We start from the raw sequence: 57,671 nt of genomic DNA on the forward strand, positions 1-57,671 counted from the left end.
ACTCCCCAGCCCTCGTTGAAATTCGCTATGAGAGTAACCCTGAATTGCCAATGCTGGCATTGGTGGGTAAAGGTGTTACCTTCGATTTGGGTGGGATGAATGTTAAGACTGCAAGTGATATCAGCGATGCACGTATGGACATGGGTGGCGCAGCAGCTGTTATTGGGGCGCTGGATATTTTAGTACGGAATCAAGCTCATGTAAATGTTACCGCGTTGATCCCAGTTGTTGATAACGTACCAGATGCTGAGGCAATGCTGCCATCGTCTGTTATACGCTATCCTAATGGGCTGACGGTTCAGGTTGCAAATACGGATGGCGAGGGGCGGCTTATTATCGCGGATGCTCTTATTCATGCAGCAAATATCGGGGCAACCAAGGTCATTGATATTGCAACACTTACTGGAAATGTTGGCGCAGCGTTAGGATTAGGTATCGCCGGCATATGGGGTGATGGAGAGATGACGCAGAGCCTCGTCGAAATCGGTGAGCGCAATGGAGAAAGACTGTGGCCCATGCCACTTATGGATGAATACGAAGTCGATCTTCGAAGCCATTACGCTGATCTACGCAACGTTAGTACTTCACCTTTTGCCGGTGCGATTACAGCAGCGCTTTTTATACGGCGGTTTGTAGCGGAATCGCTGAGCTGGGTTCATATTGATATGGCTGGGACGGTTCAGTACAAACAGGATGTGGGGTATGCAGAAGCTGGAGCAACGGGTTATGGTGCTCGACTGCTCGCTGATTATGTCATGAAACAGGCACAACAATAACAACCGGAAGAGTGGAGGAAAGATATGAGATTGGAAGTCATCGCTACTTGTATGGACGATGCTCTTACAGCTGAAGCGAATGGGGCTGACCGCCTGGAGCTCATTACTGCGATTACGGAAGGCGGATTAACACCAGGGATAGGGTTGGTGCAACAAGTTGTCAAGTCGGTTAACATTCCTGCGTTTGTTATGGTTCGCCCGCACAGCCGTTCTTTTTGCTATTCAAAGTATGACATTTTGACCATGGCAGCAGAGATAAAGCAAATTGCAGCCAGCGGGGCGGCGGGGATTGTGCTTGGTACATTAACCCCGGAAGGGGCTATCGACGAGCGAGCACTTGAAACATTATTGCCGTTGACCGAGGGATTGCAAGTAACCTTCCACCGTGCTTTTGATGAGTTGAAGGATCAAATAGAAGGTTATCGAACGCTTTGTAAGTATCCGCAAATTACGCGCGTACTCACTTCTGCCGGGCCAGGTCCGGCTCCTGAAGCTATTCCTGCTATGCGTAAGCTAGTCGAGGAATCAAGAGGTAAATCGGTAAGAATACTGGCTGGAAGCGGTCTGAAGCTGGAAAGTATTACTTCATTTATACATCAGACCGGAGTAACAGAAGTGCATTTTGGGTCGGCTGTTCGTTATGATAAAGACGCTTTGTCGCCAATCGATCCAGCAGCCTTACGGGCGTTAGCGGACAGTATTCATTCTAACGGCTAATAATAGATAGTGAAAAGGTGAATGGGTTATGCAGAAGGTTGAGGGCTACGTAGTTGGAATCGATTTAGGAGGCACAAAAATTGCCGCAGCATTGTTCGATTCAAAGGGGACCGTGTTGAAACGGGAATTGATGGAAACGGCTGGAGCACGTACCGCTAAAGAAGTAGTGCAGCGAATGATCGATATGATCCGCTCCGTATCCGAAGGGCGACCACTCACAGGAGTGGGTCTGGCTTCTCCCGGAGCTGTAAATAGCCAGGACGGAATCGTTATTCACGGCACCAATCTTCCGGAGTGGGATAATGTTCCCCTGAAGCACTGGATGGAGTTGGAGCTAGGTGTTGAAGTAAAGGTAGTGAATGATGCGAACGCTGCCGCTTGGGGCGAGTATGTCCGAGGTGCTGGCAAAGGTGCGGACAACATGGTTTATGTTACCTTTAGCACTGGAATTGGAGCAGGTATCGTCATTGACGGCAAGCTGCTTCTTGGCAAAAATTCATTTGCTGGTGAACTAGGTCATAATATTATTGACCCGAACGGAACGGAATGCAGCTGTGGAAGATTCGGCTGCTGGGAAGTTTTCGCTTCGGGCACAGCGATTCGGGATATGGCGCTGCGAAGTATGGAGAGCAGACCGTCGATGATTACGGAATTGGCTAATATAAATGGAGAAAAAATTACTTCGCGGCACGTATTTGAAGCCATGGCACTTAACGATCCCGTGGCCATCGAGGTTATTGACCGGAGCATTCATTATATGGCACTAGGCCTAGCCAATGCAGTGCATACGTTCAATCCTGATCGGATCGTGATCGGTGGAGGCGTGAGTAAGGCTGGAGAGTTGTTATTCCCTGCACTGGTGGAGAAGACGGAGCTATTTGTCATGGATCCTTATAAGGGCACTTTTACAATTGAACCTGCCGCTCTCAAAGACGATGTAGGCCTGATTGGAGCAGCAGCATTATTTCATACCGCTTAGGTGGAGTGAAAGATTGATCACAGCTTTCATTAACGGAGGAGTTGGAGAGATGGGTACAAGAGAAGAAAGAACGGAATGGTTCTTACAGGATAGGTTCGGGATGTTTATCCATTGGGGATTATATTCAATTCCTGCTAGAGGGGAATGGATTCGCGGTAACGAGCGGATGAGTAGAGAGCATTACATGACGTATTTCGATGAATTTGACGCCTCTCGATATGACCCGAAGAAATGGGCAAGTGCAGCAAAAGCTGCGGGTCAGAAATATGCTGTGCTTACGACCAAACATCATGACGGGTTCTGTCTGTTCGATAGTAAGCTGACTGATTTCAAAGCGATTAATACGCCTGCTGGGCGTGATCTTGTGCGGGAATATGTAGACGCTTTCCGGGCTGAAGGTATTGCAGTAGGTCTATATTACTCTATCATAGACTGGCACCATGAGGATTATCCCGGATATGGAGATAAGGCACATCCTGATCGGGATAACGAAGCGGCCAAAGATAAGCCGATTGATTTCGATAGATACTTGAAGTATATGCATGGGCAAGTAAAGGAACTGCTCACCAATTACGGTAAAATCGACATTATGTGGTTTGACTTCTCCTACGATAATATGACAGGGGAGAAGTGGAAGGCAACGGAACTTATCCGGATGATTCGTTCCATACAACCTGATATTATTATCGACAATCGATTAGGTGGCAATATTCGTGCGGCAGAACCTGAGGAGTATGCTGGAGATTTCTTCTCCCCCGAGCAGATCATTCCGCCTGGCGGCATTGTTGACGTAAACGGCCAATCCATCCCTTGGGAAGCCTGCATTACCCTGAATGACAACTGGGGTTATCATTCCGAGGATAAGAATTATAAATCGACCAAGCAAGTCATCCGTACGATGGTCGAATGTATCAGTAAGAATGGTAACCTGCTCCTCAATGTTGGACCCGATGCTAAAGGCGAAATGACACGGGAATCACTGGTTATCCTTGACGAAGTTGGGGAGTGGATGCGCCTTAATGGAGATAGTATTTATGGATGCGGGAAGTCTTCGCTGCCTAAACCAGAGTGGGGACGGTATACGCAAAAGGGCAATAAATTGTATGCGCATGTCTACGACCGTGGAATTGGCCCGATCTATTTCCAAGGCTTGAAAGGGAAGATTAAAAAGGCTAGATTACTACGTGATGGTACCGAGCTAAAGGTGGAGGCACCGTGGATGGCTGAGGAATATTCAGATGTTGACGGTGGAGCGTTTATTACATTAAAAGGCGCGATATTACCTGATGAGATGGATACGGTTATCGAGCTTGAACTATTTAATTAAATCAGAAGGAGTTGTCCCACATGCCCTGAATGGCTGCTGAGACAACTCCTTTTTTACATATGCTTGCTAATATTTGCACATACGAAACACCTATCGGACACAGATGACTCTAAACCCAGAAATATCGCACTTTTGGGATGCCAACGGACCGCATAGCCACTATTGGCTTGAAACACCCCGATATGGAGCTCTTTCGAGGGAATAACGTCATTGGAGTCCGAAACCCTGCTTCAAAGTTAGAAAATGTGCAAATAACGTCATCTGGGTCCGTAACTCTCAGAGCGGGCTGACGCTGTTGAAGCTTTTGAGGTGGTTGAAGTATTTGAAGCTGGCGGTCAACGAGTCAGAAAACAAAGCGGCAATTCTCCAAATAACAGGAGAATCGCCGTTCTGTGAATACTAAAGGCGAGCCTTGCGGAAGCCTTCATATATATTGAGGACCGCAACTAAAATCAAGACTGCTATACCTCCACCTACTAGCCCCGTTTCAAATTGGTTAGCTGTAGTAGTTAATAAATTAGACATGTAGTTAATGAATTCTTGGTTAAATACATTCGGATTTATAAGGATAACAGCGAATACAATAAGTACAATGAGCTCGAGGACCGTATTACATAATGCTAATTCTCTAGTCCATTGTCTCTTGATTAATTTATATATAGTTAATGCGACTTCTAATCCGATCACAATAAGAATAATAGGCCAATAATCAAGTAACACATGCTGATTAAAAGCTGGGGCTACGAAGTTAAGTGCGCCTTCACCGCCTCTATAGACTCTGATCAGGTGTTCAGCATTAAAATAAACAGTAGCCCAAATGGCAGTCCACAGTAAACTTCCGAACACTTCGAAGCTTGTAATTGCTTTTTTCTTATGGACAAGCGCGATATCCTTCAAATCATCAGGGGTCCATTTCCTTAATTTTGTAGTAAGCGGATGCCCTTCCTTTCCTTTATCCGCCCGTTCGATAATAGCGAACACAACAGTTATCCAAAAAAAGACTTGGATTCCTACTTCAAGGAAGGTGCCAATTCCTGTACTTATAACTGCAGTAACCATATCCGCAACTGTTTTATCGCCGCTATAGCCAATCAAGTAATCAGCAACCAGAGCGATTAAAGAAACAACTACAGCGATGGGTATAATCATTTTTAATAACGTAACATATAAATCGAAATAGCGTGGGCCGATGAGATACATGGGCTGATCGCGGTACTCACTAGCTAAAATAGCTGGATTGCCCAATTTTGTAAGGACTGCTTTTACCTCTTTTTCGTCATAATCATCCGGTAACATATCCTCGATGGTTGATCGTAATTCGAGAGCGATATCCTCCCGATTTTGTTCCGGTAACCTCCGAGTCACTTCATGAATGTAAATCTCAATTAGATTCATGGTCATCCTCCCCTTGTAATAGGCCGTAGAGTTCTTTCGAATTCTTAAGCCATTCTTCCTTTAGCTGTAAAAAAATTTCTACGCCATAGTCACTTAGAACATAATACTTACGGGGTCTGCTCTCAGATGTGTCCCAGCTGCTCGTCACTAATTCCTGTTTCTCTAATCGGCGAAGTAATGGATATAGGGTGCTTTGATCGATGATGATGCTGGATTCCTCCAACAATTGAACGAGCGAATATCCATACTGGGGAGTTCGTAATTGACTTAAAACGGCTAGCGTTAACGTACCTCTTCTAAGCTCTGTGATTAAAGAATTTAATAAAGTACTCATTCACCCACCTCATTATTTAAAATATAAGGATTTATAATCTCTTATAAATTGTTCTTATATTTTTGGTTTAAACGCTTGCTGCCCTTAAGAGGACGTTGAAGCCGCTTATGCTTACTATGTGTCATACAGTATTCGATCTATACTATGCATCATACACTATTGTTGTTCCAACATCAATTGAATAAAATAATCTTCTGAGAAATAAATAAGAAAATTTTTCTATTTTGTGAAGCAGTTTGATTAAAAGGAGGTTGTGAAATGATTCCATTTTTTAGTGACATCCCGAATGCTTCTACATGGGAGGTAGTTGAACCGGTACATAAAGGCTGGTCAAAGGATAGATTTGATTATGGTGATCCTTGGGAGGAATTTAATCGCATTTCTTGGTGAGCATTAACGAGTCCAGAGTTCGCATCGGGCCGAATCCATGGGTATTTTAATTATGATGTTCCAGATCTTTTCTTTAGGCTTTTTATACCGAAGTGGTATTTGGCAAGTTATACTGAGTGAAAAGACTCAGCTATTTGAGATTAGTTAGGGGGATTGAGCGATGAATATACTAATTGCTGAAGATGAAACTGATATAAGAAAACTCGTGAAAATACATTTAGAAGATCGATCCTTTCGAGTATTCGAAGCCAAGGATGGCATTGAGGCTTTAGAGGTTGTTAATCATCATGAAATAAATCTTGCCATTCTGGATATTGTAATGCCCAAGCTTGATGGACTTAATCTGTTGCGACAGATAAGAGAGAAAAGCCATATTCCGGTTATCTTGTTAACTGCCCGCGGTGAAGAAATTGATAAGGTTGTTGGTTTAGGTCTTGGAGCGGACGATTATATGGTGAAGCCATTTAGTGCTTCGGAGCTTATGGCTAGGGTTGAGGCGCAGCTGAGACGAAGAAATGTATACGATCTTAGCCAATCGATAACTGAAGAAACGATCCAACATAGAGAATTGAAGCTGAATTTAAAGGAATGTATGTTGTACATAAATGAAAGTCCGGTACTTCTAAATGCCAAGGAATATAAGGTGTTACAATGTCTGATGCAGAGTCCTAATCAAATTTTTACGCCCAAAAAGTTATATGCAGCAGCGTGGGAAGAAGATTTCTATAGTGATAATAATACGATAATGGTTACCATCAGCCGTCTAAGGAATAAGATCGAACGGGACCCACACCATCCCGAATATATCGTCACAGTGCGTGGACTAGGTTACAAATTCTACAACCCAGGTAAATAAGATGAGAAAACAAAATATATCCTATCAATTGTTAAAAAACTATATCGCGATCTTTCTTATAACAACGGTTATAACGATATTGGTGATTATTGCTTTGTTTTGCATGAACAGGCTGGGATCTAAGGACATTATTTATAATCAGTTAACGGCTGCTAAGCTTATGCAAAATGACTATCAAAGAATTGACACTAGTGTTATTAATGATGTCGGGGGCAGTTTACAGGTTGTGAATTCCAATTACGAAGTCATACACTCCATTGGCAACAATCCATTTACGTCCCAGCAGATTAGTGTCAAAGAATTTACGGATTTTCTAATGAATACTGCCGCTAACAAAGATATGATCACTGTTGAATATAATGAGCAGGAACATTTTTGGCTGATCGTATCTTTACCTATACAAGTGAAGATGACAGGCAGTTTCCATTGGAATTCAGATTCACCTATGCAGGATCATACCCTTCAAATGCTTGGGTTTATTGGGTTAGGTTATTTGTTGATTCTGATTCTAAGCACGATGATTTATGCGAAAATTACGGCGTTTAGTTTCATTAAACCCTTAGACCAGTTGTCCGCTGCTGTTGAAAAAGTTAAGAATGGGGACTATTCAGCTAGAGTGCAGGTAGGCGGGAATCGGGAGTTTAGTCAACTGGAGCAGGCTTTTAATCATATGGCAGAAGTGATTCAGATCCAGACCTCGTTAAAAGAACAGAGTGAAAACAATCGTAAAAATCTAATATTGGATATATCCCATGATTTAAAAAATCCATTAACAAGTATTATGGGTTACGCAGAGCTTGAACTAAAAGAACAGATGAGCGGTCGGATAGAACATTTGGAATTTGCCAAAATAATATACGAAAATAGTATCCGTGCCAATGTGTTGATTCAGGATTTGTTTGAATTATCCAGAATGGAAAGTCCGGAATTCCGCTTGCATGTTACAACGGATGATTTCTCAGAATACTTGAGAGAAGAAATGATACATATGTTGCCCGAGCTTGAGGCTGCGGGTCTGATCCCTGATTTTGTAATCGAGCCAGAAGAAATAATTCTACAGTTTGATAAAAAAAGAATGAATCGAGTATTCTCAAACCTGCTTTATAATGCCATCGCTTATCAGGAGCAAGGTTCTACGTTTCAAGTTGTGCTGGAAAAGGTGAATGATGGAGCCAAGCTTACTTTTATTAATTACGGCCAATCATCAGCCTTAAACCCGGCAGGTTCTGGATTAGGGCTACTCATTGTTCAAAAAATAATAGCTGCTCATGGAGGGACTGTTCAGCTGAATACGCAAGATAACCGGTTTGAAATTATGATTGGGCTGAACCGGCAAATTTAAGGTCTATGTAAGATTACATTAAGTCTTATGAAATTTCCCAATGCTAAAATGGTTGATATTCAGTCTATTAACAATTTTACATGGGGGATTAGATTATAATGATTGATGAAAAATTAAGTAAAAGGCAATTGATCTTCGGCGTTATATTAGCAGTAATGTACTTTTTAGGATTGTTCTCCATTCTCTTGATCAGGCCGGTTATGGAGATTCTTAACCATGTTTTTATTTGGCGGCCCGAACAACAAAATCGAATGGCCTTACTGTTGAATGGTCTGATCTACATAGGAGTGATTATAGGTTTTAGGGGGTTCTATAAACAAGCTATCCATGATTTCAGACAATACTGGGTCCGTAATATGTTATGGATGGTTTGGGGACTTTGTTTGATTATTATCATCGGAAGTATGTTGATTCCTACACTAATTTCCATCTTTCATCCTATTGCAAAGTCTGTGAATGAGGTGAATTTACGGACTATGTTGTCCTCGTATCCATTTATTTTTACAGTGAATGTGGTCTGGATTGGCCCCTTGATTGAAGAATTAGTATATCGGGTTACCATCTATAGCACGATCCGCAGGAAGAGTCGTCTTCTGGCTTATCTGATATCTTCCTTTTTATTTGGCTTCCAGCATGTCTATAGAGCTGTGGTTTTTCAGGGGAACTATAACGAAATCTGGAATATCTTCTCCTATATGACTGCTGGATTAATCTTTGCCTACCTATATGAGAAAAGAAAAAATATATTAGTGCCAATAGGTGCACACATGTTTAGTAATGGTTTGTCTGTGCTTCTCTATTTCTTAAGTTAATACGAAACTTGACTCCACATCAGATTACTAGTAAACTGATAATCAAATAGATCCAATTCCAAAACAATGGATGTGGCATAATGCGAAACAATGGATTCACTGAAGACAACAAATTAAGCTTATTGATCTGGTTGCGGCTGGTAAGAGTTTATGACAATAGTAACGATCTTTCCAATGAGTTCTTGAAGAAGTTTGATTTAACGGTTAGCCAGTTTGATGCGTTAGTACAGATACTATTACATCAGCCTGTGACACAGATGGAAATTGCCGAGCATTTAACCATTACTAAAGGCGGAGTATCACATATGCTTGGCAGATTAGAAAAGGAAGGATGGATTGAACGCAAGCAGGATTGGAAGGTGAAGTATATTTCTTTAACTGAAAAGGGCCAAGCGCTTATCGAGAAGGTTCTTCCTTTGCAATCGGATTTCCAAGCTTCGTTATTCGATCCACTGACGGACGACGAGAAGAAAGTATTTTACAGCATGCTTAAGAAGATTCACCGCCATAGCCAGAATGAGAATCGAATTCCCCGAGGAGTTCAGTAGTATTGTAAAAGCTTTATTGTGAATAAAGCTTCCTTTTTTCAACATCAGTTTACTAGTAAACCATAATCATATTAGGAGGAAATTTAAAATGAGCCAACCACAAATAACCGGACAACATCATGTATCAATGATTACTAAAGACGCTAAACAAAACCTATGGTTTTATACAGAAGTACTGGGACTAAGACTTGTCAAAAAAACCGTAAATCAGGACGATCCAACCATGTACCATTTATTCTATGGCAACCCTAATGGCGCTCCAGGCACCGAGGTATCTTTTTTTGAAATGCCAAATGCAGGGCAGACCCGGAAAGGAACGAACAGTATTTCTGCAATCTCTCTTCTTGTTCCTAGTGATGAGGCTTTAGCATATTGGGCTAGTAGATTAGATACGTTTGAAGTCGCTCACGAAGCTATCGTAAGTATAGAGGAGCGCAATTCGCTTACTTTTCAGGATAGTGATGAATTAACGGTTCATCTGGTGTCCGCAGAAAAAGATAATGTGACTCAGCTGGTAGAACCTTGGATTACTGATGATATTCCACCACAATATGCCATTGTTGGATTAGGTCCCGTTGAATTGACTGTCCGTGAAACTAGCCGTACAAAGGCTGTTTTGGAGGATATTTTAGGCTATACACAAGTTCGTAGAGTGCCATCCATGAGTGACCCGAAGGTTATGGTGGATATTTATGAAACAGCTAAAGGCGGCTTGTACACTGAACTTCACCTCAAAGAAGTTAATGATCAAGACCGGGAAAGACCGGGAAGAGGGAGTATCCATCATGTGGCTATAAGAGTGAAGGATCTGGAAGAATTAACCGCATGGGCTGCTAAAATCACAGCTGCAGGGTTCAAGAACACAGGGGTCATTGATCGTTATTACTTCCATTCCTTGTATTTCCGTGATCCGAACCATATTCTTTTCGAGCTTGCTACAGATGGTCCAGGGTTTGAGATTGATGAATCTTTTGACACATTGGGCGAGAATTTGACCTTGCCTTCTTTTCTGGAAGAACGCCGGGAAGAGATTGCATCGAAACTTCATCCTATCCAATAATACAGCTAAGAAAGTAGGAGATCCCATATGCTCAGGTTTAGCAAATCATTGATTTGTTGGGATCGGTAGTCGCACCAGCCGTATGACGGGCCACAGCTAAGAAATAAGAAAAACTATGAGATTGGAAAAAATTATATTAAAATTATTTCAATAAGGTTAGACGATGATTTGAGAAGGTTTGAGAAGGTTCACTTAAGGAGGCAAAGTGTGACGAATAAAATGATAGCTGCGCAACGTTTATATAACCAGAAGATCGTTGATTCCAAGCTAATCAAGCCCGAACAGATCGTTAAAGAATTAGGGGCAGTACAGGCGCAGGATTACATGCAGGCGATGTGGGCGATCGGGTTACGTACTCCATCATCGAATTTAGCTGATATAGAGCGTGCTATCGCTGATCGTAAGATGATTCTGAATTGGACGCTGCGAGGTACGCTTCATTTTGTCCCACCGGAAGATGTAAAGTGGATGCATCAGCTATCTGTGCCGCGTTTAGCGGGACAAACAAAGCGGCGGAATGCAGAGCTTGGGCTAGATGATCAGACACTAGAACGTTGTAGACATATTATAGTTAATGCTTTACAAGGTGGAAAGCAGCTAGATCGTGCTCTTCTACTTCAGCTTATAGAAGAAGAAGGTATTCACACAGGGAACCAGCGTGGTTATCATATGTTGTGGAATATTGCGTACCAAGGGTTGATTTGTTTCGGGCCGATGAATGGTAAGCAGCAAACGATTGTTTTGTTAGAGGAATGGGTGCCACAGTTTCGAGAGCTTTCTTACGATGAATCATTGTATGAACTCGCTTGGAGATATTTCAACGGACATGGTTTAGCAACTGTTCAAGACTTTGCTTGGTGGGCAGGCATAACCCTTACCGATGCTAGAAGAGGTCTGGAAGCGGCCAAAAGTCAACTGCAATCAGAGGTTATTGGTGGCAGTGAATATTGGATGTCTGCTGATCGGCTAAAGCCAACTGCTGAGGACTCCGGCGTTCATCTGCTTCCGGGTTTTGATGAGTACATTCTAGGTTATAAAGACCGAAGTGCCGTTTTAGAGCCCGACGTTGCTCCTTTGATAGTTCCGGGGAATAATGGTGTTTTTCTCCCGACAATTGTTGTGGAGGGTCAGGTTGTGGGTACATGGAAAAGAACCCTTAAGACCAAGGGGATTGAGTTTGTGATCCATCCTTTTGCCGATCTGGGCGATACGGAAAAGTTGGTTCTTAAAGAAGCTGAGCGATATGCCGCATTTATTGGGCTGCCGATGCTCAAAATAAATGTGAGTGGTCATTGAGATGAGTAATTCACTATTCTCATCAATCTCATCAATCTCATCATTCTCACCATTTTCATCTTTCTTACCATATTTTTGTGCGCATCTTTCTCGCTAACGGACATCGTTGCACTTATTAGCACCTAAATGCTGATTTGCTGAGCTTTTCGGACTCCAATGCAGTTATTCCCGTCGCAGCACCTCTTTTGAACCCTATTTTTGCGGAATAGCGGCATCTGGGTCCGATAGATTACTAAAAAGGCTATTTTTAGCTCAATAGTGTCACCTGAGTCCGAACGACAGAACGGCATAATGGGTGAATGGTGAATGGTGAATGGGGAATGGGGAATGGGGAATGGGGAATGGTTGAATGGTGAATGGTGAATGGTGAATGGTGAATGGTTGAATGAATACTGATTACCGAATAACCGCTCACGAATACACTCTGATTAAAAAACAACCCGGCATGCGGATCTGCCGGGTTATTTTCATGAATCATATAATTAGCTTAATTAGATTCGTCTAGCTAATTCAGCGCCTTCCCAAATCGCATTAAGCGCTCTACGCGCTTGCACCGCATCGCCAATTACATGATAAGGGATGGAGCTTTCCTCCAAGAAATCCTGAAGAGGTTGTTTGTTGAGGGCGCGTGAACCTACGGCGATTACTACATAATCAGCAGGTAGGCTGTGAGATTCGCCGTCTTTTTCAACAATTACGCTATCCCCTTGAATCGCCATACATTTGCTGTTGGTCATTAATTTAACGCCATGTCCATATAGACTTTCCATGACACAGATTTTACGCAGAAGTCCTAGATCATTAGCAACATCAGCTTGCATTTCAACTACAGTGATTTGCTGTCCGCGCTCTACAAGCAGTTCTGCGACCTCAAGCCCCACTAAACCACCGCCGATAATAACGACTCTTCCTTCTGGATGAACCGTTCCCCATAACACATCATGTGAATTGACCACATGTGAACTGTCGACGCCTTCCACAGGCGGAATAATAGGAGAAGATCCGATTGCAAGAATGACCTCATCTGGCGCAATTTCTTGGATTAATTCAGGTGTAACCTCTGTATTCATTCGAATGTCTACACCTTCACGTTTAGCGGTTTCTCCCATATTCAGAGCGGCTGTAGCCATTTCCTCTTTACGTGGTGCGGCACCGGCAATATAAAGCTGTCCGCCCAGAATGTCATTTTTTTCGCATAATATTGGATGATGCCCACGTCGTTTCAGGGTGACAGCTGCTTCTAATCCGCCAGGGCCACCACCAGCAATAAGTACTTTTTTGGGGATAACCGTTTGCTTCAATTCATATTCACTTTCTCGACCGGTTGCAGGATTAAACACACAGCTGATAAATGGAACATTAGGATTCACGAATCCATCAAAGCAGCCTTGGTCGCAACCCACACATTTAACGATGGTGTCTGCACGTCCGGCTAAAGCCTTATTGCAAAATTCCGGATCAGCCAGTTGCGCACGCCCAATGGCTACAAAATCAGCCAAACCCTCCGCAATAATCCGGTCTGCAATTGCTGGATCATTAATACGGCCTACGGCAATAACAGGGATGTTAACCGCAGATTTAATTTGCGCTGCGTTATCTACATTAAAACCCACAGGTAAATCGATTGGCGGAACTTCATATTTAATCGCAGCGCCAGCAGGGACCCCACGAGATACATTAATAGCATCAATTCCAGCTTCTTCAGCGAGCTTTGAGAAGAGCTTCATATCTTCCAGCGTAAGTCCGCCCGGTAGATCCTCAATTGCAGAGATTCTCATCAAGATAGGGAACCCAGGTCCAACCGCTTTCCGGATAGCCCGGATACAAGCCAACGGGAAGCGGCAGCGATTCTCCCAAGAACCGCCGTACTCATCCTGACGAAAATTCATTGCAGGACTTAGAAATTGTTGGGGCAAATAACCATGGCCGGCATGGAATTCCACACTGTCAAATCCGGCTATCTTCGCACGTAATGCTGTATCTGCGTAAGCTTGAACCATCTCGCCGACTTCATGATGCGCAAGTTCACGTGGTATATGAGTCACGCCTTCAAACGGAACAGGTGAAGAGGAGACCTGAATTAGGTTGGGAGTTACTTTACCCCCATGCCATAATTGAAGACAGCTTTTGCCTCCGGCCTCTCGAATAGCTAACGCTAATTGAGCCATACCTGGAATGAATTTATCATCATAAAGGGCTGGAGCATCATCGGAGGCCGCCGTTGGGTGAATAGTTGTTACTTCTACAGTATTTAAGCCGTTGCCACCTTTAGCTCGTGCTACATGGTAATCAATCAGACGATCACTGACGTATCCACCCGGCGCATTCATTTTCGTGCCCATCGCTGGTAAAATGACCCGGTTCTTAAGCTCCATATTTCCGATTGTGCCCTTGCTGAATAAATGTGTGAATTCCATACGATAACTTCCTCTCTACATATAGGTTATTTTAACCTATATTAGCGAAAGGGTAGGGTGAAAGTATGTGCAAAAAATCACGAGTGATTTGGCAGGAATGTAGTAATTGAGGTAATATAAGAAAATGATGAACCGGATACGTATTCCGGAAGCCCGGAGGATGATTATGGATATAGAAGTTTTGATTCTGGCCCAATTAATGAAAGGGGCCAAACATGGTTATGAAATTAAAAAAAACATTATTTTTGTAATGGGCAATGATAAAATCGTAAACAATAACTCGCTTTATCCAAAGCTGAAATTATTTGAAAAGCGAAAATGGGTGATCAAAAAAACGGAAATTCAGGAACGCCGGCCTAAACGTTATGTATATTCTATAACTACTGAGGGTGAGGAGCGGTTTAACACCTGCTTAACGGAATTTACGCTGGAGACTATTCGAATTGATAATGAATGGTCTATTCGTCTTGCTTATTATGAGCTTTTGGATCAGGAGACACGTAGAAGATTGCTTGATTACAGAGAGACCTATATGAACGAAAAGCTGGACCATTTACAGCAGTTATCCAAAGTAGTTGGCAATAGTGAGGATATGGATTACTCTGAGGAGCTCTATTTTTACACCCGTAGTATGGTTTTACGAGAGATCGAGTTAATTAAGGAGCTGTCACGTAAATTAGAAGCATAAGGAAACCGTTGAATTAGCTATAAAAATAGAATTTTATAAACACACCTCGCTGTAATTGTTAATTAACGGTATATTTGTTAAAGCGATTTATAGTTTAGCTTTAGGTTTTCCGCTTGTGATTGGTATCATCATCTTTATTTTGGGTTTGATCGTATTGGGAATCGAATATTTCACATCAGATTAGTTGAACAGTGGGAAGAAGGGGTGTCTTCTTGAAAAGAATATACATCGTAGTCCTAAGTTTTGTACTTCTGCTTGTATTAACCATTTGTGATCGTGAGGAAGTCAGCAGCACGGCGATGCCAGAGATAACCATTCATATGGATGGAAAAGTGATTCAATCTCAGATCCTCTCCAGAGAGGCGGGCATAGAACTGGATGATGAGAGTACGCTTTTTCAAGCACTAATGAAGGATTCTGCGGCTTCTATTCCTTATGTAAAGCTTGGTGAAACCATCCACATCGACTTTGATGATAAAGCACCGGACACCTATGAAGTAAAGGATTATATCTTAGATGACGAGGGTAGACTCAAATATGACGAGAGAATGGCAAAGCCTTTAAATATTGAATTCGCAGATCGAAAAGCAACGTTTAAACTTGAGGCTAATATGGCAGCCTTTTTGAGTTCAAATAGTAAAGATTATGAGCCTGGAGCAACGATCAGAGGATTTCATCTGACAGGTAAATGGGCGGATCAGACTAAGGATATCATTTTTGTTCTGCGAACAGATGCTAAGTAAATATTGTATTTTAAAATGAAAAAGACTACCCAGAAAAAATCTGGCTAGTCTTTTTTACTCGCTTTTATTTTTTGGCTTTAAAACCTGATGCTTGCATAAGCTTGGTGAATACTTCGGTGTTTTCGTAGATTCCAGTAAATAATTGTGCATTTTTGCCCATAGCTGTGATTGGAATATCAACCGCAGTATGCCCTGAAGTCGTCCAGTCCACTACAAAATTGTGTTTGGAATTGGCGATGGCGAATGGGCCGTCTTCTTTGGATATGCCGTCACCGGACTCATCATCTGCGTCAACTGCTTCAATAGAAAATCCGCCGGTCTCATGGTCGGCAAGCACTAGAACCAGTGTATCTGGATTCTTTTTGGCGAAGTCTTTGGCTACTTGCACGGATTTATCCAGTTCTTGACCTGATTTAATCGTCATTTTAGCGTTGTTTTGGTGTGCAAATTCGTCAGTACCTTCTTCTTCCACCATAAGGAAAAATCCCTTTTTATTTGTTGCTAGCGTATCTATAGCTTTTTTAGTCATCTCGGGCAGCGATACCACCGGATTATAAATATCTCCTTCACCCTCAGGCTTTTGCTGGAACATTTCCTCGTTTGCGAATATTCCAAGCAGCTTACCGTCTTTTGCTTTTTGCATATCCGCTTTGTTCGTTACATAGGTGTAGCCCAATTGTTTAGCTTTATCAACAAGGTTACCTTGCGTTCCTTTGCTTTTTTCTGAAGGATCTTCAGCGGGTTCATCGGCGAATTTACCAGGATTTCCTGCAGGGTACCAGAAATCCTCACCCCCACCGAGCAGAACATCAACCTTGCTCTTAGTCAGAAGCTGAAGAGCGATATCGCTTTGCTTTGAGCGGTCTTCGACGTGAGCACCAAATGCGGCGCCAGTCGCGTCTGTAATCTGACTAGTAGTAACGACACCTGTTGATTTCCCGGCATCTTTAGCATATTCCATAATGGTCTTAACACTTTTTTTATCGGCGTCCATTCCGATAGCGCCATTATAAGTCTTCACACCGCTGGCATAGGCTGAAGCAGAAGCAGCCGAATCTGTAACAGGGACAGTGGAGCTTGTATGAATTAATCCAACGTATGGCATCGAATCCATTGCTAGATTTCCTTTTTCACCTACGGTGGCAAGCCGGATGGCATCACGCTGAGCAGCACCCATTCCGTCTCCAATAAACAGAATTACATTTCTTGTGTTCGAAGATGCTGCGTCTGCTTGATTAGGTGCATGAGTAGTGACTATGCTGGATACAAAAAGAGCCGTTGCCGCTGTCGCTACAATTGCTGTTTTGACGCCATACTTTTTCGGTGATTTCATAATTTCCCTCCTAATGTATGTTTACAGTCTCATATTATAGTAGTTACATTAAGAGAATGTTTTCTTGTCTTGTAAAAAATGTAAAATGATATAGCGAATATAAATTATCGGAGCTGTGATAAAAGATTTTAAAATAAAAAATATCTAGGTGTATTATTGGCATATTGTCTATATTCATCTCCGAATACGGACTTTAAATGTTGCTCTTCTTGAAGAATTAGTAAATGAATCGCGGCAATGTTAAGAATGAATATTAGGAGTGTTAACAGATTGGGGTACATCAGATACAATCCCAAAAACATGAGATCAAACCCGACAAATGCAGCGTTTCTACTATATTTATAAATACCGTGTGTGATGAGTTTGGTTACAGTAGTCTTATCAATCCCAACTCTCCATGAAGTGCGCATAGCAATCATAGCTTGAATGAAAATAAAACATCCGAGGGCAGCTACACCAACACCGCTAAAGTGAATTACAGGAATATCAAACGTTTTGCCTACAAGTGTAACCATAAAGGACTCTGCTACGGAAAAAACAAACCATGCTGCGCCCCATAAAAAAGTAGAGGTTTTTACCAATAGCTCGGTATAATGGATCTTAGATAGCTTAGCGCCTTTAGCCAGAACGTTTCCTTTAATGTGGTTTTTCTTGTAAAGTATGAGGAGCTTTAATAGATAAGAAATTAGGAAGATGCAGAAAAGAAGTAGAGATAGGATATTTTTAAGATCGCTCATTATGATTTCCTCCTTACCAATACATATGAATGATTGCTCATATGTTTGTTTATATCTTATTTCCTAATATTGTACATGTCAACTAATTATTGATTTAGGGGGATATCGTGAAAACAAATGTATACAAAAAACGGTGGCTTTGGGTGTTGGTTATCGTGGTTATTGCACTTGCAGGTATTGTAATCGGTATGCTGGTTACGCAAACTGGGCTTGCAACCTTTACTTTCAATGCTTATGGAGTCTCTTTGAAGTATCCAACGGAATGGGTCGTCGATTCAGCAGATGATGAGAAGGGTCAGGGGGAGGATGGTTTTTTTCAATTATCCGCTATGTCTGGAGAGGGACAATCAATAGATGAAGTAGCTGAAATCATTGCCTCCCATCAGCTGAAACCATATGGCTCCAATCCACAAATCACTGAACTGACATTAGAGGGGTTAAAAGAGGAAGAGAAGGCAAAGTTGATTATGCCTTCTACTGACCAAGGAGAGGAATGGAATCATCAAGCGGCGCTTATAATTAAATATCCCGAAGCAGTGAAAATAGGAGATGATGTATACTATTATTTTATTTTGCAGGGCGATAAAGAACATGTGGAGGAGATAGGTCAGACCGTAAGATTTACAGGTAAACCGTAAAGTGCTTGCGCACGAAGGTAGTCTATGGGTTTATTTGCAGGGATATCCAAGAACTATTCCGACTGCCATGTTTGCGTTTTTTGAGCTTGGCGACTCGTGGGATTGTCCCAAGGCGGGTAGACTCGAAAAGCTCTTTTTCCACCTTCGCCTTTATCAGATAGAATATCTTGTTCTCCTAGGACAGCTTTTGGAAAAATAAATGGGCCAAAGTGATTCCCATTTCGTGTACTTATAACGAAGAGATCAGTAGGATCTGAGAGGGATGATCTCCAATTCGCTCCCATAGTGTCACAAATTGCCCGACTTTAGTGGGTGTGATTTTTGCCACCCGGAATCTAATGGCCAGCGCATTTAAGGTAAAGATATATGCTCCGTATTCCGCATTTTGCGGTTCATGAATTGGTTCGGAGCAATCAAACCTGCAAGGATTATATACTTCTTCCATGGTAGCAAGTAAGTCACTATGTAGGATAGAAAGTAAACATGGCCATCCAGGTTTATGAACGATTTTCTAAAATCATGAAAAAATATGACTAATAGAAAGGTATGAGAGGATGGATAACTATCAGGAGATCATAGCTTCGCTGAAGCAGCGCTTTCCGGAAGGGACAGTAACACACCGAAAAGATAAGAAGGGAGTTTATATCCCCAATCAGGTCTATACAGATCGAATTGAGAATTGGACCCTATACTCGTGATGGCTACGGAGTATCGATTATGAATGGAGATCCTGCTGCCGAGCCCAAGTTAATACGTACAGCGGTCGATCAGGCAGTCAATGAAGCTTTTATCGACGCGATTGATACTTATGAGATGGGATGGAAGGATCTCGCCCCCTACAAGCTTGAGGGCTGGGCAGGGAAACCAGCGCTTGCACATTTACAACAGAGTGGACCACCTGCAGGAGTGGAGGATGGAGCCGCTCCAATACAATCATTTGCGGTTTCAAACCATAAATGCCTGAAGTGTAAAGAGAATCTGACTAATGCCGAGTGGGAGTTGCTAGGACGGATACCGAACTTAAACCGCGAATCATTGGTATATTGCTTTGAGCATATACTGGCACATTTGAAACGCAAACTTCCCGAGCCAGTTTTGACTGACTTTGAAGAGAAGCGAAACAGTTAAAGGAGAAAGATATAAAATCTTTTTTACTCATTTTAATAGCCTACTGTTTTCAGGGAGGGAATTGAAATGTCCAAAACGACGGTACAGGCAAAACGACCACTGCATACAATCTTGCTTACGCTTTATCTAGGTCGTGTCTGAAAACTAAAGAATCCTATGGTATGATATGAGAAAAACGAATGGGGAAACAAGCATGATTCCAAGACGGTATGAAATAACCGATGAACAGTGGGAACAAATAAAGGACATGTTCCCCCTATCAAACAGGAAGACCGTCGAAATTAAGCAATCGTACGATGTTTAACGCCTTTCCTTGATTGCCCGAAGTGGTGCGGCATGGCGAGACTTGCCGGAAGAACGTTATGGTTCATGGAAAACGGCCTACAGTCGTTTCTGCAAATGGAGAGACTCCGGACTCCTTATCGCCATCTTCCAAGCCCTTCACATCGAACCCGATTTTAAAAACTTGAGCATCGATTCTACATCGGTCAAAGCCCACCGACACAGTGCCGGTGCAAAAAAAACGCAGATGGACACGAAGTAAACCAACACATCGGCGTCAGTCGTGGCGGCAAGACGACCAAACTTCATGCCATGGTCGATGGATTAGGCAACCCTCTAGCTTTTCTACTGACGGGTGGTCAAGTTATTCTTTTCCAGCGATTGAATTGCTTCAGGAGTTAAGTATTATTGGAAGTCACATTCTTGGCGACAAAGCCTATGGCTCAGAAGCGATTCGGAACTGGATTACGACTAAACAGGCCACTTACACCATTCCGCCTAAAACGAATAGTCAACATCCATGGAAGGTCGATTGGTATCGGTAGAAAGAACTCCACTTGGTTCAATGCTTTTTCAATAAATTCAAACACTTTCGCCGTGTGGCCACTCGTTACGATAAGTTGGCTAAGTCATTCCTCGCGTTTATATACATAGCTTCCATTTTTAAATTGACTCAATGATAGTTTTCAGATACGCCCTACGCAGATGCTTCATTATTTTGTCAATGGTAGGGAGCGGGCCGTTCTGTTGTTGTTCTTTCTGAGTTCTTCCCGAGTTCTCTCCAACGTCCCAAAAAGCTTCATTTTGCCCAGATGCCGGGAACCCTTACGGGCTTGGAAAAGACCAGAAAGACCGCTAAAAACCTTGATTCTACAAGGATTTTTAGCGGTCTTTAAACTCCTCTTCTTGGACTTGATTTCTGCTATCTTCTCAATAGCAGCCGCGACTCAAAATCGAGAGGGAAACCGTGGAGGTTCGAGTCCTCTCGCCCTTTACTAAGAGCAGTTCAATAGATTAAAAATCTGGTGGACTATTTTTATTACTTCATTCATTCGGTTTGCGGAAGTGACCTTAAAACTGAATTCCAAGTGAGCATAGATGTTGGCTGTGGTGGAATAGACACTGTGACCTAGCCATTCTTGTACTTCTTTCATGCTAACGCCAATTGCTATGGCACGAACCCTACTGGTCATAGCCTATAGCATGCTGAAAAACAAAGAAGCTTACTTAGAAGGCCGACTCCAAAAACTAAAATTCGTCCATTCGTCTAGTTCCCCTTATTTTCACAGAAAAACTGTCTGTAGGTCGCGAATAAGTTGTCCCGAGGCAACTCCGACAAAACCGGTCTGCTCCAGTGAGTTATTAAGGTTCGATACTAATAGCGCTTCCATTGCTAATTCATCTTCAATGGAATGAAAAACAGGATGGCTGTCTACCAGCACCAAGTCTACAACCTCCAGTCCCTGCCTCCAACAAACGACCAGCTGTTTCAACCGCGATCAGTCCTCCCAAACAGTAGCCGATTAGCTGAAATTGACGATGTCCGGTATCCAGAAGACGGGCCGCATAGTCGTCAGCCAGTCGTTCGATCAATCCGTCAATGTTCCTGGTCTCAATAGCGCTCTACATCCGCAATCGTAATGCCAACAACTGGTCCCAGCCCTTATTCATCCAGGTGTCGAAGCAGCAAATGGAAGCAATTTATTGTTCCCAGACCTATACATGGAATACCACATGAAGCGGACCAGATTGCTTGCCGCCATAATAAGTGAACACTGCGTTGCCGCCAGTATTCAGTTGGGGCAGGACTTCGCTCAACGTTCCCCCCATCTCTGTTTCATGCTTCATAGAATCGCCCTTGAAACCGTCAGTTTGGCTAATTGTATTATTTTTTACGTATGAGGCAACAAAATCAGTGAGCTCTGCTACTGTTGGATCGTTCAACATTTGCCGGAGAAAGGCATCAAACGGAATGGACTGACCGTCACAAGCATAATTACTCAATCGCGTAGCTTCCCGTCAACCTGAGCCATGATTAATGAATCCGCACCATGTTAAGCGGAGGCCCCCTGCCTATTGATAATAAGGGACAGAATCAGCTAAATAGTCATGCCCTGTCTTGACGCCGGGCTGGAGCAGCCGTATGGTACAAGTGACAAGAACAGACAAACATACAAACATACAAACACATGCTCAAGAAGGGGGAACTATGAATAAATTCACAGCCTATGGCCGACAGATCCGGCGGCAGATCGTCAGCAGGTATTACCGGATATCCATCAAGCAGAGAATTCTGTTCTCGTTCATCGTGCTGATCACGCTGTCCATCAGTGCAATGGGCAGCTTCTCGTATTGGATTGCCGCGCAGGAGATCGAGGACAATGCCTACGCGGGCAGCCAGGAGACCGTAAGCAAGACGGCACAGCTGCTGGATTCCCGCCTGAATGATGTGGCGCTGTCCGTGCAGTCCCTGATGCTGAGCGATGCGTACCGCAAGATGATGCTCGATGTGTTCAGCCATGATGTGTCGAATTACTATGTGCATCTGTCGGATCTGCAATATGTGCTCTCCCAGGCAACGTTCAATCAGCCGATCATTGAGAATGTACTGATCGTTACCCCGATAGGCGATTTCTATTCCACTACGCAGACCCGGGCGCAGGACCATTCATTCTACGACTCGGAATTATATGGTCTGAGCAAGGGGAAGCCGGGCGGCTACTGGGCCAAAGGACATTATGACCGGTTATTCACGGGTAGCCAGCGGGTGGTCTCCTTCGTGGTCCGGGGAATTTATGAATACCCTTACACACCGATCAGCAATGTATTTATTGTGGTCAATATCAGGGAGAGCCGGATAAATGAGCTGCTGAATAAAGGGGGACAACAAGCGGGATGGGATTATTACCTGGTGAGCGGGGAAGGCGAGGCGGTGGTGGAGTCCCACTGGCCCTTCCAAGGCAGGTTCCCCTGGAAGCCGATGCTTGCCGGAGCCGGGACAGCAGCCGGTCCCAAGGATTACAACTACAGCTATGGCGGGAAGGAGTATCTGGTTAATTATACAGGCTCAGCGGCATCGCCGGACTGGATCATCTCAGGCATGCAGTCGAGGGACCAGCTGCTGGGCAAGCTGCAGCGGGTGCAGCGCATCACCCTCTATGTCATCGCATTCTTCCTGCTGGCCACCTGGCTGATCTCCAATCAGCTGACGTCTGTGCTGCTTAAGCCGCTGTTCAAGCTGCGGCGGCTGATGCGCAGAGTCGAGGAAAACCAGCTAAGCGTAGTTTATGAGAGCCGTTATGAGGATGAGGTTGCCCAGGTCGGCTATCAGTTCAACCGGATGATGTCGGAGATTAAGGTGCTGATTGCAGATGTGAAGGCCAAGGAGGAGGACAAGCGTCATGCAGAGATCCGCGCACTTACGGCGCAGATGGAGCCGCACTTTCTGTACAATACTCTGAATACCATTTATTGCAAATCGGTCATGGGCGAGAATGATGATGTGAATGAGATGATCCTGTCGTTGTCGCAGATGTTTCAGATCGGGCTCAGCGGCGGCAAGGATCTGATTCCCCTTGAGGATGAGCTGTCCCACATGCAGCAGTATTTCGCCATTCAGCAGAAATGCTATGAAGGGTTGTTTGAATACACGGTGACTGTTGAGGACGAGGCCCTGCTGTCCTGCCTACTGCCCAAGATTATCCTGCAGCCGGTGGTGGAGAACAGCATTCAGCACGGGTTCAGCGACCGGACCGCCGGCGGCCGGATCGACATCACGGTCAGCCGGGAGCAGGAACTGCTGCATATTTGCATTACCGACAACGGGCGGGGTCTTGATGCTGCACGGGTCAAGCAGGGGATGGTCAGGGCTCCGCAGTCGAGGAAAGGTTATGCCCTGTTCAACATCAGGCATCGGCTGGCGCTGTATTACGGGGCCGAAGCACGTATGGACGTTGGCGGCGAACCATGTAAGGGATCACGGACAGATCTGTGGATTCCGTTAGGGGAGGAGAGATGAAGGATGGACTGGGAGCTGGAGCAGGAAAGGTTCAAGTTATGTGTAATCGACGATATTAAAAGTGTGGTGGAGATGGTCTCGCGCAAGCCGCCGTGGCAGGAGCACGGTATTGAGGTCGTCGGTACGGCGCTTGACGGTGATGCGGGGCTGCAGATTATCCGCGAGACCCGGCCGGACATTGTGCTGACGGATATCCGAATGCCAAGAATGGACGGCCTGCAGATGACCCGGGCGATTCTGGAGGTGCTTCCGGACTGCAAGATTATTATCCTCAGCGCCTACTCGGAGTTCTCTTATGCCCAGGAAGCCATCCGACTAGGGGCGCTTGATTTCGTCAAGAAGCCCTTTTCGCTGGACGAGATTATGCAGGCTGTGCTGAAGGCCAGGGAGTTGTGCCGGGAGGAGCGTCAGGAGACCACCAGACTTGCTGTGATGGAGGCCAAAATCAGAGAAAGTCTGCCTATTCTCCGCCAGGAATATCTCATCTTCCTGCTGCACCACCAGACGACAGAATCGGATGCACGTTCCCGCTGGGCCTATCTCGATATCCCTCTGGACCAGCATGATTTCTTCGTGTTTGTCGCCGAAATCGATCATTTCACGGAGAAACTGAGCGGCCAGCCTGTGCAGGAGGTCGAGCTGCTGCGGTTCAGCCTGCACAATATTCTCGAAGAGACGATTTCTGCCTGGACCCGCGGCGTCATCATCCGGGAGGCGACAGACCGGTATGTCTGCATCATGAACGGCTCGGGCCCGGATACGGCCGCACTGGTTACGGAGGCCTGCTGCACGAATGTAAGCCGGTTCTCCCGGCACACGCTTTCCATTGGTGTGGGGCTGGGCGCAGCGGCGATTCAGGAGCTGAGCGCAGCGTACAGGCAGGCGATTAGCGCGCTGGGTTATCATTTCTACACCGGAGGCAACGGGGTCTACATTTACAGCAATATCGAGAATAAACCGCTCGCACTTCACAGCTACTCCGCCGCCGCCGAGCAGGAGCTGCTGTTCGCCCTGCGTTCCGGCAATTCTGCCAAAAGCCTGCAGATGCTCGATCAGCTATTCGCGGAGCTGCTGGACAGCGGGCTTTTGCCTGAGCCGCGTTATGTGGAAAGCGTCGGCTATGAGCTGGGATACAGGATCTGCCGGGTCCTGCTGGAGCAGTTCCCCTACGGGCAGGTGGAGCCGCTGGAGCGCAGGATTGCCGTCATGAAGAACCAGGTGCATCCTTCCCTGCAGGATATCCGGGACCTGCTGTCCGGGCTGTGCCGGGAGGCCTGTGCGCTGGTTACAGAGACCCGTTCCCTGGAGTCCACGCGGATTATCCGCCAGGCCGCCGCTTATATCGATAGCCATCTGGATACGGGACTGTCGCTGGAGCAGGTAGCGAAGCAGATTAACCTCAGCCAGGGGTATTTCTCCAACCTGTTCAAGAAGGTGCAGGGGATTTCGTTTCAGCAGTATGTGATGCACGAGAAGATGGAGAAGGCCAAGGCGATGCTGATCAGCGGACGGCAGGTTCAGGAGATCGCCCAGGATCTTGGGTATGAGCACAGGCGCTATTTCAGCGAGGTGTTTAAGAAATATACCGGAATGACCCCGTCCGAGTTCAAACTGCATTATCTTGGAAAAGAATAAGAATGCGCAGGGGAGGCATGTCCGCAGGGCGGAGGTGGCCTCCCTTCACTGTATAAAGCTTCTGCAGAAATCTGCCCTTAAAGTGGGCTTACCCGCCTTATCCGGATGCGCCAATCCGTCTATAATCAGGTTGTAAGCGAATACAGCAGGGATATATAAGGGGGAACTACCAATGATGAAGCGTATGCTAATAACATCTCTGAGCCTGGTCCTGGCACTTGGCCTGACAGCCTGCGGCAACGGTAACGGCGGCAATGCTGCAGAAGGTAAGGGAGACGGGAAGACAGGCGGCTCGGGGGACAAGACCAAAATCAGCTACTGGACCGGCGACCGTCATGATGCGGATTTCGTGAAGGACAAGGTAGCCGAGTTCAACGCAACCAATACCGACGGGATTGAGGTGGAACTGGTCGTCAAGGGCGACGACTTCGATACCGCACTCGATCTGTCCTTCCAGACCTCCGATGCGCCGGATGTAATCCGGGTGAAGGAGAATACCATCCAGACCTTCTACAAAAAAGGCTTTCTCGCTCCCATTGACGAGTTCCTCACCGATGAGCTGAAGACGAAATTCCCGGCCATGCCGGATCTGAATGAATTCGACGGCAAGCGTTACAGTCTGCCGAATTATGGAACAACCATGCGTCTTGTATACAACAAGGATCTGTTCGCCAAAGCAGGCGTTGAGCATCCGCCGGCTACCCTGCAGGAGCTGGTGGAAACCGCCAAAAAATTGACGGAAGCCGGTAAAGCGGATGGCGCTTACGGCTTCGCACAGAACTTCAAAAGCCCCGGAAGCGCGTTCGGGCGTTCGGCGCGGGTGATTGCGGAGATGAGCGGCTACGGCGGCTTCGGGTATGATTTCAAGACGGCCCGCTACGATTTCAGCGGCTTCGAGCCGATCATCAATGCCTTTAAGCAGATCCGGGACAACGGCAGCATGCTGCCGGGTGTGGAATCACTGGATATTGATCCGCTGCGGTCGCAGTTTGCAGAGGGCAAAATCGGAATGTATATGTCCTACTCCTCGGAGCCGGGCGTCTACAAGAATCAGTTCCCGGCCAAGATTGACTGGGCAGCCGCTCCGGTTCCGACCATCGACGGCACCGTGAAGGGGGCTTCGGGCTTCCTCGGGGGGCAGTGGCTGGCGCTGAGCTCGAAGTCGGAGCACAAAGGAGCAGCCTGGAAGTTCATGGAGTTCATGTACGGCGATCAGGTGCTGACGGATTATCAGGAAAAAGGCTTTGGCATCTCCATGGTTCCATCCGTCAGCGCAGTAGCCAAGACACCGGATGTGAACGGCATTGAAGGCTTCCTGCCGAACAAGCACGATGGAGTGTGGCCGGTCTATCCGTCTGTAGCACCGGAAGGGATGAAATCGGATGACGCCTTCTTCAAGTATATGCTGAACGGCGGCGATCTGAAGGCGATTATTGCCGATCTGAACAAACGCTATAACACTGCACTGGACAGCGTGATTGCGAATGATGGCGTGAAGGCCGAGCCGGATGCCGGCTTTGACCCCGCCGCACTGGGCGGCAAGTTCGCCAAGTAGACGGAAGGTTAGGGATAGAGATATAGGCCAAAGCAGAGGGATGGGGAAGCAGCTTTCCTCTCCCTCTGCTCTGGCCGCAAGGGAGAGGAGCCGGAAGAAACCAGATGAACAAAACAAAACAAGCCTTATTTTCATACAGCTTTATCTTTCCAAGTGCCTTGCTCACGTTGGTCCTCGGGATTTATCCGATTGCCTGGGCGTTCCGCTATATGTTCTATGATTACAAAGGGTTCGGAACGGCCCGGTTTACCGGGCTGGCTAATTTCAGACGCATCCTGAAGGATACCCAGTTCTGGGAGTCGGTGGTGAACACGTTTGTCTATGCAGGCGGCAAGTTGCTGATCACCATTCCGCTGGCTCTGCTGCTGGCCGCCATATTGAATCGAGGGCTGCGGGGCAGACAGCTGCTGCGGGGGATTTTCTTCATGCCGACCGTCATCAGTACTGCCGTAATGGCCGTAGTCTTCTTCACGATCTTTAACTCGTATAACGGGATTCTCAACCAGTTTCTGATCCGTTCGGGCCTTTCCGATTCCGGTGTGGACTGGCTGGGGCCGAAATATGCCATGCTCACCGTCATTCTGGTTGCAGCCTGGGGGGCGGTCGGCAATTACATGCTGCTCTTCCTCGCCGGTCTGCAGAATATCCCGGAGGATGTTTATGAGGCCTCTTCCCTGGACGGAGCAGGCAGAATCCAGCAGTTCCGCTATGTCACCCTGCCAATGCTCGGGCCTGTCATGCAGATGGTCATTATGCTGGCGATCATTACAGCTTTGAAGGGCTACGAGAGCATTATGGTGCTGACCGAAGGCGGTCCCGTAGGCAAGACAGAGGTGATGTTCCTGTATTTGTACAAATTATTTTTCCCTGTCGGCGGAGGCAGCGCGGCGGTCCAGGTCCAAGAGTTCGGATACGGCAGTGCGGTCGCCTTCGTGTCTGCGGTCATCGTCGGGATCATATCGCTCATTTATTTCTACGCATCCAGACGTATGAATCAGACCGATTGAGGAGAGAGGATATTATGAGACTAAGAACCATACTGGGCAATATCATCCTGTGGATTTTTTTGCTGGCATTTGCTTTTATCACCCTGATTCCGGTCGTTATCACCATTCTCGGCTCCTTCAAGACAAATGCCGAACTGACTGCGGGAGCCACCTTCCTGCCGGATAGCTGGCACTTCTCGAACTATGCCGAAGCCTGGGCGCAGGCGAATTTCTCCAGATATACGCTGAACAGCCTGATTGTCTCTCTGGCGGCGGTGGTTGGCACGCTGCTGGTATCATCCATGGCGGCTTATGTGGTGGACCGGATGGATTTTGCAGGCAAGAAATTGTATATCGGCCTGCAATCCTTCACTATGTTCGTGGCGGTAGGGGCGGTCGTGCTGCGTCCGCAGTTTGATCTGATGGTCAAGCTTCATCTGCACAGCAGCCTGTGGGGGGTCATATTGATTCTGATCTCCGCCCATGCTTCGATCTTCTTCATTCTGTCCAGCTTCATGAAGGGGATTCCCCGTGAGCTGGATGAGGCGGCGCTGATGGACGGCAGCTCCCCTGGCCGCACCTTCTGGCGAATTATTCTGCCACTGCTTGGACCCGGACTCGGTGTAGGTGCGCTGTTCACCTTCCGCGGCGCGTGGAATGAATATTTGCTGCCGCTCGTGTTCACGATGACGAAGCCGGAGCTGCAGACGCTGACTGTCGGGCTGGCGAATCTGAAATACGGGATTTCGGCCGCTTCCCAGACCCACTATATGATGGCGGGCGCCTGCTTGTCCATTCTGCCGATTCTCGTGGCCTATCTGTTCGCCAACAAATCCTTCATGCAGATGACGGCCGGTTCCCTCAAAGGGTAGCGGTCCGGCCCTGCGCAACCCATAATCCATCTTTAACATTCAAGGAGGTACACCCCATGACTCAACACGTTCCGGCGATTCTGCAATCTGCCCCGTTCATCCGGCGGTATCCGGGCAATCCGGTGCTGGCTGCAGCGAAGATTCCTTACCCCACCGCACTGGTATTCAATGCCGGTGTAACGAAATTTAACGGCAAATATGTGATGATCTTTCGCAATGATTACGGCTCACTGGCCGATCAGACGCTTGAACCGCACCACACCACGGATCTCGGCATTGCTTACAGTGACGACGGGCTGAGCTGGACCGCCGGCCCGAAGCCAGTGTTCAAAATGCATGACGAGGAAATTATCCGCGCCTACGACCCGCGCCTGACCGTGATCGGCGGCCGTTGTTATATGTGTTTTGCCGTGGATACGCACCATGGCATCCGCGGCGGAATTGCCGTTACCGATGATCTGGAACACTTCGAGGTGCTCAGCCTGTCTACACCGGACCTGCGCAATATGGTACTGTTTCCCGAGTTGATCGGCGGCAAGTATGTCCGGCTGGAGCGTCCCTTCACGGTATACAGCCGCGGCGGCAGGGACCGCTTCGATGCCTGGATCTCCGAGTCTCCGGACCTGAAGCATTGGGGCAACTCCAGCCTACTGCTCGCCGTCGAGCAGGTGCCGTTTGCCAATGACAAGGTCGGTCCGGCCGCCCCTCCGGTCCGGACGGATAAGGGCTGGCTGACCACCTTCCATGCGGTGGATGTGGACCCCGCCAGAGGCAAGCATGGTTGGGAGGACACCTGGAAGAAGCGCTATACCGCCGGAATTATGCTGCTGGATCTGGAGGACCCCCGCAAGGTGATCGGCATGAGCAGGCAGCCGTTGCTGGCACCGGAGACAGACTATGAGATTGGCGGGGGCTTCCGCAATCATGTGATTTTTCCGGGAGGGATGATTCTGGAGGATAACGGCGAGGTCAAGATCTATTATGGCTCTGCGGATACGGTAGAATGTCTGGCAACGGCCCATGTGGACGATCTGCTCCGACTCTGTCTGGAGCCGGAGCATAGATAAGATTGGAAGCAGGCTGAGGGCGGAAATGCGGAGTAACAGTGGGGCCATGTGCCATGATTGGAGCGGCTTGCGCGGAGTTTGTGCATGAAGTGCAACAATGCTAAATCAACAACAGCGACCGTGAGGAGATTATCCATAAAATGCAACAATACAGCTCAGTAGTAGCGACCAACGCAGAAATTCTGCACAAGGTGCAACAAAACCGGGACCGTATTTTAAAAGGAAACTTTGCTGATGCAGAAAAGGTTAGTATTACTCTGCCACTTCCTAAGCTGAACAGGAATATGTCGATTTTATGAAAAGAGTAATAGAGCATCACTGGTGAAATCATTATTCACTGATGACAGAGTATTTCCTAAAAATATGAAAGAGGTGTTTATTTATGCTGAAAAAGTTAAAATTATTAAGCTTAATTGTTTGTATGCTCGCCAGTCTTTTAGCTGTCGTTCCTTTGACAGCAAGAGCGGCGGATACAATTGTAAGCTATCCATTACCGTCGATCTATACCACGACCAGTCAATACACGGTAACAGCAGACTCTACAAATATACCGGTAATCGACACTTCGGCGGTATTTGTAAACTATAATTATTGTAATTTCTCTTTTTCAGGTACTACTACAATCACAATAACAGCAAGCGAGACAATCAATACCTATAATATTTCTCCCAAAGCTTTGGGAATTACTGCAACAAAGAGTGGAAATACACTTACTTTTACACTTTCATCACCAACATATCTTATAGTTAAAATCAATAACCTGAAAGATCTGGTTATTGCGGCAGATGCTCTTGAAACCAATGTTCCGGCTTCATCCGGTACAGGTATATACAATGTTAAAACTCAATACGGTGCCGACAGTACCGGTGCCGCTATGGCTACAACTGCAATACAAAACGCCATAAATGCGGCTAACGCAGCAGGTGGCGGTATAGTATACGTTCCAGCCGGTGTTTATAAGTGCGGAAACCTTGTTTTAAAAAGCAATGTTTCGGTTTATCTGGAGGGTGGTTCTGTTATAAGGGGTTCAGGAAATCCGAGCGATTACACTACCCATTTTCATAAGAATTCTCTGGGTAAGGATGGAACATGGTTTATTTACACCGAAACAAATGCAAACAATATTAAGATATACGGCAGGGGGACTATTGACGGCAATGGCCATTATATGAGAAATACAAAGAATTATTTGAACAATATTCTTGTACCCTTGCAGTGTAGCAACTTCACGGTTGACGGCATAACAATAAGAGACAGCGGGGGCTGGGCTACCATAGTTACAAGATCCAATAACGTCACATTCCAGAATACAAAGCACTTCAACAACAATGAACTTGATTATGAAAATGATGCAATAGACATTCAAGAGAGCCAGAATGTACTAATAAAGCACACGGTAGCGGTATCGGAGGATGACACATACTCATTTAAGACATGGGATGTAGCAACTACGGATATAGCTGCAAACTGGCCGGGAAGTCCTGAAAACCAGTCAAATGTAGTTGTGGATGATGCTTTGGCTTGGAGCAGATGTGGAGCATTTAAGGTTGGAGATGGAGTTAAACAGCTTCAGGATGGCATTGTTGTTAAAAACTCTTATGTATACAGGTGCTGGCGCGCTTTAGCGGTAGGTCATCTTTATGGGACTACACCAGCACAAAACATCATATTTGACAATATAGATGTAGAAGGCTTCTGGCCAAGATCCGGTGTTCACTCCAGATGGTTTGATCTTTCTGCAAAAAGCGGTCCGATAAAAAATGTGGTCTATAATAATATCAATTTACGCGCTTTAGGTGAAATTTCAGTAATGAAGGGTTGGAGTGATACATTTACTGTCTCCGGAGTTACATTAAACAATGTTCGCGTCGGTGGAGTTGCGGCAACTACATTGACAGAATTGAAAATAACAGATACTAACAGCTATGCTGAAGCTCCAAAATTCAACACATTGAAATTTGAAGCGGAAGGCTATAACCTTAGTTCAGGTGTCATATCCTATGAGGCAAGCACTGATGGTGGGCTGGATGTTGGTGGAGGGAGTAATGGCGACTATATAGCATTTAAAAATGTAGATTTTGGTAGTACAGCTAAAACAAGTATTGATTTGAAGGTTGCATCCGCTAATTCCGGCGGAAGAATAGAATTCCACTTGGACAGCCCTACAGGCACTATGCTGGGTTATTGGACGGCAGAAACCACAGGCGGATGGCAGACATGGTCAGTCAAGAATATCTCGCTTAATGCCGGGACAGCTGTAGGAACCCATACGGTATATGTTACTTTTGTTAAGTCAGATTCAACCACAGTTGCAAATTTAACTTGGTTCCAGTTCAAATAGAATGGAAACGGTTTGATTTAATTGCAATAAGATGGATAAAGGGGGATATCAAATGATATGCCTCTTCATTCAGCTAAAGTTTTTTTCTACGACTGACCAACTAACACAAAAAAACAGCAAGTCTCCTAAGTGAAGTGAAATAGGGACTTGCTGTTTGAGGTTTCAATTAATTCTTAAAGCTATGAATTGGAGCTGGGATTCGTCCGCCACGATTAACGAAGTTCGCGCAGTTGAAGCCGTTTACTGCTATAACTGGTGCATATCCGAGCAGGCCGCCAAATTCGACCAAAGGTCATAGATTCCAGCTTCTCTAGTGTAAGGGTATCCCGCTGAGCCGCTTTAATCATGCCGTGATCTTCATGGAACGGAATAAAGGCTCTACTATTAAGCCCACCTACATAGGAGGAGGCCATTACGCCACTTTTTTTAATATTGTCATTTAGGGCGTGTCTGAAAACTATCATTGAGTCAATTTAACTCCTGCAGCTCGATGGGCTGTCGTTAATAAGAAAACAGTTATTGTCTGTACGCATAAGATCCCTTTAATGAATCAAATCGTTAATGTGGAGCTGCCAAGAGTAGTTAACGAAAAAGAAAAAATATTTGGATTAAAGCGAAATAGTATTCTGAGAATTATTGCTAATGAATTTATTACTGTGGTGTTAACAGCGATCTCTTCAATTCAAACAGAAAATGACTTCGCTGACATGGTCTTTGAGTGTGCTCGTGAAATGGTAGAACAAAATATTATTTATCGTGAAGCAATGTTTGATTACACAGCTTGCTATGGACGTAGAGGAATTCCACTAAAAACTGTATGAATGGCTTTGCTAAAGGTTTAAAATTAGTAAAACAAAAGTTTAATAATATTGATATACGTTTCATTGCAAACCTCGATAGAACAGCTCAAGTTAAGGATAACTGTAAATATATTCAAGAGTTAGTGAAGTACAGAGATATGATTTCATTGATTGCTGTGGGAATGGATATGCAAGAACTTGGATATCCGGCTCATCGGCAAGCTGAGGCTTTTGCTGTTGCAAAAGAAAATGGATTCTTTATTACGGGTCATGTTGGTGAAGAAGTTGGTCCAGAAGGTATTTGGGATGCCATCCAATCGATACCATTTGATAGAATAGATCATGGTGTTCGTGCTGTAGAGGACGAAAAGTTATTAGAATGGTTGTAGTTAAAAAAATATTACTTACTCTATGTCCAGCTTCTAATATAAGCTTAGAAGTATATCTGTTGTGGGATAAATATCCAATCAAAAAATTAATAGACAACGAAGTAAAAGTATGCATTAATTCTGACGACCCACCTTGTTTTCACTATGATCAACAGGAAAATTGTACCCATTACCGTTCTGGGTGACAACCGAGACTTTTGTTTATGATCCCAATATGTCTACAATGGATAACCTGCAACGTTTGATTGGGTATGGTGGATTTATTCCTATCCTTGGGGCGGGTCCTGATGGACTCAACTCCATTTTATATCTTGTTCGTGGACAGAAACTTATTCTTGTAGCACGGATATTCAGGCAAATCTATAAATTCAACCCGTGTAATTGCTTCTCACCTGGCACACTGGTGAATAACCAAGAAGGTGCCAAGCCGATTGAACAGGTTCAAGTTGGTGATATGGTCTGGTCCAATAATCCAGATACTGGAATATCCATATAGGTGAAGAGATACTAACGACCACTGATTTGCATCCCTTCTGGATGATAGGCAAAGGATGGGTGTTGGATTAAACTATAATCAGGTCGCACTTACGAATGAAGGAGTTAAAGCTTTGCATGAAATAAGAAAAGATGGATTTATTTTATTGATATGGTTTTCCAAAGAAAAATAGTTTGTGATTTTTGGGGGAGTAGAAATTTTGGATATGATGAACATACTGGTTGAAGAACGCCATTGTCCTTTATGTAAAGAATTCAATCGTTGTGGAGCTGAAAGCGGTGACTGTTGGTGTTTCCATACAGAAATTCCACTCGAATTGCAGGAACAGATCCCGGAAGAACTGAGAGGGAAAGCTTGTATCTGCCAAAAATGCGTAGAAGCATTTAATAAACATTAACGGGGATTTTAATTAACTCTCGACGAAAAACATAATTTCATTGTATATAATTAAAGTGTAATCTAAAAAAATAATGGAGGCGCAGATGAGGAAGCCAATAATTGCAGTAGATATGGATGATACAATTTGCCATCTAGTGAAGCGAGCCATATACCATAATAATAATGATTTTCCCACGCATCTGCTGCGGTATGAGGAAATGCTTGATTGGAATACGGATCATTTACGTCATCCGGATTGTACACAAGAGATTTTCTATGGGCGGCCCGGTCTGTATGAAGAGCTTGAACTGTTTGACGAACATGTCGTAGGAGAAATGGAGAAACTGCATAACGCTTATGATGTAATTATTGTTACGGCAGCCCAACCCCAGTCGGTGGTGGAAAAATGGAACTGGCTGCAGAAGCATATGCCGTTTATTCCGATTGAAAATTTCTTTACCTGTAAGCGAAAAAATCTTATTAACTACGATCTATTGATCGATGACGGGGTGCATAACCTCGTTCCAGCATTGCAGGAGGGAAGAAAAGTGCTTTGTATTCCGCATCCATGGAATTTGCGGGCCCGTGAACAATATGCTTTTCCATTATTGACCTCATGGGAAGGTGCAAAAGAGAAGATAGATCAGATGTTAGGACGTCCAAAGAGCGAATGAGACTGTTTTTTATAGATGATGTACAGAAAAATATCCTCCACCAAAAAATGAAGGTATCCCATTAGCCATTGTGGCTTTTGAGATACCTTTTTTATGTCTATTGCAGAAGCACAATTTCATTATTATGCTCTGGATGTAAATATGTTGAATTAGTGACATTTCGATTCTTGGACTCTTTTCTTTGTATATTATTGTATATAAAAGGAGTGGAGATAGTAGTGAGAACAATCGGAATTGATTTAGGAACGACCTATAGTCTTGCTGCTTATTGGGACGGCAGTCAGGCTGTAATTATTCCCAATGTACTCGGGGAGCATGTAACACCCTCGATTGTTAGTGTAGATGCAGGGGGAGAAGTATTAGTTGGAAGAATCGCACAGGAACGACTGATTACACATCCACAGTTAACCGCCTCGACTTTTAAGCGCTTTATGGGATCAGCAAAGAAATACACGCTAGGTACGATGACTTTTACTCCTGAAGAGTTATCTTCTTTTGTTCTGCGGTCACTGAAAGAGGATGCGGAAAATCATCTAGGTGAGTCCGTAACGAAAGCTATAATCAGTGTTCCGGCTTATTTCAATGATGTTCAGCGGAAAGCAACTAAGAAAGCGGCTGAGCTGGCTGGTTTACAAGTAGAGCGGCTTATTAGTGAACCTACGGCGGCAGCACTCGCTTATGGCCTGCATCAGAATCAGGAGACTTCATTTCTTGTTTTTGATTTGGGTGGAGGAACCTTTGATGTGTCTATCCTGGAGCTTTTCGAAGGGGTAATGGATGTTAAGTCGATTGCCGGAGATAACTATCTTGGCGGGGAAGATTTCACAGAGATACTAGTGGCCTATTTTATCCAAAAGAATAAGCTGGACGCGGAATCGTTAACACCAATAACGAGGTCGATCTTGTATAAGCAGGCTGAGCAGAGTAAACGAATTCTTGGTACAGAATCTGCTGCGACTATGCGGATAGTTATTAAGAAGGAAGAATACGTGCTGACTATAGAACGCTCAGAGCTTGAGCAATTGGTACAACCGTTACTAATACGTCTAAGACAGCCGATAGAAAGAGCATTGCGGGATGCTTCTCTGCAGCCTTCCGATCTGGATGGGATTGTGATGATTGGGGGTGCGACTAAAATGCCTCTGATTAAGCAAATTATCAGCCGTATGTTCGGGAAAATGCCTTATGCGAATATCAGCCCAGATGAGACCGTCGCACTGGGAGCTGCGGTTCAGGTAGCTCTGAAGCAGCGTGATCAAGCGCTGGATGAAATGATACTGACGGACGTTTGCCCCTATACATTAGGAACCAGTGTTTTGCGTAGAGGGTCAAGCGGACAAACGTCATCTGGACATTACTTTCCGATCATTGAACGTAACACTCCGATTCCTGTTAGCCGGGTAGAACGTCTATATACAGCCGCAGATAATCAAAAGATCATAAGTGTGGATGTGTATCAGGGGGAGAGTCCTCGCGTTGAAAATAATCTTTTCCTGGGAGAAATGGAGTTTCAGATTCCGCAAGCACCTCGGGGAGAAGAAAGTATAGATGTCAGATATACATATGATGTAAATGGGATTCTTGAGGTGGAGGTTACAACCGTTTCAACAGGTCAGAAGCATCAGATGATCATTGAGCAAAATGCTGGTGCAATGACTAAAAAGCAAATTGAAGCTCGTTTACTGGAACTGCGGAGTATCAAAATTCATCCGCGTGAGCGTACCGAGAACAGGCTTCTGCTTGCTAGAGGTGAGCGTTTATATGAAGAGGTGCTTGGGGACCAACGGAAATTTATCGCACAGTGTCTGAAAGTATTCGAAGATGCTTTATATACTCAGAACGAGAAAGTGATTGAAAAAGCAGCACAAGCTTTCAATGAGCAATTGGCGGAAATTGAAGGGTGGTCATACTTCACATGACAATCTGGAGTATGTTGGAGATTGAACCCACAGATGAACTAGCTATCATCAAAAAGGCCTATGCCAAAAAACTGAAATCGCATCACCCCGAAGATGACCCTGAAGGATACCAGCAGCTTAGAGAAGCTTATGATACAGCTGTGAAATGGGCCCGCTCCGGGCAGCGTATAGCAAGCACTGTCCCTTCATTTATAGGTGAGGATAAGAAAGAAATAGCAGAAGCAATATCAAAAGAAATAGAAAAAATAGTGATACAAGCAGAAAAAGTAATACGAGTAGATGAAGCTGAGGAGGAAGAAAGCGAGGAAGAAGAACAAGAAGTTGCGGAGGAAGACACCGAGGAAGAAGTAGAAGGGGCAACTTCTATACCGCATGAGAACGAGTGGGCGCTATTTCGCCCTCTTCCCATCCAACTTGATGCTGATCTTCAAGAACAGCCAGCAGCTATTTTTGACAGCCAAATTAGGGAACTGTATGCTGATTTCTCGCGCCGGATTAAACAAGCTTCGTGGCATTCACTTTTGAATGAAGATTTCATGTGGAGTATAGAGCATCGCGATCGGCTAAGGGATAAGCTTATGTTGTTCCTTGATCAGCATCGGAATTTGCCTCATGCCGTATGGGAGGCTTTGGATTCATTTTTTCATTTTCGTGAGGACAAGGAAATATTTCTTCAACGTTATGATAATAAGTTAGTCGAGTACATACTAGGGCAAGTCGACGGAAGCATGGAGATGCGTTATGAGTGTTTCCTTTTGCAGGAGTCTCTTGAGTTTGACATAGAACACTATCTAAATCTGAGGCGATCCGCTCAATTCATGCTGATGGAGGATAAACATACTGAAGCGGGTCAACTGCTCGACGAAGCAAATAAGCTGTTTCAGAATGATCCGGATCTGCAATTATTGCGAGCTAAGTATTGTCTGGATACTGCTGATTATATGGAAGCGCTGGTGTGCTTGGACCGAGTAACCACTATGTGGCCTAACGAAAGAGACGGTTACTTATTAAGAGGGCGGCTTCTCTACTATTTGCAGCGTTATGAGGAAGCGATGAAGGATTGTGAATATTTGTTGCAAGAGGATGCTGGAAATAGAGATGTGCAATGTTTAATTCTGGAATGTAAGATTGCACGTTCTCAAATTGAGGAAGCTCTTACACAAACGGAGACAAATGAGTCTAAAAAGGACGAGTTCATTCATTTTCGTTACCTTGCGAATAAGTACATGTTGAAGAACAAAAAACTGTATCCACAACGTCTTCGTATCTCTTCGCTCGTAACCATTGGAAAGAACATTATGGGGCCTATATTATTCTATCTATTGGTTTTCCTGAAATTAAGCTGGTTCTATATTTTGGTATATACCATATGTTATTTTTCAGTATCTGAGCTTCCCCCGCTTGTCAATGCAGTGTTCATTCTTATTTTTCTATGGAAAATCAGGAAGATTTGCAAAACAGCATACCTATTCTCGAACTAATATCAGGAGGCTCTACATGCTGAAGGAATACAATGTTAAGCAAAGAAAACGACTGGAAATGTATTTCCGCTGTCTTTCCTCTACCTGCATACGTGGTCTCTTAGGGAGATACTATGTGGTTTATGAGTTTGATTTCAGTAATGTCTTCTTCAAAAGAGGATTAATCAAAAATGCTTGTGAAAGATGGAATATCGAGGATGCTAACTCCTTTCATCGCCAGATTCGCTGGCTTCTAGAAGATGGCAACCGTGCAGAATATAGATCTTTACATGCTCGTTTAGCCACACTTTCCGAAACCTCACGCAGTAAATATCTTGAGGCACATAAGGATCATGAGGATTTTGTTAATCTGAAGGTTGTTGCACAAGGTATACATCAGTTGCCTTCTGGTGACATTTCTGCTTTTGGGTTAGCATGGGTAATTTATCTGAGCCGGATTGGTTATGTTGAGGATTATTTGAAGAAGGAAGAAGCCTGGGAATACAAAATAGAAGCCGCAAGGCAGCTTCAAGAACGTTATAGCAGTTGGGCGGATTATTATATAGCCTATTCCTTGGGCAGCAAATTTTCATTAGTACATTCCGGCGGAGTAGATAATCTATTTGAGACGGGATTGCAGAAGCTCATGCGAAATAGCAGCATTCTATACAGGGAAGCCGTTTGGGGGCAAAATCTGCAGCCGGAAGCCACTTAGTCCGAACTTAGGTAATTAATACCTATTGAATACCTATTGAATACCTATCCCGTGTTGCTTAAGGACCCAGAGGACGCTATTTGCAGATTTATAGCTCTTTGAGTTGGTTTTCGGACTCCAGTGCAGCTATTCCTTGAGGAAGGGGTCTTTTGTGGCGTTTTTCATGCCAATAGTGGCTATGCGGTCCGTTAGGATCCCAAATGAGGGATAATGCAGCGTATAAGGTCAGCTGTGTCCGATAAGCTGCGTCTTAAGTGTAAATGTGATCTAAGCAACCGAAGTTTAGTGTTACAACGCGAGCAAAGGTTTCGCTCAACGGATCAGATCAAAGAGCAAGCTAAAAGTAAAACGCAGCAGCAAGACCAAACAGTAAAACCCAACAGTATATCCAAAAAAGAGGGAGTTCCAGCTGCTATAACGTAGCTTTTGGAATTCTCTCTTTTTTGTGATGCCGGATTAATCTTGACAGGATCTGATATTTGTATATAATTGGAATAGACCGACGGTCGGTCAATAGAATGGAGGACGTTTCAGATGAGAATTTCCAAAGAAGCGGAAGAACGTAGAAATGAAATATTGGATACAGCAGAAATGCTGTTTTTTACGAAAGGGTATACCAAAACGACAGTGAATGATATCTTGCAGGCTATAGGTATTGCGAAGGGAACCTTTTACTATTATTTTAAATCGAAGGAAGAGGTAATGGATGCTGTTGTGCTGCGATTTATTGATGCTGGTGTAGCAGCTGCTAAGCAAATTGCTGCAGATCCTAAGCTGACTGTTCATGAAAAGCTGCTGCAAATCATTATGGCGCAAAAGCCGGATACGGACAGAAAAAGCCAAATGATTGAGCAGTTCCATCAGGCTGATAATGCACAGCTGCACCAGAAAAGCTTGGTGGAAACCATTTTGCGGCTAACTCCTGTTTTGACGGAGGTCATTGAGCAGGGCATAGAGGAGGGACTGTTTCACAATCCGTATCCCCGGGAGACGATGGAATTTCTATTGATCACCTCTCAATTTCTTTTTGATGAAGGTATATTCAAGTGGAAGCCTGAGGAAATCATCCAGAAGATAAGAGCTTTTATCTATACGATGGAAATTACGCTAGGGGCGGAGAAAGGTAGCTTCGACTATGTGTTTCAAATGTTTGAGTAGGGGAGAGGGAATATTCTGAACAACAAATCCTTCGGAAATTTTATGATCATTTGGATGGGGGAGTGGATATCCAGTATTGGCAGCGGGTTGACGGCTTTCACCTTAGGGGTTTATGTGTTCCAGATGACGCAGACCGCCTCTAGCGTGGCACTTTTAACCTTATGTGCTTTTCTCCCTTCCATTGTGCTCAGTCCTTTTGGCGGCGTGTTAGCGGATCGGTTTGATCGGCGATTGATGATGATAGCAGGGGATTTGTTATCTGCTTTTGGACTTGTATATGTTCTCATCATCATGCTGCTGGGTGAACCTCATTTATGGCAGATTTGTCTGGGTGTGACGTTTAGTTCGATTTTTGTATCCTTACTTGAACCTGCCTACAAGGCTACCATTACAGATTTATTAACAGAGGAGCAATTTGCCAAGGCTAGTGGTTTAGTTCAGCTTGCTGCGTCCTCAAAATATCTTCTTTCCCCTATCCTTGCCGGGATTTTTCTTAGCTTTATGGATATAAAAACTATCCTGCTTATAGATATCTCAACCTTTCTAGTTACAGTTCTTGCAGTGATGGCTGTTCGCAGGAATCTACAGACTGAACACAGAGTCCCAACGAATCAGTCGTTTGTAAAAGATTTGAAGGAGGGCTGGGATGCTCTTATTTACACGAAAGGTGTACTGCAGCTTACGATCATTTTGTCTGTCGTTACTTTTTATGTGGGTTTTCTCCAAACCTTATATACGCCTATGCTTCTACCCTTTACGGATACGAAAACTCTAGGCACGGTATTGTCTGTAAGTGCTATAGGGATGTTGCTCGGCAGTCTGATTATTGGAGTTTTTAGCATCGATCGTAAATATATCAAAGTATTAGCGCTCGGCCTAGGATTCGCCGGACTGTTTTTTTCTTTGGTGGGACTGACCACGAATGTTGCTTTTATTACAGCTGCTGGCTTTTTATTTTTTGCAACGTTACCTTTTGTTAATACCAGTGCTGACGTTATGATTCGCAACCATATCCCAAATGACACACAAGGGCGGGCATGGGGGATCATTGGCATTTTATCACAACTTGGTTATGTGGCTGCGTATGCTTTTGCTGGCATATTGGCTGATCAAGTGTTTAATCCTCTTTTACGAGAGGGAGGTCTGCTTGCTTCATCAGTAGGTAAGGTGATAGGCACAGGGGAAGGACGGGGAATCGGCTTATTATTTATCATCTCTGGTTTGCTCATCATTATTATGGCATTTGTGATCCCCCGAATGAAATCAATTCGCTGCCTTGAACGTGAATAATTAAACGAATTAAAAACCATAAAGGAAAGAAATGAAGAGAAAGTTTGGAACTGTAGGAGCGATAGCGACCGCCTTTGTCTCCGGAAGTCCAAATTTTCGCGCAGTGACACTAATTCTAAGTGATTATCTGTAGGTGGATTCAACTAAGGAGAGGAGAAGGCCCGTCAATGCTGCTACGAATTGTAAAAAGAGACCTTCAACGCAATAAAATCATTACCTTCGGATTATTTGTGTTTATCATGTTATCGGCTTTGCTTGTTGCTTCAGCGTCGCAAGTGATTATAGAATTGTCGGGGTCCTTGAATCAGCTATTGATTAAATCCAAAGCTCCTCATTTCGTGCAGATGCACGCAGGACAAATCGACAGCTCAGCAATCGAGAGCTTTACAGCCGCTAATCCACTGGTGAAAGATCAACAAACCGTAGAGATGCTTAACTTGGATGGATCTAACGTTTATCTAGGCAATAACCAAGGCTCGGAAGCAAACAGCGTGATGGATATCGGCTTTGTAGAGCAGAACCCTTCGTTTGATTTGCTGTTGAATTTAGAGAACACGGTGATTGAGGTATCGGCAGGAGAAATCGCTGTCCCCATTTATTATATGAAGCAAAAGAATCTGAAAATCGGCGACGTAGTTAGCGTTCTAGGTGAACAGTTCGATAAAAAGTTTGTGATTACTGATTTTGCAAGGGATGTCCAAATGAATCCAGCCATGGTCAGCTCCAAACGTTTTGTCGTAAATGCTGCTGACTTTACAGCGCTTAAACAAAAGCTCGGCGAACCTGAATACCTGATTGAATTTCAGCTTACGGATCTATCTAAGCTCAATGATTTCCGCAATGAGTATCAATCCTCAAATCTGCCCAATAAAGGCCCCTCCATTGACTATCCCTTATTTAAAACGCTGAATGCACTAACGGACGGGATTATCGCAGTTGTTATTATTTTGGTAAGTGTTCTGCTGATGCTGATTGCTATTTTATGCCTCAGATTTACGATGATCGCTACCTTGGAAGAGGATTACAGAGAGATAGGTGTCATGAAAGCGATTGGGATCACGCAGCAAGATATTCGCAGCATTTATTTAGCAAAATATATCGTGATGGCAGCCGTCGCCTCTGTATGTGGATATTTACTGTCTTTAGGTGTGGTGCGTTTGTTTACAGCCAATATTACTTTGTATTTGGGCGTTGCGCCTGCCAGTATCCTTCAATATTTTGTTCCTGTCCTGGCGGTAGGTTTGATCTTTGGAGTTGTTGTATTCTTTTGCCGGATGATTCTTAGACGCTTTAATCGCATCACGGTCGTAGAAGCTTTACGGTCAGGTACGAGGGGTGAAGCAAGGATTAACACAAGCAGATTTTCACTTAGCAAGCGTAAATTTGTTAACGTGAATGCTTTTCTCGGGGTAAAAGATGTTTACGGGCGCTTCACCATGTACGGATTATTGTTCTTCGTATTTGTGATCAGTTTGTTTATCGTTCTAGTGCCAGTGAATATATTGAATACCCTTCAGTCTCCCCGGTTTGTTTCTTATATGGGCGTCGGTCAGAGCGATATTCGCATAGATTTGCAGCAATCGAACCAAATAGAGAAGCGTTTTAATGAGATGATAACCAAGCTTGAAAATGACCCGGACATCTCTAAATTTTCTCCACTGATTACTTCTAGATTTAAGGTATTAGGTAGTGATGGTGTATGGGAATCGCTAAATGTTGAAACCGGTGACTTTACTATTTTTCCGCTCTCGTATGTTCATGGAGGAACTCCTAGAAGTGCAAGTGAGATCGCTCTTTCTGGCCTGAACGCCAAGGAACTGAATAAAAAGGTGGGGGATATCGTTCATTTAGAGGTTGCTGGGGTGGCAAAAAAATTGACCGTTAGCGGGATCTATCAGGATATAACTAATGGTGGCCGAACCGCAAAAGCACAATTGCCATATGACCCGAAAACGGTTCTCTGGTATGTAGTAGCTTTGGATGTGAACCCGGAAATTTCCGTCCAGACAAAAATGGATCAGTACACCAAATTATTTTATCCAGCAAAAATCACTCATCTGCAAAGCTATTTAGCTCAGACATTAGGAAATACAATTCGCCAATTGAAGCTGGTTACAGGCTTATCCATCGTTATCGCATTTTCGATTTCGGTATTGATTACCTCTTTATTTCTGAAAATGCTGCTTGCCAAGGATTCCTCGCAAACCGCTATTTTGAGAAGTGTTGGCTTTACGTTAGGAGATATTCGTAGGCAATACCTGGTAAGGATGCTGATAATATCAGGGCTGGGCGTCATTCTTGGTACTTTTGCAGCTAACACTCTCGGGCAAAAAATTGCTCAAATGTTAGGCTCTTTTATGGGGGCTTCTAAGATACAGTTTGTAGTCAATCCGGCGGTAGCCTATCTTATCCTTCCTCTACTTTTCATGCTGATTGTAGCGTTCACCACCGTAACAAGCACGATCTCAATGAGAAAATCCAGTATAGCCAAACTAATTGCCGAATGATAGGAGGTGGCAGAATGTTCATATTAGAGACGAAGGGGTTAAAAAAAAGTTATTCAACAGGGCAAGGAACTCCGCAGTCGATATTAAAGGATGTTCAGCTTCAGGTGTCACAGGGGGAATTCATAGCTGTCATGGGACCTTCTGGTTCAGGAAAATCAACATTGCTGTATACGATCAGCGGGATGGATAAGTTGACAGAGGGAAGTGTTGTTTTTAAAGGGCAGGAGATCAGCGGAGTTTCAGAGAACGAATTAGCCGGTCTGCGCTTAAAGCATATGGGCTTTATTTTTCAGCAAATGCATCTGTTAAAAAACTTGAATATCCGCGACAATATCATCCTGTCTGCTTATCGGGCGAGAACCAGCAGCCGTAGAACTATCAATAAAAGAGCAGCTGAGTTAATGAACAAAACAGGAATATCTGCGCTGGCTGAACGTGATATTACACAGGTGTCAGGAGGACAATTACAAAGAGCAGCAATCTGCAGAGCACTCATTAATCAGCCTGATATATTATTTGGCGATGAGCCAACCGGGGCGCTTAACTCAAAAGCAGCTAGTGAAATCATGGACATATTAGCAGATATTAATCAATCAGGAACAACGCTTATAATCGCCACACATGATGCTAAAGTCGCTGCTCAAGCTGAGCGTGTCTTGTATATGCTAGATGGCAGCATTGCAGCTGAGCAACGGCTTGGAAAATATAATCGTGTAGATGGTGAATTGAAAAGGCGGGAGGAGAAGCTTGCGGCCTGGCTATTAAAGCTGGGATTCTGATTGGGGGATCTAGCGCTGTACGAATGTCAAACAATGTTTTGCAGTTTAATATCTGCCCAGCAATAAAACCTATCCTATATGCAATAATAACCACTCTATGCGAAGGCATTAAGCAATTAAAAAAACTATTAATGCACCTCGATCATTGCTGATATAAACCGAACAAAAAAGCAGTTGCCCCGGCATATCCGGATAACAGCAATTGCTTTTTTGTTCACTTACTAATTCTTTAGAAAGCTTACGGCACTACGTAGATATTGGGTTTAGACACAGTGGCCATACCGTTACCTAGGAAAAATCCTGTGTGCGGAGGTTGATTGTAAGCTGTATTCTGCCAGGCAATGCTTAACCGATATACTGGATCATGCATTAAGGTATATATTTTATTAGTGGTGATGTTCGTAGTTGTATAGATTCGTAGAGCCGAGTTATCGGACTTTCTCCAGATTGCCTCTTCGCGCCAGTCTCCAAGCAGGTCGGCCTGTAGGCTTGGCGTTGCTTTGGTACTATTGTTGGATGCTACGCTCGCTCCGGTTAATAAATTGGTAACGGAGTTGCTTGCAGGGTTCCATTTATCAATCTTGACACCATCCAGTAGTTCGCGGGACAAGTCGCCATCCCACCAGATCCCAAAATTCACAGAAGGCATTGAGCTGCTTATTTTGGTGCCTGTAATGGAGTATAGGCCAACGCCGTGAGCCCATACCTCTTCCCCGGGATAATTGGGATCAATATCGGCAGCCATCCCCCGGCCGGTATCTTTTCCCGTGTATACACCCCATAAGACCGTCCCGTTTGCGGCATCCCATACCGCAGCGCCATAGGGAGAACTAGTATTTTCCATGACTTTAAAAACTTCGAGACCGGGGCGGTTCGGATTTAAATCGCCTACATGCAGCGCGTCTCCATGACCCAGCCCTGTATTGTATAAGGTCGCACCGTTATTATCAATGGTTAAGGCACCATAAATGATCTCATCCTTACCATCGTTATCCACATCGGCTACACTTAAGCTATGATTACCTTGACCGGCGGTTCCAGCATTGGTGGAGCTATTGCTATCAAAGGTCCATTTACGAGTTAAAGCACTGCCATTCCAGTCAAAGGCTACAACGACTGTGCGTGTATAATAACCACGTGCCATAATGATGCTTGGATGTACTCCATCCAGATAGGCTACTCCTGCTAAAAAGCGGTCTACTCGATTGCCGTAATTGTCACCCCAACTGGATACCGTTCCTCTGGCAGGAACATAATCAATTGTGGTTAAGGCTTTCCCCGTTTGTCCGGAAAATACACTCAGATATTCAGGTCCGGTCAGGATATATCCACTGGAATTGCGATAATCTGCACTTGCGTTTCCAAGGGTTACGCCAACTCCGTCAACCGTACCGTCTGCTGTTTTGCAGACTACTTCGGCTTTACCATCACCATTGAAATCATAGACTAGAAATTGAGTATAATGTGCGCCAGCCCGAATATTTTTACCCAGATCAATTCGCCATAGCCGAGTTCCATTCAGCTTATAAGCATCCAGATAGACGTTGCCTGTATAGCCACTTTGCGAGTTGTCTTTAGAATTGGAAGGATCCCACTTCAACACGATTTCATATTCCCCGTCACCGTCTAAGTCGCCCACGCTGGCATCATTGGCACTATAGGTATAACTTACGCCATCTGGCGTAGTGCCGTCAGCCGGAATTTGAATTGGAACGTCCAAATAATTGTTGGTCCATACATTTGCTGCTGGGGAATCAGATTGCTCAATACCGCCAATGATTGCTCGAATTGTATAGCTAGACGAAGTTGTGCCGGCGTTATCCTGATAATTTGTGCTGTCCGTGATTGGGGTAACGTTTACTTTTGTGCCATTGCGGTATAAATTAAAAGAAACCGACAGTTCTTCTGTTCCGAGTAGCCGCCAGCTCACAAATACACCGCTGGATACCTTGACTGCTACTAGTCCCCGATTTAGCTTTTCCGCTTGCCGGGCAGCTGCTGCCGAAACAGAGGAAAGAGAGCCAAAAGCTGCCGTCCCTAACGTAAAGACTAAAAACCAAATGATTACAAGATATCCTGACTGATGTAACCGCTTACTCATTAACGAAGCCTCCTTTTCATTTTTGGTTCACGAGGGTTACACAGGATGTCATAGTGAACAGTACATAATATTTCATAAAGACAAAAATATGTTTTAAATTTACTTGAACCATTTTAAATGAGTACGACTTTACTCACACAGAAAGGAATACATAAAATGGAAAATATAAGCTATAATTTAAAATTCGCTACACTTTGTGCCAAATATAATCTGGGTCTGTTGATGAATGAACCTGAACCGATAACAGGTGGACTCTTGCACAGAATGTATCGCCTGCAAACGGATAAAGCGCAATACGCAGTAAAGGCCTTAAATCCTCAAATTATGCAACGAGATACAGCCATGTCCAATTATATTTTTTCTGAAAGGGTTGCAAATCTGGCTTATCAAAAGGGGATCCATGCTGTTCCGGCAATCGTATCTAATGGCAATAGTATGCACGAGGTTGAGGGGCAATTTTATTTATTGTTTCCATGGGTTCAGGGGAAGGCATTACCTTTAGGTGAAATAGATTTAGATTGTTGTAAAAAGATTGGGGCAATTCTTGCGCAGCTCCATATTATCGATTTCTCACAGGGAACGGATGATCATCACTTTGAAACGCTTATAGCGTCTAATGCTGCAGTTGCCAATTGGAAAGAGCTTGCTCTAAAAGGAGAGCAGCAGGGTGCAGACTGGTCAAGCTTGCTAGCAGATCACCTGCATAAGATACAGAATTGGGAGTCATTGATTCATTCTTCAGCGAGTCTATTGACGAATCATTATGTTATCAGCCATCGGGATTTAGACCCCAAAAATGTCTTGTGGGATGAGCAGAAAGTTCCAATAATAATCGATTGGGAAGCAGCAGGACCTATTCATCCGACAGTAGAGCTGATAGATGTAGCTTTATATTGGTCAGGTTCTGAATCGGGAGATTTAAGCAAAAAGGCATTCTCAAATTTGATTAACAGCTATCTGGAGCATGGCGGAGAGGTTTATGCGGATTGGCAGGTTGTGCTCAACTATGGCTTTTTGGGAAAATTAGAATGGTTAGCTTACAATATCAGACGTTCGCTAGGACTGGAGAGCTCGGATGACGCAGAACGGGAGCTGGGTACTTGTGAGGTAATCCGTACGATTAATGCATTACAGAACTATGCAGATTTTATTCCACAATGTTTATTATGGTTGGGAGATTTAGAGGAAGGTAGTGCCTAAGCTATTAAAAGAGGAAGAGAACTTATTTATGAATGTTGTTAACGCTACGATGGCAGCTATAAATGGATGAGTATGTTCCGATGGACCGGAAGGGGAGCACGTCAAAAATTTAAACTGACTGTAAGTTAAAAAGGAGGACTTATGAAAAAGTTTATAGTTATATCTGGCGTCTCGCTATTTTTGCTGGCGATTTCTTTTAGCCCATTGTTTAACTATATACGTGAGTATATAATTTCTGATCAAATTAATCAGCGTTATGAGATAAAGCATGCTGAAAAAGAATATAACCCAATAAACGTACAAGAGATAACGCTTGATGATAAGAATATTAAAATCAAAGAAGAAAAAACAGGCAGGAAAGCGGATTTGACCCTATGGGATGAAGAGGAGAAGGTCCTGCCTGGTGATATTGTCAAAGTTCAGTTCTTATTAAATGATCAAAAAATCTCCACCGCTGATGAAATATGGCTATCCAATCGGGACAGAGGCAGCCGGTATTTTTCGTGGATAGATATTCTCACAGTAAAGGACCGAAAGACTGGTGAGGAACAAATAAACATAGTCCAAAGACTGACCGATGATAGTCAACCCATGGAAACAAGAAAATGGAAAATCATCACGATTGCCCAAGACGGAGAAGTAGACGAAGAGGTTCTCAGCTATGCTCAAAGAAGCAACAATCATTTAGGTGTCAGGCTAATCGAGTTCTCCGGTACCTCCCTTATGGGTATGGGCTATTATTCAGATGTTACTAAGGCCTACCCTAGTATTTTCTTCCCACTCCTATTTCCGTTTCTAACTGGTATAGCGGGTCTCCTGTTATTGATCTTTCTGATTGTTCTTTTACTGTTTGAGCTTCATTTTAGACGTGTTATTAGAAAAAGAGGGCGATAAAGACTGGGTACGTTCTGAATTACTTGTAGTTTCGAATTATCTTTAATTTAGTGCTAGTTGATAAGGCAAACAGCAGCAGTAAGACTCCGATTGAACCCATGACAGGACCAGGGCTGAAGAAATCAGACAAGGACGAGACAGCAGTAAGACCAATGGATGGGGCTACACTCATGATAGAACCTAATACACCGAACACCCTACCTTGGAGGTCTTCTGAAACTTCCAGTCTAAGGATTGTATTAATCAGCAACGTGCAGAATGAGAACATGAAGCCAATTACAAGAATGATAGGAATGGCAATCGCAGCGGAAGTGACGAATGATAACAGAAGGTATAGGGGACCGAGACATAGCAGTCCAGTCATAATAAGAAATCCTCTATTCTTCAGTTTGGAGCCGAGCAGCAAGATCAGACCGGATCCGATCATATAACCAAGTGGAATACAGGCTTCAATAAGTCCAAACTGAAAGGGAGTAGAATCCCACACTTTGACGGCCATAACCTGGGTCAACATCAGGGAGGGGACAAAAAATAAGGTTAAGGTAGGAAGCATAATCATAACGGCGCGTGCAAAAGGGTACCTCCAAATATAGCGAATTCCATCGATCAAATCCTGTGTGAATTTCCGTTCTTTCTTGGGCACGTTATTTAATTGAGTTGGCAAAGGAAGGGAGCGGACTGCTAGAACGAGCAGAAAGGAGATCAAGAACGTAGCTCCATCAAATAAAATAGCGTCGGCTGCTCCAAAACTCGCTACGAAAATACCACCAGCGGAATAACCAATAGTCCGGCAGATGTTTTCAGACAAGTTCAACAATCCTACCGCTTTTTGTAGATGTTCTTTACCAACAACAGTAGTGATAGAAGCTTGGTATGCCGGGGACTGGAATAAAGCTGAAACGGTCGTAAGACCCGTCAGTATAGCGACGACAATGAACGAAGTAGAGGGCAGGGAAATGGCTAAAGCTAGTGTCACTACAAGTCCGCAACTTATCAGATCTGTGATCAGCATGAGGGTTCGACGATTGATCCTATCCGCAAAAGTTCCCCCAATCGATCCTAGCAAAGAACTAAGCAATAAATTGATTATCGTGATGATGGCAATCATTTTGGCGCTGCCGGTCGTTTGCAGTACCCATAAACTTAAAGCAATACTATGAAAAGTGTTGCCAAATAAGGAAATGGAGTACGAACTGAGTAGCAGCAGGAATCTCCGATTTCCCCAAAGAGAGGGATAAACTTGAACAGCAGGGGGAACTTGTTTCACTAATACAGGACCAGGCATAAGTTATGCTCCTTTCAACTTAAACGCTTAAGTGAATAGCCAAAAAAATTATTCTACAAAATAGCAATTATTTTCTTGTGCGGAGTAGTCAGAATGATGCAATAATTTGTCCATGAGTTCAAATGCAGTAGCCGCTTTATCCCCAGTAAAAATGAATTTATGAACGTCATCGCCTAATATTTCCGGACAATTGCAGGTGCAAAGCACAGAGAGTTGTTCGAACCTCCCGTTTACTTCAACGTAACTTCCAATAAACTCATTAATGACAATGGCCTCTTTATAGCCCCCTCCCTGTAAGAATGTATTTAATTCCTCCAAATTGACAACGGTAAATATCGCTTCTTCAGGTAATGGAATACTGTCCTGAATAAAGCGGGTGAGGAAACAGTTATTGAAGCTCTCCATAATTAAACATACCTGTGAAAGGTCCTGTGGTTTTACCTTTTGCAGAACTGCTCGATAGTTGAAAAGGACCTGCTTAAAGAGTTTATCTTCAATCATGCTGTCGATCAGAATCAAAGGAATTCCTTCTACAAAATGTTTGGAGATCGAATAAAAGGCTTCCTCGCGCACATCGATCAGAAATACAGCCTCCAGCTTTCTTTCTACGATAATATCCAAAGAAGGCTGGTCAACATCAAGTGAATAGAGCAGCGTATGGTAACCAGCATTTGTTAACCGTTGTTCCAAGGCATGTATAAATGAGAACTGGGCATGGAGCTTCCAGTGTGGGGTATGGGCTGATGTGTTAACAAGCACACCGACCAATCTTGTTTTCTGATTTGCAAGTGAACGTGCTGCCAGATTCGGTATGTAATGCAGTTCCTCGGCAAGCTGAAGAATCTGCTGGCGCGTTTTCTCAGGAATGGTTTGGTTGCCGACACGATTCAGAACATAGCTCACTGTTGCGACGGAGACATTGGCACGAAGTGCGATGTCCTTCATGGTTGTCTTTTTCACCAGTAAATAGCTCCCTTATCCTTGTGATATTTTCTAAAGATTAACATTCTGATTCTAAAGCGTCAATGGGGGGTGAGTGAGCATTTAGATGACCCTGCTAAGTTTCTAGAAATGGAAGAATTGCGGAAGGGTTGAAGGAAGAGGACTTAACTCAACTTCCTAATTTCTCGATTATTATCAATGAAGGTCATGAAGAAATTGCAGAAGCCGTTATTAACAGCTGGAACAAGAATCTGGGCATTCCAGTAGACTTTGAGACCCTGGGAAAATCTGCTTGATAATCGTCTTAAGCTAAATTATACGAAACAAGCTTTATGCAAAAGCTGAAAAAATGCTTATTGACCAAATGGCCATCCTTCCGCTGTATTATTTTTATGCTGATGTTTTGCATAAACCTAACATTAAAAAAGTAAGTGTAGAGTATGATGGTTCCATATCTTTTTCAAGAGGATATCTAATCTAAAGATTTATAGTAATAAAGATTATGAGGATACTTCCAAAGTTATTGGAAGTGTCCTTTTTGTGTGGAATTAATCACCTTTGTGACCTTTCTTAAAATTTGGGTAAATAAGTATTAAGATCTATGAACTTAAAACGGGCAGCGAGATGAGGTGTTACTTATGGATACGATTCCGGATGGAGATGAGTGATCTTTGTGAAACCGCTTCAGATAACGACACAATATTGTGAAAATTTTCACCTGTTTATTAAAAATTTTAATATATAATTAATTTATAATCAAAAACAAGGGGGATTTAAAATGAAGTTATTTAAAATGATGTTAGTAGCAGGCGTCTCGGTTGCAGTCTTGTCTGGTTGTGGTGCGAATAATAATGCGACTAATTCGGCGGCTACTACGGCTCCAACTACAGAGCAAACGGATGCAGTTACTACAGCTTCAATCGTAAATCAAGCAGATGCGTTTACCAAGGCTGTAAGTAAAGATGGAAATTGGATTATTGCCATTCTAAATGATGTGACTATTGCCCAAGATGTTGTTGTTGAAGGCGAATTCCATGATAAAGGGGCCGCAGACGGCGATATCTACCGTAAGATTGCTCTTTATGCCCAAGACGCTGATCACAAAGTTACTGCCAATTACACACTCACTGTACCTAAGTTAACTGTACAAAGCGAAAATTTACGAGTTCAAGGCGGAACCATTAAAGGTGATGTTTATGTAGAAGCAAACGGATTTAATCTGCATGAAACCTCGACTATTGATGGAAATCTTTACTTCGCAAACGAAGATGTGAAAGCAACTGCAGGGATTGAAGGTAAAGTGACTGGGGCAACTGAAGTTAAATAAGTTTATGATGATTTCGATTAGGTAGAAGTAGAAGGACTAACTATATAGATAGAATTATCCGGATAGGTTCAGGAAAAAGGAATCAGTATGAATGGGCTGACTCATAATGGACTACACCCCATCTAGTTACCATATGAGAGCCGACGGAAGCCTTGAAGTAACAAGTAATGGAGTATTGAAGCAGTGAATTATTGGAGTATGAAAATTTGAAGTGTACAGTAGATGGTTTTAACTGTATTTTGTACAACTAAAATGCTCAAAATGCTCGGCCAATGAAATTAGCTGTATTTAGTACATCTATTTTCTTGATTTAATACTCTATAGGCTATTTCTCTAGTTTTTAATTGTATAGAATACACTTAAAGTTAGAATTATCCCTTGTGGATATGGAATAAGTGTATAAAATGCAGTTACCTTAAGAATTCCATCAAGATATTGCGTTACAACGAAGTGGGTATCCGAAAGCTACGAATGATTAAGCTTAGCTCATAAAACCTACTCAAGTAAACTACCGCAGACCCAAAACACCAGGCAGTGAACCTCCAACGGAGAATCGCTGCCTGGTTGTTTTTTTGTGGAAGAATATATGAACTATTGTTGATTTTCTTCATATTGACTTATACTATTACTACCACTACTAGGAGGAACACATATGTCTAAGGAGTATTCGCGCACATATATTGAGAGCGTAAAGCTTGAAATGTTAAATAGGTTGGGATTAAAGCAGGTGTTCTTCAAGGAGCAAATAGGGGACAGCCTAATTTTTGAAGCTGTGGGTTTTGATAAAGGGGCAAAACACCGCTTTTGCGTTAGACCAAAGACAAAAACGATTGATGAATTCATTTCAGGCAAATGGATGAAGGTCCGCAGTTTTATAATCAAAAGTGTGGATATTTAATGTTGAACCCTATAAAGGTAGCCCCGTTAATCGGAGTTACCTTTTTATTATTTGACCCATAGTCATTGATAATGTGAAGTATCTCCATACAGATCGATGGTTGTATTGTTATCAGTTAGGGTTACTTTACATAATGCTGTAGAGAGAATATCCGGTAATTCCCCAATTTCCTGCAATGATTTATTGAGAAAATAAGCCATAATGACTTTTAAAGTCATCCGATGCGTGACGATGAGCACTTCTAGCCCTACGTTATCGTTTATGATGCGCTCCATTGTCGGCACTACTCTTTGTTCAAGCTGCTTGTAAGTTTCACCTGAGGTTAGAGGAATATATAGATCGGGTCTGGTGAAAAAATGGGAATATTGTAAAGGGGATTCTAGTTGTATCTGATCCGTATTCATTCCTTCCCAGGTCCCCATGTTAATTTCCATTAAAGAAGCTTGCTGTTGAATAGGTAAACTCCGCTTTCCCCGTAAAATCTGCGCAGTATGCAATGCTCTTGGACTAGTACTAGAATAAATCGCGCCTAAGTTTAAGTTTTCTACTTCCAAACGATCTCTTAACCATTCCGCCTGCTGTTCGCCCAAGGCTGTAAGCGCAGAATTTTGATGCCCTTGCATTCGTTTTTGTAAATTCCATTCTGTTTGCCCGTGGCGGGTTAAGTATAATACTGTCTTTGTCATTAACGTGACCTCCCTTATGAATAGTTGTAAGTATAAGATAAATAAATATAAATAAACAATATATAATAGTTAACATCCATAATGTATAGTTATAGTGAAATGGCTGAGGATAAGCGGCAAATACAGATATTATTTTATGAAGTGAGGAAGAGATCACGATGAACTATCATGTATTAAAATTGTTTTATTACGTTGCCATCACAGGTAGTGTGACCAAAGCCTCTGAACGTTTGCACATCAGCCAACCCGCTATATCAGCGCAAATCCGTAAGTTTGAACGGGAGAATCATATTTTGTTATTTGAAATTAAAGGAAAGAGGATGGTGCTCACCCCTTTAGGAAAAAGGTTAATCGAACCTCTTGAGAAGTTTTTTTCCATGGGTGATCAAGTCCAGCAAATCATTGAAGACTATCACAAATTTCCTGAGGGGAATCTGCGGATTACAGGTAATTATTTGGCGACAAGCATCCTCATTCCCCGGTGGGCGTCATTATTCAAACAATCTTTTCCGGAAGTTAACATTCAGATCACTACTACTAATTCTCATGGTGTCATGGAAAAATTAAATAATTTTGAAGCAGACGTGGCGATTTACAGTGATATGGAGTTTCCTTCGCATAATACAGGAGTGTTCGAACATCGGGAGTTATATAGGGACGAGTATGTATTCGTGGTTTCTTCCCATCACCCTTTTGCCAATCAGCAGGTTAGCTTTGAAGAAGTGATGTCTGAAGCATTTATTATGAGGGAAGAGGGCAGTGCAGCCAGAGAGCGGCTTGTCCGGTTGTGTGAAGAAAGAAGTGTACAGCAGCCAACGATTGGGCTTCAATTTAATGGAGTGAATGAAGTTATTCAAGCTGTCATTGCCGGTTATGGAATTAGTTATGTATCCGCTTTGTTGGCGAAACCTTATCTTGATCAGGGAACATTAGCTAAAATAGCAGTAGAAAATGTAGTCTCCAAGCATTCGTTATGGATGGGCTACAGAAAGAAGGAACTTCAAGAAAGTTATATGCAGTCGTTTATTACGCTCGTTATGAAACAATTAAGTATAAAATAATATTAGGAAATTAAAGATAATCTTATGGTAAACTATGGATAAAAGTTAGGAGGGGTCATAATGGATCAAATTATATTCAAACAAATTAAGTTTGTGCGTAGTGTTACTGTGCGTGCTGTCGAGGGACTATCTGAGGGAACTTTGAATAGCATTCCAGAAGGGTTTAATAACAATATCCGATGGAACTTGGGACATATTTATTTGGTGCAAGAGAAGTTTGCCTTTCATTCTGCTAGGGAGCTTATGCAATTGCCGGCAAGCTTTGAACGCTTATTTGCGAAAGGGACTAAACCAGCCGAGTGGAATGAGGAAACGCCAACACTTGAAGTTTTACTTGAGATGCTTACAGAGCAACCCAAACGGATCCAGGAAGCTTTTCACAATCGCTTAAGTGAGCAAGTAACCCCTCTTACAACAGGAAGTGGATTAACCTTAAATTCAATCGGTGAATTCATAAATTTCACACTTTACCATGAAGGTATGCACTTCAATACAATAAAATTATTAAATCGCTTTGCAGATAAATAAATTCAAATAACAAAAGATATCGATATATAATTGGTATCTTTTGTTAGCTTTATGATCGAAAAAAAGATTTGTAAATGAAAAGGTTATGTGATAATCTAATTTATGTAATACATGTAACCGGTTACACATTGGGGGATGAATTAAAGAATGATGACGATCAAAGATGTCGCAAAAATAGCTGGGGTTTCGGTAGCAACAGTCTCACGGGTTATAAATGAATCTGGATATGTGAATATCGATACCCGCAAAAAGGTTGAGGCAGCGATCAAAGAAATGAATTATACCCCTAATGAGGTTGCAAGATCATTATACAAGCGGAAATCTAAATTAATTGGACTGCTCTTGCCTGATATTACCAACCCCTTCTTCCCGCAGTTAGCGCGGGGGATAGAGGATCGGATGCAGGAGCAAGGTTATCGGATCATCTTTGGCAATAGTGATGAGAACGAGGATAAGGAGATGGATTATATTCAAACCTTTATCCAAAACAATGTCATTGGCATGATATCGTCAACCAACTTCCCTGAGAGCGACGTTTATTCTAACTTGAAGATTCCGGTCGTATTTCTCGACCGTACTTCTAACGATAGCCCTTCCGTATACGCAGATGGCAAAAAGGGCGGACGTCTTGCAGCACAAGAGATTATCGCACGGGGAAGCAAAAAAATTACAGTGATACAAGGACCGGCGCATATCAAACCTGCACAAGATCGATTTCTTGGGGCGATTGAAGTCCTTAATGAAATGGGAATCAGCTATAATGTGATCGAAACTTCATCCTTCTCCCATACAGTAGCAGAACAATGGGCTGTGGAGTTATTTGATAAATATATAGATACAGACGGCGTAATTGCCAGTAATGATATTGTGGCGACGGCAGTCATTCATGAAGCACATCGTTTAGGTAAAAGAGTGCCGCAGGATCTGCAAATCATCGGATTTGATGATATCCCGCTCAGCAGCTTGTTGTCACCTGCTTTAACCACCATTCGCCAGCCGGCACATGATATGGGTAGAGAAGCAGCGGGTTTACTTATTAAGCTAATTGAGCAAGATAAGGTGGAAGAGAAGATTATTCAATTACCCGTTAGCTTTGTGGAGCGGGAAACTACAAGAAGTAAAGAATAGATGACAACATGAGAAAGGTTGATAAATATGGCTAAGATATGTGTAATTGGCAGCTGTTCAATGGATTTAGTAGTGACTTCGAATAAGCGGCCTCACGCGGGTGAGACTGTGCTTGGAGAACAATTCTCCACCGTTCCGGGCGGTAAGGGTGCGAACCAAGCCGTCGCTGCTGCCCGTCTAGGAGCAGAAGTTACGATGGTTGGTTGTGTAGGTGATGATTTCTATGGTACCGCTATCATGGATAATCTGAAAAAGAATCGCGTTTTTACCGCCAATGTGGAACCGGTTACACATGCCGAAAGTGGAACAGCTCACATTATTTTAGCGGAAGGCGATAACAGCATTATCGTTGTAAAAGGAGCCAATGATTTAGTTACTCCTGCATTGGTTGAACGGGTACTTGAGAATATTAAAGGCTCTGACATGGTATTAATCCAACAAGAAATTCCGGAAGAGACGGTGTCTTACGTAAGCGAGATTTGCCATAAATTCAATGTGCCTATGTTGCTTAACCCAGCACCTGCTCGGCCTATCAGTGAAACGATTATAAACAATGCCACCTATTTAACACCCAATGAACATGAATGTGCAATATTATTTCCTGAGATGAGTACTGCTGAAGCTTTACGCAAATATCCCAATAAGTTATTTATAACCGAGGGCAGCAATGGTGTACGTTATTACGATGGTAAACAGGAAGTTTTAGTTCCCACCTATAAAGTGAATGCTATAGATACCACTGGAGCAGGAGATACTTTTAATGCGGCATTTGCTGTTGCACTAG

At 43.8% G+C, this 57,671-nt stretch carries 57 protein-coding genes and 4 pseudogenes (2 of these 61 cut by a window edge); 45 read left to right on the forward strand and 16 right to left on the reverse strand.

Annotated features, from left to right (window positions below):
- The 4 genes in view from MHH60_RS12760 to MHH60_RS12775 are tightly spaced (at most 49 nt apart) and all read left to right on the forward strand, a layout consistent with a single transcriptional unit that may run on beyond the window.
- Window positions 1-776, forward strand: the 3' portion of a protein-coding gene (locus MHH60_RS12760) for a leucyl aminopeptidase family protein (RefSeq protein ID WP_076134299.1). It extends 664 nt beyond the left edge of the window; only the last 776 of its 1,440 coding nucleotides appear in the window; its start codon lies beyond the left edge, outside the window; it ends in the stop codon at window positions 774-776.
- 24 nt (window positions 777-800) lie between these two features.
- Window positions 801-1,493, forward strand: a complete 693-nt coding sequence (locus MHH60_RS12765) for a copper homeostasis protein CutC (RefSeq protein WP_076134300.1) — start codon at window positions 801-803, stop codon at window positions 1,491-1,493.
- 28 nt (window positions 1,494-1,521) lie between these two features.
- Entirely contained in the window at window positions 1,522-2,472 is a 951-nt protein-coding gene (locus MHH60_RS12770; protein WP_076134301.1) for an ROK family protein, read from the forward strand.
- Between the two features lie 49 nt (window positions 2,473-2,521).
- On the forward strand, window positions 2,522-3,799 hold the full coding sequence (locus tag MHH60_RS12775) for an alpha-L-fucosidase (RefSeq protein ID WP_076134461.1): 1,278 nt from the start codon (window positions 2,522-2,524) through the stop codon (window positions 3,797-3,799).
- A 399-nt stretch (window positions 3,800-4,198) separates the two neighbouring features.
- Here the strand turns inward: MHH60_RS12775 and MHH60_RS12780 are convergent, their stop codons facing one another.
- Both MHH60_RS12780 and MHH60_RS12785 read right to left on the reverse strand, forming a co-directional pair.
- A complete protein-coding gene (locus tag MHH60_RS12780; protein WP_076134302.1) occupies window positions 4,199-5,194 on the reverse strand; it encodes an HAAS signaling domain-containing protein in 996 nt (331 codons plus the stop codon).
- On the reverse strand, window positions 5,181-5,528 hold the full coding sequence (locus MHH60_RS12785) for a PadR family transcriptional regulator (protein ID WP_042189902.1): 348 nt from the start codon (window positions 5,526-5,528) through the stop codon (window positions 5,181-5,183). The genes MHH60_RS12780 and MHH60_RS12785 overlap by 14 nt, the downstream gene beginning before the upstream one ends.
- 336 nt (window positions 5,529-5,864) lie before the next feature.
- Between MHH60_RS12785 and MHH60_RS12790 the strand changes: the two are divergent.
- From MHH60_RS12790 to MHH60_RS12820, 7 genes and pseudogenes are all read left to right on the forward strand, one after another.
- Window positions 5,865-6,026: pseudogene (locus MHH60_RS12790) on the forward strand (phosphotransferase family protein); the annotation flags it as partial.
- Window positions 6,027-6,078: 52 nt separating this feature from the next.
- Window positions 6,079-6,774, forward strand: coding sequence for a response regulator transcription factor (locus tag MHH60_RS12795; RefSeq protein WP_076134303.1), 696 nt, complete (start codon window positions 6,079-6,081; stop codon window positions 6,772-6,774).
- 1 nt (window position 6,775) lies between these two features.
- A complete protein-coding gene (locus tag MHH60_RS12800) occupies window positions 6,776-8,116 on the forward strand; it encodes a sensor histidine kinase (RefSeq protein WP_076134304.1) in 1,341 nt (446 codons plus the stop codon).
- Window positions 8,117-8,214: 98 nt separating this feature from the next.
- Window positions 8,215-8,928 (forward strand): CPBP family intramembrane glutamic endopeptidase, encoded by a 714-nt coding sequence (locus MHH60_RS12805; RefSeq protein ID WP_076134305.1) that lies wholly within the window; start codon window positions 8,215-8,217, stop codon window positions 8,926-8,928.
- 80 nt (window positions 8,929-9,008) lie between these two features.
- Window positions 9,009-9,476 (forward strand): MarR family winged helix-turn-helix transcriptional regulator, encoded by a 468-nt coding sequence (locus MHH60_RS12810; RefSeq protein WP_076134306.1) that lies wholly within the window; start codon window positions 9,009-9,011, stop codon window positions 9,474-9,476.
- 88 nt (window positions 9,477-9,564) lie between these two features.
- Window positions 9,565-10,536, forward strand: coding sequence for a ring-cleaving dioxygenase (locus tag MHH60_RS12815; protein ID WP_076134307.1), 972 nt, complete (start codon window positions 9,565-9,567; stop codon window positions 10,534-10,536).
- 207 nt (window positions 10,537-10,743) lie between these two features.
- Window positions 10,744-11,832, forward strand: coding sequence for a winged helix DNA-binding domain-containing protein (locus MHH60_RS12820; protein WP_076134308.1), 1,089 nt, complete (start codon window positions 10,744-10,746; stop codon window positions 11,830-11,832).
- Between the two features lie 247 nt (window positions 11,833-12,079).
- On the opposite strand, the gene MHH60_RS12825 is transcribed toward MHH60_RS12820, so the two are convergent.
- Window positions 12,080-12,310, reverse strand: coding sequence for a hypothetical protein (locus MHH60_RS12825; protein WP_143766661.1), 231 nt, complete (start codon window positions 12,308-12,310; stop codon window positions 12,080-12,082).
- Window positions 12,311-12,323: 13 nt separating this feature from the next.
- The gene (gene baiCD, locus MHH60_RS12830) at window positions 12,324-14,249 is read right to left on the reverse strand and encodes a bile acid Fe-S flavoenzyme BaiCD (RefSeq protein WP_076134309.1); all 1,926 of its coding nucleotides are present in this window, start codon (window positions 14,247-14,249) and stop codon (window positions 12,324-12,326) included.
- Window positions 14,250-14,415: 166 nt separating this feature from the next.
- Here baiCD and MHH60_RS12835 point away from each other — a divergent pair, with 166 nt between their 5' ends.
- Both MHH60_RS12835 and MHH60_RS12840 read left to right on the forward strand, forming a co-directional pair.
- Window positions 14,416-14,937, forward strand: coding sequence for a PadR family transcriptional regulator (locus MHH60_RS12835; RefSeq protein ID WP_036688994.1), 522 nt, complete (start codon window positions 14,416-14,418; stop codon window positions 14,935-14,937).
- Window positions 14,938-15,149: 212 nt separating this feature from the next.
- The gene (locus MHH60_RS12840; RefSeq protein WP_076134310.1) at window positions 15,150-15,680 is read left to right on the forward strand and encodes a hypothetical protein; all 531 of its coding nucleotides are present in this window, start codon (window positions 15,150-15,152) and stop codon (window positions 15,678-15,680) included.
- A 64-nt stretch (window positions 15,681-15,744) separates the two neighbouring features.
- On the opposite strand, the gene MHH60_RS12845 is transcribed toward MHH60_RS12840, so the two are convergent.
- On the reverse strand, window positions 15,745-17,013 hold the full coding sequence (locus MHH60_RS12845) for an alkaline phosphatase (protein WP_076134311.1): 1,269 nt from the start codon (window positions 17,011-17,013) through the stop codon (window positions 15,745-15,747).
- A gap of 128 nt (window positions 17,014-17,141) precedes the next feature.
- Window positions 17,142-17,750 (reverse strand): methyltransferase family protein, encoded by a 609-nt coding sequence (locus tag MHH60_RS12850; protein WP_076134312.1) that lies wholly within the window; start codon window positions 17,748-17,750, stop codon window positions 17,142-17,144.
- Window positions 17,751-17,857: 107 nt separating this feature from the next.
- Between MHH60_RS12850 and MHH60_RS12855 the strand changes: the two genes are divergently transcribed.
- Window positions 17,858-18,388, forward strand: coding sequence for a hypothetical protein (locus MHH60_RS12855; RefSeq protein WP_076134313.1), 531 nt, complete (start codon window positions 17,858-17,860; stop codon window positions 18,386-18,388).
- 53 nt (window positions 18,389-18,441) lie between these two features.
- Here the strand turns inward: MHH60_RS12855 and MHH60_RS12860 are convergent, their stop codons facing one another.
- Together MHH60_RS12860 and MHH60_RS12865 are read right to left on the reverse strand one after the other, a co-directional pair.
- Window positions 18,442-18,672, reverse strand: coding sequence for a MepB family protein (locus tag MHH60_RS12860; protein ID WP_256715080.1), 231 nt, complete (start codon window positions 18,670-18,672; stop codon window positions 18,442-18,444).
- A complete protein-coding gene (locus MHH60_RS12865) occupies window positions 18,618-18,833 on the reverse strand; it encodes a MepB family protein (protein ID WP_256715081.1) in 216 nt (71 codons plus the stop codon). Before MHH60_RS12865 ends, MHH60_RS12860 begins: the two co-directional genes overlap by 55 nt.
- Window positions 18,834-19,060: 227 nt before the next feature.
- Here MHH60_RS12865 and MHH60_RS12870 point away from each other — a divergent pair, with 227 nt between their 5' ends.
- On the forward strand, window positions 19,061-19,516 hold the full coding sequence (locus MHH60_RS12870; protein WP_143766662.1) for a hypothetical protein: 456 nt from the start codon (window positions 19,061-19,063) through the stop codon (window positions 19,514-19,516).
- A 193-nt stretch (window positions 19,517-19,709) separates the two neighbouring features.
- A pseudogene (locus MHH60_RS12875) lies at window positions 19,710-20,478 on the forward strand (IS5 family transposase).
- A 603-nt stretch (window positions 20,479-21,081) separates the two neighbouring features.
- Here MHH60_RS12875 and MHH60_RS12880 read toward each other — a convergent pair.
- The 3 genes from MHH60_RS12880 to MHH60_RS12885 form a co-directional block, all read right to left on the reverse strand.
- Complete coding sequence (locus tag MHH60_RS12880) at window positions 21,082-21,291, reverse strand: hypothetical protein (protein WP_143766663.1); 210 nt, start codon at window positions 21,289-21,291, stop codon at window positions 21,082-21,084.
- Window positions 21,203-21,391, reverse strand: coding sequence for a thioesterase domain-containing protein (locus MHH60_RS33265; RefSeq protein WP_076134316.1), 189 nt, complete (start codon window positions 21,389-21,391; stop codon window positions 21,203-21,205). Before MHH60_RS33265 ends, MHH60_RS12880 begins: the two co-directional genes overlap by 89 nt.
- A gap of 123 nt (window positions 21,392-21,514) precedes the next feature.
- Window positions 21,515-21,802, reverse strand: a complete 288-nt coding sequence (locus MHH60_RS12885; protein WP_076134317.1) for a hypothetical protein — start codon at window positions 21,800-21,802, stop codon at window positions 21,515-21,517.
- Between the two features lie 205 nt (window positions 21,803-22,007).
- On the opposite strand from MHH60_RS12885, the gene MHH60_RS12890 reads away from it, so the two are divergent.
- From MHH60_RS12890 to MHH60_RS12925, 8 genes are all read left to right on the forward strand, one after another.
- The gene (locus MHH60_RS12890) at window positions 22,008-23,816 is read left to right on the forward strand and encodes a cache domain-containing sensor histidine kinase (protein WP_038572295.1); all 1,809 of its coding nucleotides are present in this window, start codon (window positions 22,008-22,010) and stop codon (window positions 23,814-23,816) included.
- Between the two features lie 3 nt (window positions 23,817-23,819).
- The gene (locus tag MHH60_RS12895) at window positions 23,820-25,451 is read left to right on the forward strand and encodes a response regulator (RefSeq protein ID WP_076134318.1); all 1,632 of its coding nucleotides are present in this window, start codon (window positions 23,820-23,822) and stop codon (window positions 25,449-25,451) included.
- 172 nt (window positions 25,452-25,623) lie between these two features.
- Window positions 25,624-27,006: an ABC transporter substrate-binding protein gene (locus tag MHH60_RS12900; protein ID WP_038572290.1), complete on the forward strand. Its 1,383-nt coding sequence runs from the start codon at window positions 25,624-25,626 to the stop codon at window positions 27,004-27,006.
- A gap of 104 nt (window positions 27,007-27,110) precedes the next feature.
- On the forward strand, window positions 27,111-28,013 hold the full coding sequence (locus tag MHH60_RS12905; protein ID WP_076105253.1) for a carbohydrate ABC transporter permease: 903 nt from the start codon (window positions 27,111-27,113) through the stop codon (window positions 28,011-28,013).
- A gap of 14 nt (window positions 28,014-28,027) precedes the next feature.
- Window positions 28,028-28,864 (forward strand): carbohydrate ABC transporter permease, encoded by an 837-nt coding sequence (locus MHH60_RS12910; RefSeq protein ID WP_038572285.1) that lies wholly within the window; start codon window positions 28,028-28,030, stop codon window positions 28,862-28,864.
- A 56-nt stretch (window positions 28,865-28,920) separates the two neighbouring features.
- The gene (locus tag MHH60_RS12915) at window positions 28,921-29,931 is read left to right on the forward strand and encodes a glycoside hydrolase family 130 protein (protein ID WP_038572282.1); all 1,011 of its coding nucleotides are present in this window, start codon (window positions 28,921-28,923) and stop codon (window positions 29,929-29,931) included.
- Between the two features lie 140 nt (window positions 29,932-30,071).
- Window positions 30,072-30,230, forward strand: a complete 159-nt coding sequence (locus tag MHH60_RS12920) for a hypothetical protein (protein ID WP_162636766.1) — start codon at window positions 30,072-30,074, stop codon at window positions 30,228-30,230.
- Window positions 30,231-30,313: 83 nt separating this feature from the next.
- A complete protein-coding gene (locus MHH60_RS12925; protein WP_076134319.1) occupies window positions 30,314-32,272 on the forward strand; it encodes a carbohydrate-binding protein in 1,959 nt (652 codons plus the stop codon).
- Between the two features lie 166 nt (window positions 32,273-32,438).
- Here MHH60_RS12925 and MHH60_RS12930 read toward each other — a convergent pair.
- Window positions 32,439-32,715, reverse strand: a pseudogene (locus tag MHH60_RS12930) (DUF711 family protein); the annotation flags it as partial.
- Between the two features lie 102 nt (window positions 32,716-32,817).
- Here MHH60_RS12930 and MHH60_RS12935 point away from each other — a divergent pair.
- From MHH60_RS12935 to MHH60_RS12990, 12 genes and pseudogenes are all read left to right on the forward strand, one after another.
- Complete coding sequence (locus MHH60_RS12935) at window positions 32,818-33,093, forward strand: hypothetical protein (protein ID WP_076134321.1); 276 nt, start codon at window positions 32,818-32,820, stop codon at window positions 33,091-33,093.
- Window positions 33,090-33,646 (forward strand): annotated as a pseudogene (locus MHH60_RS12940) (hypothetical protein). Before MHH60_RS12935 ends, MHH60_RS12940 begins: the two are co-directional and overlap by 4 nt.
- Before the next feature lie 29 nt (window positions 33,647-33,675).
- Window positions 33,676-33,957, forward strand: coding sequence for a hypothetical protein (locus MHH60_RS12945; protein ID WP_162636764.1), 282 nt, complete (start codon window positions 33,676-33,678; stop codon window positions 33,955-33,957).
- A gap of 205 nt (window positions 33,958-34,162) precedes the next feature.
- Window positions 34,163-34,354, forward strand: a complete 192-nt coding sequence (locus tag MHH60_RS12950; protein WP_076134462.1) for a cysteine-rich CWC family protein — start codon at window positions 34,163-34,165, stop codon at window positions 34,352-34,354.
- 85 nt (window positions 34,355-34,439) lie between these two features.
- Entirely contained in the window at window positions 34,440-35,009 is a 570-nt protein-coding gene (locus tag MHH60_RS12955; RefSeq protein ID WP_076134325.1) for a 5' nucleotidase, NT5C type, read from the forward strand.
- 218 nt (window positions 35,010-35,227) lie between these two features.
- The gene (locus MHH60_RS12960; protein WP_076134326.1) at window positions 35,228-36,928 is read left to right on the forward strand and encodes a molecular chaperone HscC; all 1,701 of its coding nucleotides are present in this window, start codon (window positions 35,228-35,230) and stop codon (window positions 36,926-36,928) included.
- Complete coding sequence (locus MHH60_RS12965; protein ID WP_076134327.1) at window positions 36,925-38,409, forward strand: J domain-containing protein; 1,485 nt, start codon at window positions 36,925-36,927, stop codon at window positions 38,407-38,409. The genes MHH60_RS12960 and MHH60_RS12965 overlap by 4 nt, the downstream gene beginning before the upstream one ends.
- Before the next feature lie 16 nt (window positions 38,410-38,425).
- The gene (locus tag MHH60_RS12970) at window positions 38,426-39,103 is read left to right on the forward strand and encodes a DUF1266 domain-containing protein (RefSeq protein ID WP_076134328.1); all 678 of its coding nucleotides are present in this window, start codon (window positions 38,426-38,428) and stop codon (window positions 39,101-39,103) included.
- Window positions 39,104-39,637: 534 nt separating this feature from the next.
- Window positions 39,638-40,261 carry a TetR/AcrR family transcriptional regulator gene (locus tag MHH60_RS12975; RefSeq protein WP_076134330.1) on the forward strand — a complete coding sequence of 208 codons (624 nt, stop codon included), beginning with the start codon at window positions 39,638-39,640 and terminating at the stop codon, window positions 40,259-40,261.
- A 42-nt stretch (window positions 40,262-40,303) separates the two neighbouring features.
- Window positions 40,304-41,551, forward strand: coding sequence for an MFS transporter (locus tag MHH60_RS12980; protein WP_179088877.1), 1,248 nt, complete (start codon window positions 40,304-40,306; stop codon window positions 41,549-41,551).
- 167 nt (window positions 41,552-41,718) lie between these two features.
- Complete coding sequence (locus tag MHH60_RS12985; RefSeq protein ID WP_076134332.1) at window positions 41,719-44,058, forward strand: ABC transporter permease; 2,340 nt, start codon at window positions 41,719-41,721, stop codon at window positions 44,056-44,058.
- 14 nt (window positions 44,059-44,072) lie between these two features.
- On the forward strand, window positions 44,073-44,837 hold the full coding sequence (locus tag MHH60_RS12990) for an ABC transporter ATP-binding protein (protein WP_076134333.1): 765 nt from the start codon (window positions 44,073-44,075) through the stop codon (window positions 44,835-44,837).
- A gap of 238 nt (window positions 44,838-45,075) precedes the next feature.
- Here the strand turns inward: MHH60_RS12990 and MHH60_RS12995 are convergent, their stop codons facing one another.
- Complete coding sequence (locus MHH60_RS12995; protein ID WP_179088878.1) at window positions 45,076-46,938, reverse strand: rhamnogalacturonan lyase; 1,863 nt, start codon at window positions 46,936-46,938, stop codon at window positions 45,076-45,078.
- Window positions 46,939-47,094: 156 nt separating this feature from the next.
- On the opposite strand from MHH60_RS12995, the gene MHH60_RS13000 reads away from it, so the two are divergent.
- Together MHH60_RS13000 and MHH60_RS13005 are read left to right on the forward strand one after the other, a co-directional pair.
- Complete coding sequence (locus MHH60_RS13000; protein WP_076134334.1) at window positions 47,095-48,138, forward strand: phosphotransferase; 1,044 nt, start codon at window positions 47,095-47,097, stop codon at window positions 48,136-48,138.
- A 141-nt stretch (window positions 48,139-48,279) separates the two neighbouring features.
- Entirely contained in the window at window positions 48,280-49,032 is a 753-nt protein-coding gene (locus MHH60_RS13005) for a hypothetical protein (protein WP_076134335.1), read from the forward strand.
- Window positions 49,033-49,051: 19 nt separating this feature from the next.
- On the opposite strand, the gene MHH60_RS13010 is transcribed toward MHH60_RS13005, so the two are convergent.
- Both MHH60_RS13010 and MHH60_RS13015 read right to left on the reverse strand, forming a co-directional pair.
- Window positions 49,052-50,317 (reverse strand): MFS transporter, encoded by a 1,266-nt coding sequence (locus tag MHH60_RS13010; RefSeq protein WP_076134336.1) that lies wholly within the window; start codon window positions 50,315-50,317, stop codon window positions 49,052-49,054.
- A 48-nt stretch (window positions 50,318-50,365) separates the two neighbouring features.
- Complete coding sequence (locus tag MHH60_RS13015) at window positions 50,366-51,277, reverse strand: LacI family DNA-binding transcriptional regulator (protein ID WP_076134337.1); 912 nt, start codon at window positions 51,275-51,277, stop codon at window positions 50,366-50,368.
- A gap of 131 nt (window positions 51,278-51,408) precedes the next feature.
- Here MHH60_RS13015 and MHH60_RS13020 point away from each other — a divergent pair, with 131 nt between their 5' ends.
- From MHH60_RS13020 to MHH60_RS13030, 3 genes are all read left to right on the forward strand, one after another.
- Window positions 51,409-51,555: a hypothetical protein gene (locus MHH60_RS13020; protein WP_179088879.1), complete on the forward strand. Its 147-nt coding sequence runs from the start codon at window positions 51,409-51,411 to the stop codon at window positions 51,553-51,555.
- Between the two features lie 482 nt (window positions 51,556-52,037).
- The gene (locus tag MHH60_RS13025; protein WP_076134338.1) at window positions 52,038-52,586 is read left to right on the forward strand and encodes a polymer-forming cytoskeletal protein; all 549 of its coding nucleotides are present in this window, start codon (window positions 52,038-52,040) and stop codon (window positions 52,584-52,586) included.
- A 652-nt stretch (window positions 52,587-53,238) separates the two neighbouring features.
- Window positions 53,239-53,484, forward strand: coding sequence for a hypothetical protein (locus MHH60_RS13030; RefSeq protein WP_036688955.1), 246 nt, complete (start codon window positions 53,239-53,241; stop codon window positions 53,482-53,484).
- 62 nt (window positions 53,485-53,546) lie between these two features.
- Here the strand turns inward: MHH60_RS13030 and MHH60_RS13035 are convergent, their stop codons facing one another.
- Window positions 53,547-54,170, reverse strand: a complete 624-nt coding sequence (locus tag MHH60_RS13035; RefSeq protein WP_076134339.1) for a histidine phosphatase family protein — start codon at window positions 54,168-54,170, stop codon at window positions 53,547-53,549.
- A 158-nt stretch (window positions 54,171-54,328) separates the two neighbouring features.
- Between MHH60_RS13035 and MHH60_RS13040 the strand changes: the two genes are divergently transcribed.
- The 4 genes from MHH60_RS13040 to rbsK form a co-directional block, all read left to right on the forward strand.
- Window positions 54,329-55,231 carry a LysR family transcriptional regulator gene (locus MHH60_RS13040; RefSeq protein ID WP_076134340.1) on the forward strand — a complete coding sequence of 301 codons (903 nt, stop codon included), beginning with the start codon at window positions 54,329-54,331 and terminating at the stop codon, window positions 55,229-55,231.
- A gap of 60 nt (window positions 55,232-55,291) precedes the next feature.
- Entirely contained in the window at window positions 55,292-55,759 is a 468-nt protein-coding gene (locus tag MHH60_RS13045) for a DinB family protein (RefSeq protein WP_076134341.1), read from the forward strand.
- A 147-nt stretch (window positions 55,760-55,906) separates the two neighbouring features.
- Complete coding sequence (locus MHH60_RS13050) at window positions 55,907-56,887, forward strand: LacI family DNA-binding transcriptional regulator (protein ID WP_076134342.1); 981 nt, start codon at window positions 55,907-55,909, stop codon at window positions 56,885-56,887.
- Between the two features lie 27 nt (window positions 56,888-56,914).
- On the forward strand, window positions 56,915-57,671 hold the 5' portion of the coding sequence (rbsK, locus tag MHH60_RS13055; protein WP_076134343.1) for a ribokinase. Its footprint extends 122 nt past the window's final position; only the first 757 of its 879 coding nucleotides appear in the window; the start codon lies at window positions 56,915-56,917; its stop codon lies beyond the right edge, outside the window.

This window comes from Paenibacillus sp. FSL H7-0716, from assembly GCF_038002705.1.
GTDB lineage: Bacteria > Bacillota > Bacilli > Paenibacillales > Paenibacillaceae > Paenibacillus_AQ > Paenibacillus_AQ odorifer.

Coding starts and splice junctions, on each gene's coding strand:
- MHH60_RS12765 (WP_076134300.1), top strand. CDS start 801: ATGAGATTGGAAGTCATCGCTACTTGTATGGACGATGCTCTTACAGCT.
- MHH60_RS12770 (WP_076134301.1), top strand. CDS start 1,522: ATGCAGAAGGTTGAGGGCTACGTAGTTGGAATCGATTTAGGAGGCACA.
- MHH60_RS12775 (WP_076134461.1), top strand. CDS start 2,522: ATGGGTACAAGAGAAGAAAGAACGGAATGGTTCTTACAGGATAGGTTC.
- MHH60_RS12780 (WP_076134302.1), bottom strand. CDS start 5,194: ATGAATCTAATTGAGATTTACATTCATGAAGTGACTCGGAGGTTACCG.
- MHH60_RS12785 (WP_042189902.1), bottom strand. CDS start 5,528: ATGAGTACTTTATTAAATTCTTTAATCACAGAGCTTAGAAGAGGTACG.
- MHH60_RS12795 (WP_076134303.1), top strand. CDS start 6,079: ATGAATATACTAATTGCTGAAGATGAAACTGATATAAGAAAACTCGTG.
- MHH60_RS12800 (WP_076134304.1), top strand. CDS start 6,776: ATGAGAAAACAAAATATATCCTATCAATTGTTAAAAAACTATATCGCG.
- MHH60_RS12805 (WP_076134305.1), top strand. CDS start 8,215: ATGATTGATGAAAAATTAAGTAAAAGGCAATTGATCTTCGGCGTTATA.
- MHH60_RS12810 (WP_076134306.1), top strand. CDS start 9,009: ATGCGAAACAATGGATTCACTGAAGACAACAAATTAAGCTTATTGATC.
- MHH60_RS12815 (WP_076134307.1), top strand. CDS start 9,565: ATGAGCCAACCACAAATAACCGGACAACATCATGTATCAATGATTACT.
- MHH60_RS12825 (WP_143766661.1), bottom strand. CDS start 12,310: ATGATTCATGAAAATAACCCGGCAGATCCGCATGCCGGGTTGTTTTTT.
- baiCD (WP_076134309.1), bottom strand. CDS start 14,249: ATGGAATTCACACATTTATTCAGCAAGGGCACAATCGGAAATATGGAG.
- MHH60_RS12835 (WP_036688994.1), top strand. CDS start 14,416: ATGGATATAGAAGTTTTGATTCTGGCCCAATTAATGAAAGGGGCCAAA.
- MHH60_RS12845 (WP_076134311.1), bottom strand. CDS start 17,013: ATGAAATCACCGAAAAAGTATGGCGTCAAAACAGCAATTGTAGCGACA.
- MHH60_RS12850 (WP_076134312.1), bottom strand. CDS start 17,750: ATGAGCGATCTTAAAAATATCCTATCTCTACTTCTTTTCTGCATCTTC.
- MHH60_RS12860 (WP_256715080.1), bottom strand. CDS start 18,672: ATGGGAGCGAATTGGAGATCATCCCTCTCAGATCCTACTGATCTCTTC.
- MHH60_RS12865 (WP_256715081.1), bottom strand. CDS start 18,833: ATGGAAGAAGTATATAATCCTTGCAGGTTTGATTGCTCCGAACCAATT.
- MHH60_RS12890 (WP_038572295.1), top strand. CDS start 22,008: ATGAATAAATTCACAGCCTATGGCCGACAGATCCGGCGGCAGATCGTC.
- MHH60_RS12895 (WP_076134318.1), top strand. CDS start 23,820: ATGGACTGGGAGCTGGAGCAGGAAAGGTTCAAGTTATGTGTAATCGAC.
- MHH60_RS12900 (WP_038572290.1), top strand. CDS start 25,624: ATGATGAAGCGTATGCTAATAACATCTCTGAGCCTGGTCCTGGCACTT.
- MHH60_RS12905 (WP_076105253.1), top strand. CDS start 27,111: ATGAACAAAACAAAACAAGCCTTATTTTCATACAGCTTTATCTTTCCA.
- MHH60_RS12910 (WP_038572285.1), top strand. CDS start 28,028: ATGAGACTAAGAACCATACTGGGCAATATCATCCTGTGGATTTTTTTG.
- MHH60_RS12915 (WP_038572282.1), top strand. CDS start 28,921: ATGACTCAACACGTTCCGGCGATTCTGCAATCTGCCCCGTTCATCCGG.
- MHH60_RS12920 (WP_162636766.1), top strand. CDS start 30,072: ATGCAACAATACAGCTCAGTAGTAGCGACCAACGCAGAAATTCTGCAC.
- MHH60_RS12925 (WP_076134319.1), top strand. CDS start 30,314: ATGCTGAAAAAGTTAAAATTATTAAGCTTAATTGTTTGTATGCTCGCC.
- MHH60_RS12935 (WP_076134321.1), top strand. CDS start 32,818: ATGAATCAAATCGTTAATGTGGAGCTGCCAAGAGTAGTTAACGAAAAA.
- MHH60_RS12945 (WP_162636764.1), top strand. CDS start 33,676: ATGTCTACAATGGATAACCTGCAACGTTTGATTGGGTATGGTGGATTT.
- MHH60_RS12950 (WP_076134462.1), top strand. CDS start 34,163: ATGATGAACATACTGGTTGAAGAACGCCATTGTCCTTTATGTAAAGAA.
- MHH60_RS12955 (WP_076134325.1), top strand. CDS start 34,440: ATGAGGAAGCCAATAATTGCAGTAGATATGGATGATACAATTTGCCAT.
- MHH60_RS12965 (WP_076134327.1), top strand. CDS start 36,925: ATGACAATCTGGAGTATGTTGGAGATTGAACCCACAGATGAACTAGCT.
- MHH60_RS12970 (WP_076134328.1), top strand. CDS start 38,426: ATGCTGAAGGAATACAATGTTAAGCAAAGAAAACGACTGGAAATGTAT.
- MHH60_RS12975 (WP_076134330.1), top strand. CDS start 39,638: ATGAGAATTTCCAAAGAAGCGGAAGAACGTAGAAATGAAATATTGGAT.
- MHH60_RS12980 (WP_179088877.1), top strand. CDS start 40,304: ATGATCATTTGGATGGGGGAGTGGATATCCAGTATTGGCAGCGGGTTG.
- MHH60_RS12985 (WP_076134332.1), top strand. CDS start 41,719: ATGCTGCTACGAATTGTAAAAAGAGACCTTCAACGCAATAAAATCATT.
- MHH60_RS12990 (WP_076134333.1), top strand. CDS start 44,073: ATGTTCATATTAGAGACGAAGGGGTTAAAAAAAAGTTATTCAACAGGG.
- MHH60_RS12995 (WP_179088878.1), bottom strand. CDS start 46,938: ATGAGTAAGCGGTTACATCAGTCAGGATATCTTGTAATCATTTGGTTT.
- MHH60_RS13000 (WP_076134334.1), top strand. CDS start 47,095: ATGGAAAATATAAGCTATAATTTAAAATTCGCTACACTTTGTGCCAAA.
- MHH60_RS13005 (WP_076134335.1), top strand. CDS start 48,280: ATGAAAAAGTTTATAGTTATATCTGGCGTCTCGCTATTTTTGCTGGCG.
- MHH60_RS13010 (WP_076134336.1), bottom strand. CDS start 50,317: ATGCCTGGTCCTGTATTAGTGAAACAAGTTCCCCCTGCTGTTCAAGTT.
- MHH60_RS13025 (WP_076134338.1), top strand. CDS start 52,038: ATGAAGTTATTTAAAATGATGTTAGTAGCAGGCGTCTCGGTTGCAGTC.
- MHH60_RS13030 (WP_036688955.1), top strand. CDS start 53,239: ATGTCTAAGGAGTATTCGCGCACATATATTGAGAGCGTAAAGCTTGAA.
- MHH60_RS13035 (WP_076134339.1), bottom strand. CDS start 54,170: ATGACAAAGACAGTATTATACTTAACCCGCCACGGGCAAACAGAATGG.
- MHH60_RS13040 (WP_076134340.1), top strand. CDS start 54,329: ATGAACTATCATGTATTAAAATTGTTTTATTACGTTGCCATCACAGGT.
- MHH60_RS13045 (WP_076134341.1), top strand. CDS start 55,292: ATGGATCAAATTATATTCAAACAAATTAAGTTTGTGCGTAGTGTTACT.
- MHH60_RS13050 (WP_076134342.1), top strand. CDS start 55,907: ATGATGACGATCAAAGATGTCGCAAAAATAGCTGGGGTTTCGGTAGCA.